The 56,437-nt window shown below is 62.1% G+C and carries 54 protein-coding genes, 1 tRNA gene and 1 pseudogene (1 of these 56 running past the window's edge); 42 read left to right on the top strand and 14 right to left on the bottom strand.

Going from position 1 to position 56,437, the window contains the following annotated elements:
- From BTN82_RS23760 to BTN82_RS23750, 3 genes are all read right to left on the bottom strand, one after another.
- On the bottom strand, positions 1-619 hold the 5' portion of the coding sequence (locus BTN82_RS23760) for a pyridoxal phosphate-dependent aminotransferase (RefSeq protein ID WP_186828438.1). Its footprint begins 488 nt before the window's first position; the window shows 619 of its 1,107 coding nt (coding positions 1-619); its start codon is at positions 617-619; its stop codon lies beyond the left edge, outside the window.
- Between the two features lie 138 nt (positions 620-757).
- The gene (locus BTN82_RS23755) at positions 758-1,609 is read right to left on the bottom strand and encodes a taurine catabolism dioxygenase TauD (protein WP_261793025.1); all 852 of its coding nucleotides are present in this window, start codon (positions 1,607-1,609) and stop codon (positions 758-760) included.
- A 282-nt stretch (positions 1,610-1,891) separates the two neighbouring features.
- The gene (locus BTN82_RS23750; protein WP_075121518.1) at positions 1,892-3,136 is read right to left on the bottom strand and encodes an MFS transporter; all 1,245 of its coding nucleotides are present in this window, start codon (positions 3,134-3,136) and stop codon (positions 1,892-1,894) included.
- Positions 3,137-3,213: 77 nt separating this feature from the next.
- Between BTN82_RS23750 and BTN82_RS23745 the strand changes: the two genes are divergently transcribed.
- Positions 3,214-4,125 carry a LysR substrate-binding domain-containing protein gene (locus tag BTN82_RS23745; protein WP_261793016.1) on the top strand — a complete coding sequence of 304 codons (912 nt, stop codon included), beginning with the start codon at positions 3,214-3,216 and terminating at the stop codon, positions 4,123-4,125.
- Positions 4,126-4,298: 173 nt separating this feature from the next.
- On the opposite strand, the gene BTN82_RS23740 is transcribed toward BTN82_RS23745, so the two are convergent.
- Positions 4,299-4,383, bottom strand: a tRNA-Leu gene (locus tag BTN82_RS23740).
- Between the two features lie 108 nt (positions 4,384-4,491).
- On the opposite strand from BTN82_RS23740, the gene queA reads away from it, so the two are divergent.
- From queA to BTN82_RS23710, 6 genes are all read left to right on the top strand, one after another.
- On the top strand, positions 4,492-5,556 hold the full coding sequence (queA, locus tag BTN82_RS23735) for a tRNA preQ1(34) S-adenosylmethionine ribosyltransferase-isomerase QueA (RefSeq protein WP_075121516.1): 1,065 nt from the start codon (positions 4,492-4,494) through the stop codon (positions 5,554-5,556).
- 14 nt (positions 5,557-5,570) lie between these two features.
- Positions 5,571-6,686 carry a tRNA guanosine(34) transglycosylase Tgt gene (gene tgt / locus BTN82_RS23730; protein WP_171820100.1) on the top strand — a complete coding sequence of 372 codons (1,116 nt, stop codon included), beginning with the start codon at positions 5,571-5,573 and terminating at the stop codon, positions 6,684-6,686.
- A 47-nt stretch (positions 6,687-6,733) separates the two neighbouring features.
- Positions 6,734-7,069, top strand: coding sequence for a preprotein translocase subunit YajC (gene yajC / locus BTN82_RS23725; RefSeq protein ID WP_075121515.1), 336 nt, complete (start codon positions 6,734-6,736; stop codon positions 7,067-7,069).
- A 62-nt stretch (positions 7,070-7,131) separates the two neighbouring features.
- Complete coding sequence (secD, locus tag BTN82_RS23720; protein ID WP_075121514.1) at positions 7,132-9,000, top strand: protein translocase subunit SecD; 1,869 nt, start codon at positions 7,132-7,134, stop codon at positions 8,998-9,000.
- A 9-nt stretch (positions 9,001-9,009) separates the two neighbouring features.
- A complete protein-coding gene (gene secF, locus BTN82_RS23715; RefSeq protein WP_075121513.1) occupies positions 9,010-9,924 on the top strand; it encodes a protein translocase subunit SecF in 915 nt (304 codons plus the stop codon).
- A 120-nt stretch (positions 9,925-10,044) separates the two neighbouring features.
- Positions 10,045-10,593, top strand: a complete 549-nt coding sequence (locus tag BTN82_RS23710; protein ID WP_075121512.1) for a glycine zipper 2TM domain-containing protein — start codon at positions 10,045-10,047, stop codon at positions 10,591-10,593.
- Between the two features lie 219 nt (positions 10,594-10,812).
- Here the strand turns inward: BTN82_RS23710 and suhB are convergent, their stop codons facing one another.
- Positions 10,813-11,628 carry an inositol-phosphate phosphatase gene (gene suhB / locus BTN82_RS23705; RefSeq protein WP_007929514.1) on the bottom strand — a complete coding sequence of 272 codons (816 nt, stop codon included), beginning with the start codon at positions 11,626-11,628 and terminating at the stop codon, positions 10,813-10,815.
- 257 nt (positions 11,629-11,885) lie between these two features.
- On the opposite strand from suhB, the gene trmJ reads away from it, so the two are divergent.
- From trmJ to BTN82_RS23595, 22 genes are all read left to right on the top strand, one after another.
- Positions 11,886-12,665 (top strand): tRNA (cytosine(32)/uridine(32)-2'-O)-methyltransferase TrmJ, encoded by a 780-nt coding sequence (gene trmJ, locus BTN82_RS23700; protein ID WP_075121511.1) that lies wholly within the window; start codon positions 11,886-11,888, stop codon positions 12,663-12,665.
- Positions 12,658-13,434 carry a serine O-acetyltransferase gene (gene cysE, locus BTN82_RS23695; RefSeq protein ID WP_075121510.1) on the top strand — a complete coding sequence of 259 codons (777 nt, stop codon included), beginning with the start codon at positions 12,658-12,660 and terminating at the stop codon, positions 13,432-13,434. Before trmJ ends, cysE begins: the two co-directional genes overlap by 8 nt.
- Before the next feature lie 267 nt (positions 13,435-13,701).
- Positions 13,702-14,193, top strand: a complete 492-nt coding sequence (gene iscR / locus BTN82_RS23690) for a Fe-S cluster assembly transcriptional regulator IscR (RefSeq protein ID WP_009045442.1) — start codon at positions 13,702-13,704, stop codon at positions 14,191-14,193.
- 50 nt (positions 14,194-14,243) lie between these two features.
- Positions 14,244-15,458, top strand: coding sequence for an IscS subfamily cysteine desulfurase (locus BTN82_RS23685; RefSeq protein WP_075121509.1), 1,215 nt, complete (start codon positions 14,244-14,246; stop codon positions 15,456-15,458).
- Positions 15,459-15,560: 102 nt separating this feature from the next.
- Entirely contained in the window at positions 15,561-15,947 is a 387-nt protein-coding gene (gene iscU / locus BTN82_RS23680) for a Fe-S cluster assembly scaffold IscU (protein ID WP_007929523.1), read from the top strand.
- A gap of 47 nt (positions 15,948-15,994) precedes the next feature.
- Positions 15,995-16,318: an iron-sulfur cluster assembly protein IscA gene (gene iscA, locus BTN82_RS23675; protein WP_007929524.1), complete on the top strand. Its 324-nt coding sequence runs from the start codon at positions 15,995-15,997 to the stop codon at positions 16,316-16,318.
- 8 nt (positions 16,319-16,326) lie between these two features.
- On the top strand, positions 16,327-16,848 hold the full coding sequence (gene hscB, locus BTN82_RS23670; RefSeq protein WP_075121508.1) for a co-chaperone HscB: 522 nt from the start codon (positions 16,327-16,329) through the stop codon (positions 16,846-16,848).
- Between the two features lie 51 nt (positions 16,849-16,899).
- A complete protein-coding gene (gene hscA, locus BTN82_RS23665) occupies positions 16,900-18,762 on the top strand; it encodes a Fe-S protein assembly chaperone HscA (protein ID WP_075121507.1) in 1,863 nt (620 codons plus the stop codon).
- 3 nt (positions 18,763-18,765) lie between these two features.
- Positions 18,766-19,107, top strand: coding sequence for an ISC system 2Fe-2S type ferredoxin (gene fdx / locus BTN82_RS23660; RefSeq protein ID WP_044464846.1), 342 nt, complete (start codon positions 18,766-18,768; stop codon positions 19,105-19,107).
- Positions 19,108-19,121: 14 nt separating this feature from the next.
- On the top strand, positions 19,122-19,322 hold the full coding sequence (gene iscX / locus BTN82_RS23655; protein ID WP_007929528.1) for a Fe-S cluster assembly protein IscX: 201 nt from the start codon (positions 19,122-19,124) through the stop codon (positions 19,320-19,322).
- Between the two features lie 94 nt (positions 19,323-19,416).
- Complete coding sequence (ndk, locus tag BTN82_RS23650) at positions 19,417-19,842, top strand: nucleoside-diphosphate kinase (protein ID WP_007929529.1); 426 nt, start codon at positions 19,417-19,419, stop codon at positions 19,840-19,842.
- A 30-nt stretch (positions 19,843-19,872) separates the two neighbouring features.
- Positions 19,873-21,021, top strand: coding sequence for a 23S rRNA (adenine(2503)-C(2))-methyltransferase RlmN (gene rlmN / locus BTN82_RS23645; RefSeq protein WP_075121506.1), 1,149 nt, complete (start codon positions 19,873-19,875; stop codon positions 21,019-21,021).
- Between the two features lie 12 nt (positions 21,022-21,033).
- A complete protein-coding gene (gene pilW, locus BTN82_RS23640; protein ID WP_075121505.1) occupies positions 21,034-21,792 on the top strand; it encodes a type IV pilus biogenesis/stability protein PilW in 759 nt (252 codons plus the stop codon).
- On the top strand, positions 21,792-22,802 hold the full coding sequence (locus BTN82_RS23635) for a helix-turn-helix domain-containing protein (RefSeq protein WP_075121504.1): 1,011 nt from the start codon (positions 21,792-21,794) through the stop codon (positions 22,800-22,802). Before pilW ends, BTN82_RS23635 begins: the two co-directional genes overlap by 1 nt.
- 3 nt (positions 22,803-22,805) lie before the next feature.
- Positions 22,806-23,915, top strand: coding sequence for a flavodoxin-dependent (E)-4-hydroxy-3-methylbut-2-enyl-diphosphate synthase (ispG, locus tag BTN82_RS23630; RefSeq protein WP_075121503.1), 1,110 nt, complete (start codon positions 22,806-22,808; stop codon positions 23,913-23,915).
- A 37-nt stretch (positions 23,916-23,952) separates the two neighbouring features.
- A complete protein-coding gene (gene hisS / locus BTN82_RS23625; RefSeq protein WP_075121502.1) occupies positions 23,953-25,242 on the top strand; it encodes a histidine--tRNA ligase in 1,290 nt (429 codons plus the stop codon).
- 40 nt (positions 25,243-25,282) lie between these two features.
- Positions 25,283-25,924 (top strand): YfgM family protein, encoded by a 642-nt coding sequence (locus BTN82_RS23620; protein ID WP_075121501.1) that lies wholly within the window; start codon positions 25,283-25,285, stop codon positions 25,922-25,924.
- Positions 25,917-27,068: an outer membrane protein assembly factor BamB gene (gene bamB / locus BTN82_RS23615; RefSeq protein WP_075121500.1), complete on the top strand. Its 1,152-nt coding sequence runs from the start codon at positions 25,917-25,919 to the stop codon at positions 27,066-27,068. Before BTN82_RS23620 ends, bamB begins: the two co-directional genes overlap by 8 nt.
- A 183-nt stretch (positions 27,069-27,251) precedes the next feature.
- Positions 27,252-28,724, top strand: coding sequence for a ribosome biogenesis GTPase Der (gene der / locus BTN82_RS23610; RefSeq protein WP_075121499.1), 1,473 nt, complete (start codon positions 27,252-27,254; stop codon positions 28,722-28,724).
- A gap of 189 nt (positions 28,725-28,913) precedes the next feature.
- Positions 28,914-30,062, top strand: a complete 1,149-nt coding sequence (locus BTN82_RS23605) for a pyridoxal phosphate-dependent aminotransferase (protein WP_075121498.1) — start codon at positions 28,914-28,916, stop codon at positions 30,060-30,062.
- Positions 30,050-30,847, top strand: a complete 798-nt coding sequence (locus tag BTN82_RS23600) for an amidohydrolase (RefSeq protein ID WP_075121497.1) — start codon at positions 30,050-30,052, stop codon at positions 30,845-30,847. Before BTN82_RS23605 ends, BTN82_RS23600 begins: the two co-directional genes overlap by 13 nt.
- Positions 30,848-30,901: 54 nt before the next feature.
- Positions 30,902-31,315: a hypothetical protein gene (locus BTN82_RS23595; RefSeq protein WP_075121496.1), complete on the top strand. Its 414-nt coding sequence runs from the start codon at positions 30,902-30,904 to the stop codon at positions 31,313-31,315.
- Positions 31,316-31,381: 66 nt separating this feature from the next.
- On the opposite strand, the gene leuA is transcribed toward BTN82_RS23595, so the two are convergent.
- The 4 genes from leuA to BTN82_RS23575 all read right to left on the bottom strand — a co-directional run bounded on the left by leuA (position 31,382) and on the right by BTN82_RS23575 (position 36,613).
- Positions 31,382-33,061 (bottom strand): 2-isopropylmalate synthase, encoded by a 1,680-nt coding sequence (gene leuA, locus BTN82_RS23590; protein ID WP_075121495.1) that lies wholly within the window; start codon positions 33,059-33,061, stop codon positions 31,382-31,384.
- A 351-nt stretch (positions 33,062-33,412) separates the two neighbouring features.
- Positions 33,413-34,234 carry a peptidoglycan DD-metalloendopeptidase family protein gene (locus tag BTN82_RS23585; protein ID WP_075121494.1) on the bottom strand — a complete coding sequence of 274 codons (822 nt, stop codon included), beginning with the start codon at positions 34,232-34,234 and terminating at the stop codon, positions 33,413-33,415.
- A gap of 3 nt (positions 34,235-34,237) precedes the next feature.
- Positions 34,238-35,617, bottom strand: coding sequence for an exodeoxyribonuclease VII large subunit (gene xseA / locus BTN82_RS23580; RefSeq protein ID WP_075121493.1), 1,380 nt, complete (start codon positions 35,615-35,617; stop codon positions 34,238-34,240).
- A gap of 93 nt (positions 35,618-35,710) precedes the next feature.
- Positions 35,711-36,613: a LysR family transcriptional regulator gene (locus BTN82_RS23575; protein WP_075121492.1), complete on the bottom strand. Its 903-nt coding sequence runs from the start codon at positions 36,611-36,613 to the stop codon at positions 35,711-35,713.
- Positions 36,614-36,714: 101 nt separating this feature from the next.
- Between BTN82_RS23575 and BTN82_RS23570 the strand changes: the two genes are divergently transcribed.
- The 6 genes from BTN82_RS23570 (at position 36,715) to BTN82_RS23545 (ending at position 42,636) form a co-directional block, all read left to right on the top strand.
- On the top strand, positions 36,715-37,482 hold the full coding sequence (locus BTN82_RS23570) for a sulfite exporter TauE/SafE family protein (RefSeq protein ID WP_075121491.1): 768 nt from the start codon (positions 36,715-36,717) through the stop codon (positions 37,480-37,482).
- A gap of 143 nt (positions 37,483-37,625) precedes the next feature.
- On the top strand, positions 37,626-38,174 hold the full coding sequence (locus BTN82_RS23565) for a sugar ABC transporter ATPase (RefSeq protein WP_075121490.1): 549 nt from the start codon (positions 37,626-37,628) through the stop codon (positions 38,172-38,174).
- Between the two features lie 219 nt (positions 38,175-38,393).
- Positions 38,394-39,863 carry an IMP dehydrogenase gene (guaB, locus tag BTN82_RS23560; RefSeq protein WP_075121489.1) on the top strand — a complete coding sequence of 490 codons (1,470 nt, stop codon included), beginning with the start codon at positions 38,394-38,396 and terminating at the stop codon, positions 39,861-39,863.
- A gap of 99 nt (positions 39,864-39,962) precedes the next feature.
- The gene (gene guaA, locus BTN82_RS23555) at positions 39,963-41,540 is read left to right on the top strand and encodes a glutamine-hydrolyzing GMP synthase (protein ID WP_075121488.1); all 1,578 of its coding nucleotides are present in this window, start codon (positions 39,963-39,965) and stop codon (positions 41,538-41,540) included.
- Between the two features lie 290 nt (positions 41,541-41,830).
- The gene (locus BTN82_RS23550; protein WP_075121487.1) at positions 41,831-42,109 is read left to right on the top strand and encodes a hypothetical protein; all 279 of its coding nucleotides are present in this window, start codon (positions 41,831-41,833) and stop codon (positions 42,107-42,109) included.
- A gap of 5 nt (positions 42,110-42,114) precedes the next feature.
- On the top strand, positions 42,115-42,636 hold the full coding sequence (locus BTN82_RS23545; RefSeq protein WP_075121486.1) for a helix-turn-helix transcriptional regulator: 522 nt from the start codon (positions 42,115-42,117) through the stop codon (positions 42,634-42,636).
- An 18-nt stretch (positions 42,637-42,654) separates the two neighbouring features.
- On the opposite strand, the gene treR is transcribed toward BTN82_RS23545, so the two are convergent.
- Positions 42,655-43,359, bottom strand: coding sequence for a trehalose operon repressor (treR, locus tag BTN82_RS23540; RefSeq protein ID WP_075121485.1), 705 nt, complete (start codon positions 43,357-43,359; stop codon positions 42,655-42,657).
- Between the two features lie 358 nt (positions 43,360-43,717).
- Between treR and treP the strand changes: the two genes are divergently transcribed.
- The 7 genes from treP to tadA all read left to right on the top strand — a co-directional run bounded on the left by treP (position 43,718) and on the right by tadA (position 53,299).
- Positions 43,718-45,160, top strand: a complete 1,443-nt coding sequence (gene treP, locus BTN82_RS23535; RefSeq protein WP_075121484.1) for a PTS system trehalose-specific EIIBC component — start codon at positions 43,718-43,720, stop codon at positions 45,158-45,160.
- A gap of 115 nt (positions 45,161-45,275) precedes the next feature.
- Complete coding sequence (gene treC / locus BTN82_RS23530) at positions 45,276-46,925, top strand: alpha,alpha-phosphotrehalase (protein WP_075121483.1); 1,650 nt, start codon at positions 45,276-45,278, stop codon at positions 46,923-46,925.
- A 108-nt stretch (positions 46,926-47,033) separates the two neighbouring features.
- A complete protein-coding gene (locus BTN82_RS23525) occupies positions 47,034-48,257 on the top strand; it encodes a maltoporin (RefSeq protein ID WP_075121482.1) in 1,224 nt (407 codons plus the stop codon).
- Positions 48,258-48,317: 60 nt separating this feature from the next.
- Complete coding sequence (gene ptsP, locus BTN82_RS23520) at positions 48,318-50,855, top strand: phosphoenolpyruvate--protein phosphotransferase (RefSeq protein ID WP_075121481.1); 2,538 nt, start codon at positions 48,318-48,320, stop codon at positions 50,853-50,855.
- A 2-nt stretch (positions 50,856-50,857) separates the two neighbouring features.
- On the top strand, positions 50,858-51,157 hold the full coding sequence (locus tag BTN82_RS23515; protein ID WP_075121480.1) for a PTS transporter subunit EIIB: 300 nt from the start codon (positions 50,858-50,860) through the stop codon (positions 51,155-51,157).
- 271 nt (positions 51,158-51,428) lie between these two features.
- Positions 51,429-52,805 (top strand): multicopper oxidase family protein, encoded by a 1,377-nt coding sequence (locus tag BTN82_RS23510; protein WP_075121479.1) that lies wholly within the window; start codon positions 51,429-51,431, stop codon positions 52,803-52,805.
- Positions 52,805-53,299, top strand: coding sequence for a tRNA adenosine(34) deaminase TadA (gene tadA, locus BTN82_RS23505; RefSeq protein ID WP_075121478.1), 495 nt, complete (start codon positions 52,805-52,807; stop codon positions 53,297-53,299). The genes BTN82_RS23510 and tadA overlap by 1 nt, the downstream gene beginning before the upstream one ends.
- Before the next feature lie 127 nt (positions 53,300-53,426).
- Here tadA and cmoB read toward each other — a convergent pair.
- From cmoB to BTN82_RS23485, 4 genes and pseudogenes are all read right to left on the bottom strand, one after another.
- Positions 53,427-54,382 (bottom strand): annotated as a pseudogene (gene cmoB, locus BTN82_RS23500) (tRNA 5-methoxyuridine(34)/uridine 5-oxyacetic acid(34) synthase CmoB).
- Positions 54,379-55,122, bottom strand: coding sequence for a carboxy-S-adenosyl-L-methionine synthase CmoA (cmoA, locus tag BTN82_RS23495; RefSeq protein ID WP_075121476.1), 744 nt, complete (start codon positions 55,120-55,122; stop codon positions 54,379-54,381). Before cmoA ends, cmoB begins: the two are co-directional and overlap by 4 nt.
- Positions 55,123-55,399: 277 nt before the next feature.
- The gene (locus BTN82_RS23490) at positions 55,400-56,035 is read right to left on the bottom strand and encodes a lysoplasmalogenase (RefSeq protein ID WP_075121475.1); all 636 of its coding nucleotides are present in this window, start codon (positions 56,033-56,035) and stop codon (positions 55,400-55,402) included.
- A gap of 1 nt (position 56,036) precedes the next feature.
- The gene (locus BTN82_RS23485; RefSeq protein ID WP_075121474.1) at positions 56,037-56,429 is read right to left on the bottom strand and encodes a protease inhibitor I42 family protein; all 393 of its coding nucleotides are present in this window, start codon (positions 56,427-56,429) and stop codon (positions 56,037-56,039) included.
- Positions 56,430-56,437: the final 8 nt, after the last annotated feature.

The following is a 56,437-nucleotide window of genomic DNA, read 5'->3' as shown; positions in this document are numbered from 1 at the left end:
CCTCGGCGCCTGCGATGCTGGCAATGCTGATATGGCGGGCCTGGCCATAGATGACCCGTTCATAGATCTCATCGGAAATGATGTACAGCCCGTGTTTCAACGCCACCTGCACCACCCCCTCGACCTCTTCGCGGGTCAGCACGCGGCCGGTCGGGTTGTTGGGGTTGTTGATCAGGATGGCCTTGGTGCGCGGGGTGATCGCTTGCTCCAGCACCTGCGGTTCGAGGAGGAAGCCGTTCCGGCCATCCAGCGGCACCGCCTTGACGGTGGCGCCGGCCATGGCGGCCATGGCCTTGTAGCTCACCCAGCTGGGCGTCGGGATGATGATTTCATCGCCTTCGTCCAGCAGGGTCATCAGCGCGATGAACAAGGCGTGCTTGGCCGATGGCGTGATGATGATGTTTTTATCGGCGGCGAGGTCCAGCGCATGTTCGGTTTTGTATTTATGCGCGACGGCATCCAGCAAGGCCTTGGTGCCGCGGCTGGGGGTGTAATGAGTGTCGCCGTCCGAGAGGGCTTCGACGGCCGCGTCGACGACATGTTCGGGTGTCCTGAAGTCAGGTTCGCCACCGCCGAGATCGACGATATCTTCGCCCTGCTCACGCAGGCTGCGGACCATATCTAAAATGGCGTAAGTTTCCGAAAGTTCAAGGTTTGCAATCCGTTTGGAGAATGCGTGTTGGCGCATTTGAATCACCCCGACATCAAGTAGTGACATGGTTGTGCAGATAATGAATTTATTATTGTGTGGATGAACTTAGTCGACGACGCAGCCAGCCCTGTTATTGGCCCAATACGCTTCGAAACTGTCGGCGGTGCTGGAATCTTTAAAGGCGTAGGTCTTCAAGAGCCAGCGAGTCGCGGCACTGTCGGGATTGAGGATGTCGATCTTTTCCCGGTTATGCAGGCCGTCCTGATTGGCGAAGGTCAGCAAGTCGCCGGTGAGAATCCGGTGGCGCTTGCATTGCGAGCGGGTCATTGCGCTTTTGAAGGCAATGAAGGCGTCTCGCGCTTCCAGCGGGGCTTCTTCGGCGACGCAGGTCATGGTGTCGAGGAAGCGGATGGAGTGAGCGTTGCTCAGGATCGGGTGTTTCTCGGACGTGCTCAGTTGTTTGTTCATGTCCCGCGAGAAGACATCGAAAACTGTATAGAAGTGTGGCTCGCGCAAGCAGGCGATGTGCTTGGGCTCGAGGTTCTTCACGATGTCGGCGCCATCGATGTAGCCGGTGTAGATCAGGTCGTCGTCCGGGCACCGCATGCCCAGCAGGGTGATGTAGTCGGCCCTGACTTTATGGGCGGTCCGGTCGTTGTGAAACACCAGTTCGCTGTCGCTGAAGCCGGTGAGCTGCCCGCTGTACTTCTTGATCGCAATCACATCGGTAAAGAAGTCGCCCTGGTTCCTGGTTTCGTAGGACAGCAGCGGGGTGCCGGTGAGCTGGGCGAACAGTTCAAGGAAACCTTCGCTGATGAACTGGTTCTTCTTGAGGTGTTTGTCGCCGACCGGATCGTCGGGGTCCAGTTCGGGAATCACCTGGTCCATGGGGCAGTTGCGAATGGCGTGGATCTTTTGCTGATGGCTGGCTCGTTCATCGCGGATGGTTTGGCACACGTGCAAAAAGCGTTCTGGAACCCGGGGGTGAAGTTGCCTTATCGCTTCCGAGAAGTCGGTGTAGTGCTTGTAGGGCGATAGATGAACATCTTCAAGAAGGCTTAGTAGTTGCAACTTCTCATCGGCTTCAAAGGTAAATAGCGGGATCATTGGTATCCTCCATGGAATGAGATCGGACTAGTTAGTTGAATGGTCAATCTATGTAAGTTGCTGCTAGAGGCGTGCCGCTCACGAAGTTGCGCGGCACGCGCTGTAGTTAGAGCGCTTTAGCGAACAGCGATTTCAAGCGGAGCCAAGTTCCAGGGCATAGTTTTTTTCAACCCGGGGAAAGAGCGGCACGGTCAACAGTGCGCAAAAGGCCGCCGCCAGCCACACCAGGCTCCAGGAGAAGTGAGTCATGAGGGCGGAGGCCGCGATGGGGGTCGCGAATAGCACCACGAAGACGCAGGTATTGCCCATGGCCAGGGCCGTGCCCGCCCGACTGGCGCCCGCCAAGGTGGCCAGTTCGGTGTAGGCGACCCCGTGCCAGGCCGACACGCTGATCCCGGCGATGACCATCACGCCGATGATCAGGGCAGTGGCCAGCGGGGTTTGGCTGATGCCGTAGAAGCTGGCGGCCGAGACCGTCGCGCTCAAGGCCAGGAAGGTCAGGGTGCTCAACCAGGCACAGGCCTTCAGGTAGCTGCGCCGGTTCTTGTTTTTGTCGGTCCAGCGTCCGCTCCAGATCCTGCTGACGATCGCGCCAATCTGGATGACCGCCAAGGTCGCGGAAATCAGGCTGATGTCGACGTTGCCAAAGTCATGAAAGAACACCGCAGCGTAAGTGAGGATGGCGAACTGCGGGGCGCAGAGCAGGCCGATGGCCAGGACGATGCGCCAGATCCTCGGGTCTTTCAGCGGACTGGTGCTGGTTGCCAGGTTCTGTTTTTTGGCCGCGCTGCTGGAGAAGTCCGGTTCGTACAGCCAGAGCCACGCAAACAGGGCGGCGACCAGGCAGAACAAGGCAGAGGCGGTGAACACTTCGATAAAACCGTAGGCATGAGCCAGGTAAGGCAGCACCACCGCGCCCAAGGCATAACCTCCGGGCACGGCCGTTTGCCGGATGCTCATGGCCAGCCCGCGTTCGCCCTCCTTGAACCAGGCCATGATGGCCCGGCCGCTGGCGCCGTTGACGCTGCTTCCGAGCAGGCCGACGGTGAACAGGCCCGCTGCCAGCAACACGACCGTTGGTGCATAAAAGGCCAGCATGGCCAGGATCAACAAGGCGATCCCGGACGTCAGGAGCCCCGTCAGCAGGACAGGACGATCGCCCCAGCGATCGGTCAGCAACCCCCAGGGAATCTCGCTGATGGCGATGCCCAGCCCCAGCACCCCGAGAACAAGCCCCAGCTCGGCGTTATCCAGCTGATAGGTCGCGCGCATATAGACCGCTGTCGCGGGCAGTCCCCCCACCACACTGGAAAAACTGGCGTTGGCCGCAACGCCGACGCCCAGTACTTTCCAACGGTGACCGTTATCTACAGGCATAAGAATCCCACTAGTTAAATAGTTGTGGGCGAAAAGACTCTCATGGGCGTATCGTCTCGAATATCAAATAATTTTGCGTGTTGATCCCGAAAAACAGGATGGTTATGAGGCCGGTAAATTTCGATTTGGATGTCATGCGCAGTTTCGTTACCGGGGTCGAATTGGGCAGCTTTGCCAAGGCGGCGCAAAAGCTCGCGCGCTCGACATCGGCCATCAGTGCCCAACTGAAGAAACTGGAAGCCCAGGCGGGCTCGCCGTTGTTCAAGAAGGCCGGTCGCAAGCTGGCGCTGACGGACACCGGCGAGGTGCTGCTGAATTATTCCCGGCGGCTTTTAAGCCTCAACGATGAAACCATCACGGCCGTTTCCGAGCTCAAGCTGAAGGGCTGGGTGCGTCTCGGGCTCCAGGAAGACCTGGGCAGTTTCTTGCCCACGGTGCTGGGCCGTTTCGCCAGGGCCCATCCCGACGTGCGAGTCGAAGCCCGCATCGCGCGCAACGCGGATCTGCTGAACAGGATCGAAAATGGCTCCCTCGACCTCGCGGTGGCGTGGGGCGGCGTAAAAGCCACGGGGTATCAGGAAGTGGTGGCGGAGTTGCCCATGCAGTGGATCGGCTCGTCCCACCAGTACCTCGACTGGCGCGCCGAGTCGGGCACGCCGCTGCCGATCATCGCGTTCGACGCGCCTTGTCCTTTTCACTCGATGGCCGTCGAGGCGCTGAGCCGCGAAGGGATTCCCTGGCAGTTGTCGTTCACCAGTTCCAGCCTCAATGGCTTGTCGGCGGCAACCGAGGCCGGCCTGGGCTACACCATCAGAACGGCCCTGGGCCTGCAGCCGGGCACCGAACTCCTGGCGGCCGGCGATCGGGGCTTGCCAGCCTTGCCCTCTATCGCCCTGACATTGCATCGGCGAGAGGCCAATCCCGATCCACTGACCGAGCGGCTATCGAGCATCGTGATCCAGGCCATTCGCAGCGAGATCGTTTACTGAGGGGCGGTTTGGAAGAAACGCTGCCAGGCAGGTTTTGAGAAAGGCTCGAATCATCAAGCGGGAGGCACGGCTTCTGGCAGGTTCGGAAATTCCATCCCGGAAACTAAAAAGCCCGCGGTTAGCGGGCTTCAGAGGTGTTGCATAGTCGTCTTGGGACGGCTATTTGTTGCGTTTGGTGCCCCGAGGGAGACTCGAACTCCCACTCCTTTCGAAAACGGATTTTGAATCCGCCGCGTCTACCAATTCCGCCATCAGGGCTCAATGGCGGCGAAGTATAGAGACGTGCCTACCGTTGGTCAATCAGGTTTCATGGTCAATTTTGGCTATTTCCGCTAAACTTTCCGGCCCTGCTAGACGAACCCCATCATGCGTGTTGCTGACTTTACCTTCGAGCTCCCTGATTCGCTGATCGCCCGCCACCCTCTGGCCGAGCGTCGCGCCAGCCGCCTGCTGACCCTGGATGGGGTTACCGGCGCCTTGGCCCACCGTCAATTCACTGATTTGCTTGAGCATTTGCGCCCGGGCGACTTGATGGTGTTCAACAATACCCGGGTGATTCCGGCGCGGCTTTTTGGCCAGAAAGCCTCCGGCGGCAAGCTGGAAATTCTGGTGGAGCGGGTGCTCGACAGCCACCGCGTATTGGCCCATGTACGCTCCAGCAAGTCGCCGAAACCGGGCTCGAAGATCCTTATCGACGGCGGTGGCGAAGCCGAGATGCTGGCCCGCCACGACACGCTGTTCGAGCTGGGGTTCGCCGAGGAAGTGCTGCCGTTGCTGGAGCGCGTCGGCCATATGCCGTTGCCTCCTTATATAGACCGCCCGGACGAAGACTCGGACCGCGAGCGTTATCAGACCGTGTACTCCGAACGCCTGGGCGCGGTTGCCGCGCCGACCGCGGGTTTGCACTTCGACCAGCCGCTGCTGGAGGCGATTGCCGCCAAGGGCGTGGAGACTGCGTTCGTGACCCTGCATGTCGGCGCCGGCACGTTCCAGCCGGTGCGGGTGGAGCGCATCGAAGACCACCATATGCACAACGAATGGCTGGAGGTCAGCCAGGAAGTGGTGGATGCGGTGGCGGCCTGCCGCGCGCGCGGCGGTCGGGTGGTGGCGGTGGGGACCACCAGCGTGCGTTCCCTGGAAAGCGCAGCGCGCGATGGCGTGCTCAAGCCGTTCAGCGGCGACACCGACATCTTTATCTACCCGGGCCGGCCGTTCCATGTGGTCGATGCCCTGGTCACCAACTTCCATTTGCCCGAATCCACGTTGTTGATGCTGGTTTCGGCGTTCGCCGGTTATCCCGAAGCCATGGCTGCCTATAAGGCCGCGGTCGACAATGGATACCGCTTTTTCAGCTACGGTGATGCGATGTTCATCACCCGTAATCCGGCGCCAACCGCTCCCAAGGACCAGGCCCCAGAGGAAACCGTATGAGTCGCACCTGTCGTATGTCGTTCGAGCTGCTCGCCACCGATGGCAAGGCGCGTCGCGGCCGCCTGACCTTCCCCCGCGGTACTGTGGAAACCCCGGCCTTCATGCCGGTGGGCACCTACGGCACGGTCAAGGGCATGCTGCCTCGGGACATCGTCGCCACCGGCGCCGAGATCATCCTGGGCAACACCTTCCACCTGTGGCTGCGTCCGGGCACCGAGGTGATCAAGGCGCACGGCGACCTGCATGACTTCATGCAGTGGAAAGGCCCGATCCTCACCGACTCCGGCGGTTTCCAGGTGTTCAGCCTGGGCGCCATGCGCAAGATCAAGGAAGAGGGCGTGACCTTCGCCTCGCCGGTCGACGGTGCGAAAGTCTTCATGGGCCCGGAAGAGTCGATGCAGGTCCAGCGCGATTTGGGCTCGGACATCGTGATGATCTTCGACGAATGCACCCCGTACCCGGCCGACGAAGATGTCGCGCGGGTATCCATGGAGCTGTCGTTGCGCTGGGCGCAGCGCTCGAAGAATGCCCATGGTGACAACACGGCAGCGCTGTTCGGTATCGTCCAGGGCGGCATGCACCAGGACCTGCGCATGCGCTCCCTGGAAGGCCTGGACAAGATCGGTTTCGACGGCCTGGCCATCGGCGGCCTGTCGGTGGGCGAGCCCAAGCACGAGATGATCAAGGTGCTGGACTATCTGCCGGGCCAGATGCCAGCAGACAAACCTCGTTACCTTATGGGTGTTGGCAAGCCGGAAGATCTGGTTGAGGGTGTGCGCCGCGGTGTGGACATGTTCGATTGCGTGATGCCAACCCGTAATGCCCGCAACGGGCATCTGTTCATTGACACTGGCGTGCTGAAGATCCGTAACGCGTTCCATCGCCATGATGATTCGCCGCTGGATCCGACCTGCGATTGCTATACCTGCCAGAACTTCTCCCGCGCTTATCTGCATCATTTGGACAAGTGCGGAGAAATGCTGGGGAGCATGCTCAATACCATCCATAATTTGCGCCATTACCAACGGCTTATGGCTGGTTTGCGCGAGGCTATTCAACAGGGTACATTGGCCGCCTTTGTCGATTCCTTCTATGCCAAACGCGGGTTGCCCGTGCCGCCTTTAGAATAAGTTCTAAAGACGTTCAGACCTACTTTTGCAATTATCCGGAGTGTTACATGAGCTTTTTTATCTCGACTGCAATGGCTGACGCCGCTGCTCCTGCCGCTGGCCCTGCCGGCACTGGCTTTGAGTGGATTTTCCTGGTCGGCTTCCTGGTCATCTTCTACCTGATGATCTGGCGTCCACAGGCCAAGCGCGCCAAAGAACAGAAGAACCTGCTGGGCAGCCTGCAGAAAGGTGACGAAGTTGTGACCACTGGCGGTATCGCCGGCAAGATCACCAAAGTGACCGACGACTTCGTAGTGCTGGAAGTTTCCGACGCTATCGAGATGAAGTTCCAGAAAGGCGCGATTGCCGCCACGCTGCCAAAAGGCACGCTGAAGGCGATCTAAGTTTCATCTTTTACCAATCGACGGGGCGCGCAAGGCGCCCCGCTTCATAAACGGGCGGCGTGATGCTGAACAAATACCCTCTGTGGAAATACGTACTGATCCTGGCGGTGCTGGCGATCGGTTTTATTTATTCCGCTCCCAACCTGTACCCCGATGACCCGGCCATTCAGGTCAGCGGCGCGAGCACTGCGCTGCAGGTTACTCAGGACGATCTGGACCGTGCGAGCAAGGCGCTCGGCGAGGCCGGGATCGCTGTCAAGGCTTCTTCTGTCGGAGCCAAGGGCAAGGGCGGCCTGCTGCGTCTGACCAAGCAGGAAGACCAGCTTCCAGCCAAGGACGTCGTGCGCAAGGCCCTGGGCGACGACTACGTCGTTGCATTGAACCTGGCACAAACCACCCCGCAATGGCTGCGCAACCTCGGCGCGCACCCGATGAAGCTGGGTCTGGACTTGTCCGGCGGTGTGCACTTCCTGCTGGAAGTGGACATGGAGAAAGCCCTCGACGCACGCCTGAAGGTCTACGAAGGCGATGTGAAGAGCCTGTTGCGTAAAGAGCGCCTGCGCTATCGCAGCCTGCCGCAGCTCAATGGTGCCATTCAACTGGGCTTCAGCGACGACGCGACCCGTGAACAGGCCCGTGCGCTGATCCGCAAGAACTTCAACGATTTCGACATTGTTCCGGCCGACCTCAATGGTCAGGCGGTGCTGCGTCTGGCGATGACCCCGGCCAAGCTGGCGGAAATCCGTGAATACTCCATCAAGCAGAACTTGACCACGGTCCGTAACCGCGTCAACGAGCTGGGTGTCGCCGAGCCTCTGGTTCAGCGTCAGGGCGCCAACCGTATCGTGGTTGAGCTGCCGGGCGTGCAGGACACTGCCGAAGCCAAGCGTATCCTGGGCAAGACGGCCAACCTTGAGTTCCGTCTGGCCGCCGAGCCGGGCGCGTCGAAAGCCACTTCCGAGTCTTTCGAGTTCCGCGAAGGCAATCGTCCTCCTGCGCAGATCGAGCGTGGCCTGATCATCACCGGCGACCAGGTGACCGACGCCCAGGCGGGCTTCGACGAGCACGGTCGTCCACAGGTGAACATCAAGCTCGATGGCCATGGCGGCGAGTTGATGAGCCGTTCGACCCGCAGCAACGTCGGTCGCAGCATGGCGGTGATCTTCATCGAGCAGAAGCCGACCACCACGTACACCAAGCAAGTGGTCGACGGCGTCGAGAAAGACGTCGCGGTGCAGAGCTTCAAGGAAGAGAAGAAAATCATCAGCCTGGCGACCATCCAGTCGCCGCTGGGTAGTCAGTTCCGCATCACCGGCCTGAACGGCCAGGGCGAGTCTTCCGAGCTGGCGCTGCTGCTGCGTGCCGGTGGTCTGGCGGCGCCGATGTACTTCGCTGAAGAGCGCACCATTGGTCCGAGCCTGGGTGCCGACAACATCACCAAGGGTATCGACGCATCGCTGTGGGGCATGCTGTTCGTGTCGCTGTTCATCATTGCCATCTACCGCTTCTTCGGCATCATCGCCACCGTGGCGCTGGCGTTGAACATGGTGCTGTTGCTGGCCCTGATGTCCCTGTTGGGGGCTACGCTGACCCTGCCGGGCATCGCCGGTATCGTGTTGACCATGGGTATGGCGGTGGACGCCAACGTACTGATCTTCTCGCGGATTCGCGAAGAGATTGCTGCCGGCATGACCGTGCAGCGGGCAATCAACGAAGGCTTCGGCCGGGCATTCACCGCGATTCTCGACTCCAACCTGACCACGTTGCTGGTCGGCGGGATTCTCTTTGCCATGGGCACCGGCCCGGTCAAGGGTTTTGCGGTGACCATGTCCCTCGGGATCTTTACCTCGATGTTCACGGCCATCTGGCTGACCCGTGCGATGGTCAACCTGATCTTCGGCGGTCGTGACTTCAAGAAGTTGTGGATTTAAGGGGCTGCCATGTTACGTACTATCAACTTCATGGGCGTGCGCAACGTTGCGTTCGGCCTGACCGTGCTCCTGACCGTTCTGGCGTTGTTCAGCTGGTTCCACAAGGGGCTGAACTACGGCCTGGATTTCACCGGCGGTACGCTCATCGAGCTGACCTACGAGCGTCCGGCGGATGTGATGAAGGTTCGGGCTCAACTGAGCGAATCCGGTTATCACGAAGCGATCGTGCAAAGCTTCGGTGCGACTACCGACCTGCTGGTGCGGATGCCGGGTGAAGACCCGCAGTTGGGCCATCAGGTAGCCGAAGCGCTGCAGAAGGTCGGCGGCGACAACCCGGCGCAGGTCAAGCGCGTCGAGTTCGTCGGCCCGCAAGTGGGCGAAGAGCTGCGTGACCAGGGCGGCCTCGGCATGCTGATGGCGCTGGGCGGCATCCTGATCTACCTGGCTTTCCGCTTTCAGTGGAAGTTCGCGGTCGGTGCCATCGTTTCCCTGATCCACGACGTGGTGGTGACGGTCGGTATCCTGTCGTTCTTCCAGATCACCTTCGACCTGACGGTACTGGCGGCGGTGCTGGCGATCATCGGTTATTCGCTCAACGACACCATCGTGGTGTTCGACCGGGTGCGTGAGAACTTCCGCGTGCTGCGCAAGGCCAGCCTGATCGAGAACATCAACATCTCGACCACCCAGACCCTGCTGCGCACCATGGCGACCTCGATCTCCACGCTGCTGGCGATCGCGGCGCTGTTGTTCTTCGGTGGCGACAACCTGTGGGGCTTCTCCATCGCGCTGTTCGTCGGTGTTCTGGCGGGTACCTACTCGTCGATCTACATCGCCAACGTGGTGCTGATCTGGCTGAAACTGAGCAGCGAGGACCTGATTCCTCCGGCCAATACCGAGAAGGAAGTCGACGACCGTCCATGACGGTTTGCGCTTCCTGGTAGGCAGTCGAAAAGGCGCGAGTATTGAACTCGCGCCTTTTTTTATGCTCCAAGGCAGGGAGAAGCGCGGGCATGTCCCGCTTGTGATGGTCAGGAGGTTCATGTGAACAAGTCGTTGCTGGTTGGTGCGGTATTGGGTGCTGTCGGTGTGACTGCCGGGGGTGCTGTGGCCACCTACAGCCTGGTGAAAAGCGGCCCTGAGTATGCGCAAGTGCTGGCCGTTCAGCCGGTTAAACAACAGATCAAGACCCCTCGCGAGGTTTGCAAGGATGTAGCGGTGACCCGGCAGCGGCCGGTGCAAGATCAGCACCAGATCGCCGGTACGGTGGTTGGTGCGTTGGCCGGCGGCTTGCTGGGCAACCAGATTGGCGGCGGCACAGGCAAGAAGATTGCCACGGTCGCCGGTGCGGTCGGTGGTGGTTACGCCGGTAACAAGGTGCAGGAGGGCATGCAGGAGCGTGACACCTACACCACCACTCAGACGCGCTGCAACACGGTCAATGACATCAGCGACAAGGTCGTGGGTTATGACGTGAAGTACGAACTGAATGGCAAGCAAGGCCAGGTGCGTATGGATCGTGATCCGGGTAGCCAGATTCCGGTCAACAAGGAAGGCCAGTTGATTCTGGGGCAGAACGAGCCGGTGCAATAAGCGTCTCGGCATTGCTATAAAAAGGCACCCTGCGGGGTGCTTTTTTGTGGTCCGGGTTTTCCTGCGTGGGAGGAGGTTTGCCCGCGATACAGGCGCTGCGGTGTTTCAGGCCGCTTGGGGGTAGCTATCGCGAGCAAGCTTCGCTGCGACAAAGTGACGTGCTGGCATACGGCAGGCATAAAAAAGCACCCCGTGGGGTGCTTTTTTTGTCGCTGGCGTTTAGCGCTTCAGCGAAGCCGGCAGGTGCGGCTGGATGGCGGTGAGGACCGCCTTGAAGCATTTGGTGTTGCCGGCTACCACGTGGCCTTTTTCCAGGAAGTCGTGACCGCCGGTGAAGTCGCTCACCAGGCCGCCGGCTTCTTGAATTAGCAGGGCGCCTGCTGCCATGTCCCACTCGGACAGGCCCGACTCCCAGAACGCATCGAAACGACCGGCGGCCACATAGGCCAGGTCCAGGCTGGCGGCGCCGGCGCGACGGATGCCGGCGGTCTGGCCAACCAGGGCACGGAACATGCCCAGGTAGTTGTCGAGGTTGTCCATCTGGTCGTCACGGAACGGGAAACCGGTGCCCAACAGGGCGCCGTCCAGGCTGGTGCGGCCGCTGACGCGCAGGCGGCGACCATTCAGCTGGGCGCCACGGCCACGGCTGGCGGTGAATTCTTCCTGGCGCACTGGGTCCAGAACCACGGCGTGTTCCAGGCGACCGCGGTATTTGCAGGCAATGCTGACCGCGAAATGCGGGATGCCGCGCAGGAAGTTGGTGGTGCCGTCCAGTGGGTCGATGATCCACAGGTAGTCTTCGCCTTCGCCGCTGCCAGCGTGCAGGCCGGTTTCTTCGCCAAGAATGCCGTGAGTCGGGTAGGCCTTGCGCAGCGCGTCGATGATCTTCTGCTCGGCAGCGCGATCAACTTCGGATACGTAGTCTTTGGCGTCTTTTTCGTCAACCTTGATGGTATCCAGGCGCTCGATGGAGCGGAAAATCAGTTCACTGGCGCTGCGGGCGGCGCGCAGCGCGATATTCAGCATTGGCTGCATGGATAGGTCACCTAAGGTTGTTAAAGAAAGCCGAGCATTCTAGCAGAAAACTTTTGCAGATGAAGGTCGACATTTGCTTCGCTGGCCTGGATCTATCGCTCGACCCCATAAATGTGCGCACATTGTGACGAGCGGCAGTCTGTCTTGAATGGGCTGACTTCATATAGAAGGCAGGCTCTGCACTGTTATTTTTGAGGCGGGAGCGCTGGCTGTTCTGTAAGATTTGCTCCCCTTTCCAGTGTCCGAGAGCGCCTCCCTTGCTGCAGAACATTCGTGTCGTCCTGGTCAATACCAGTCATCCCGGGAATATCGGCGGGGCTGCGCGTGCCATGAAGAACATGGGCCTGTCGCGGCTGGTGCTGGTTGACCCGCGGGTATTTCCGTCTCCCGAGGCTGATGCGCGAGCGTCGGGTGCCACCGACATTCTTGAACGCGCCCAGGTCGTTGCCACCCTGGAAGACGCCTTGGCCGGCTGCACACTGGTGTTTGGCACCAGCGCCCGGGATCGGCGTATTCCCTGGCCATTGCTCGACCCCCGCGAATCGGGGGTCAAAGTGGTGGAGGAGGCCGGGCAGGGCGCCGAAATTGCCCTGGTCTTTGGTCGTGAAGATTCCGGCTTGACCAACGACGAGCTACAGCGATGTCATTTCCACGTGCATATCCCTTCGGATCCGGCGTTCAGCTCGCTGAACCTGGCGACGGCGGTGCAGGTGTTGGCTTATGAAGTGCGTATGTCCTGGCTGTCGGTCGAGGGCAAGCCGAACAAGGTCGAGAAAGATGAAGTGGCGTCGCCGCGCAGCGATGAGCTGGCGACCATGGATGAGCTGGAGCGATTCTACGAGCATCTGGAGCAGACGCTGGTGGCTATCGACTTCCTCGATCCGGAAAAGCCGCGGCACTTGATGGCGCGCCTGCGCCGGTTGTACGGACGCAGCTCGGTGAGCCGGGCGGAAATGAATATTTTGCGAGGCATCCTCACGGAAACGCAGAAAGCGGCCCGTGGCGAGCTCCTTAAGCGGAAGAATGACGATGTTTGAGCGTTTGCGTGAAGATATCCAGAGTGTTTTCCATCGTGACCCGGCGGCGCGCAACGCCTTCGAGGTCCTGACCTGCTACCCGGGCATGCACGCGATCTGGATTCATCGCCTGTCCGGCGCGCTGTGGGGCATGGGCTGGAAATGGCTGGCGCGCCTGGTGTCGAACTTCGGGCGCTGGCTGACCGGGATCGAAATTCACCCAGGGGCCAAGGTCGGTCGTCGCTTCTTCATTGACCATGGCATGGGGATCGTCATTGGCGAAACCGCCGAGATTGGCGACGACGTTACGCTTTATCAGGGCGTGACCCTGGGCGGCACCAGTTGGAACAAGGGCAAGCGTCACCCGACCCTGGAAGATGGTGTAGTGGTGGGGGCGGGCGCCAAGGTGCTGGGCCCGTTCACTGTCGGGGCGGGGGCCAAGGTCGGCTCCAATGCCGTGGTGACCAAGGCGGTGCCGGCAGGGGCCACCGTGGTCGGGATTCCCGGGCGCATCATCGTCAAGTCCGATGACGAGCAGGAGGCCAAGCGCAAGGCCATGGCGGAAAAGCTCGGTTTCGACGCCTATGGCGTCAGCGAGGACATGCCGGACCCGGTGGCGCGGGCCATTGGCCAGTTGCTTGATCACCTGCAAGCTGTCGACGGGCGCCTGGAAGGCATGTGCGGAGCCTTGAAGGATCTGGGCAGCAACTACTGCGCCAAGGAGTTGCCGGTCTTGCGCGACGAGGATTTCGCCGGGGTCAAGGACAAGGGTGACAGCCAGGTCGGCTGAAATTCCGGATCCTTTGATGGCGGATCGCAAGCTCGCTCCTGCAGGGTTTTGCACTCATCTGTAGGAGCGAGCTTGCTCGCGATAGCGTCCGAAAGGGCGCCGCTCATCCCGCCGAATCCAATATGTGCCATTGCGCCGCAGACTTTGCTATCATTCGCGCGCAATTTTGCGGGTAAACCCGACTAAGGTACTAGGTCTTATAGTTGACTTAATTACTCGGGAATTGCATACTCGCTCCCATCCCGAAACACTCCGTGGTACTTGTCCATGCGACTGACTACAAAAGGCCGATACGCGGTAACTGCCATGCTTGACCTGGCGTTGCACGCGCAACATGGGCCGGTGTCCCTGGCCGATATCTCTGAGCGCCAAGGCATCTCCCTGTCCTATCTCGAACAGCTCTTCGCCAAGCTGCGCCGCAGTAATCTGGTGTCCAGCGTGCGTGGTCCGGGCGGTGGCTACCAGCTATCGCGCGACATGCAAGGCATTCAGGTGGCCCAGGTGATCGATGCGGTGAACGAGTCGGTCGATGCAACCAAATGCCAGGGCCAGGGCGATTGCCATTCCGGCGATACCTGCCTGACTCACCACTTGTGGTGCGACCTGAGCCTGCAGATTCACGAATTTCTGAGCGGTATCAGCTTGGCTGATCTTGTGACTCGCCGTGAGGTGCAAGAAGTAGCCCAGCGTCAGGATCAGCGCCGCTGTAATGGCAAGGCGCAGCACCTGGACAAGATTGAAGCGTCCGCCGTCGAATGACAGCCAAAGAGCTAGCGGCACGCCAGCCAGCCTGATTTAGGAGAGAGTCCATGAAATTGCCGATTTACCTTGATTACTCAGCGACCACCCCGGTTGATCCGCGTGTCGCGCAAAAGATGAGTGAATGCCTGCTGGTCGACGGAAACTTCGGTAACCCGGCGTCCCGCTCCCACGTGTTTGGCTGGAAAGCCGAAGAGTCGGTGGAGAATGCTCGTCGCCAAGTGGCAGACCTGGTCAACGCCGACCCGCGTGAAATCGTCTGGACCTCCGGTGCCACCGAGTCCGACAACCTGGCAATCAAGGGTGTTGCGCATTTCTATCACACCAAGGGCAAGCACCTGATCACCTCGAAGATCGAGCACAAGGCTGTCCTGGACACCATGCGCCAACTCGAGCGTGAAGGCTTCGAAGTGACTTACATCGAGCCGGGCGAAGACGGTCTGATCACTCCGGCCATGGTTGAAGCCGCGCTGCGCGACGACACCATCTTGGTGTCGATCATGCACGTGAACAACGAGATCGGTACGGTCAACGACATCGCCGCGATCGGCGAGCTGACCCGCTCCAAAGGCATTCTGTTCCACGTCGACGCGGCCCAGTCCACCGGCAAGGTCGAGATCGACCTGCAGGCGCTGAAGGTCGACCTGATGTCCTTCTCCGCCCACAAGACCTACGGTCCTAAAGGTATCGGCGCGCTGTACGTCAGCCGCAAGCCGCGGGTTCGCCTCGAGGCGACCATGCACGGCGGCGGTCACGAGCGCGGCATGCGTTCCGGTACCCTGGCGACCCACCAGATCGTCGGCATGGGCGAAGCTTTCCGCGTGGCCAAGGAAGACATGGCTGCCGAGAACGTCCGCATCAAAGCGTTGAGCGACCGTTTCTACAAGCAGGTCGAGCACCTGGAAGAGCTGTACATCAACGGCAGCATGACCGCCCGCGTACCGCACAACCTGAACCTGAGCTTCAACTACGTCGAAGGCGAGTCGCTGATCATGGCGCTCAAGGACTTGGCGGTGTCGTCCGGCTCGGCCTGTACCTCGGCGTCCCTGGAGCCTTCGTACGTTCTGCGCGCCCTGGGCCGCAACGACGAACTGGCACACAGCTCGATCCGTTTCACCTTTGGTCGCTTCACCACCGAAGAAGAAATCGATTATGCCGCGCAGAAAGTCTGCGAGGCCGTGACCAAGCTGCGCGCCCTGTCGCCGCTGTGGGACATGTTCAAGGATGGCGTCGATATCTCGAAGATCGAGTGGGCGGCACACTAAATATAGAAGCCGCCAGATACAGCTCCTGTAGCGACGCGGCGACTGACGCAGGCGTAACTACAGGGTCTCAAGAGCGGCCCTGATGAGTGAGGATTAAGAATCATGGCTTACAGCGAAAAGGTCATCGACCACTACGAGAACCCGCGCAACGTCGGCAAGATGAACGCGGAAGACCCTGATGTCGGTACCGGCATGGTCGGTGCTCCGGCATGCGGCGACGTGATGCGCTTGCAGATCAAGGTCAACGAGCAGGGCATCATCGAAGACGCCAAGTTCAAGACCTACGGTTGCGGTTCGGCTATCGCCTCCAGCTCCCTGGCGACCGAGTGGATGAAAGGCAAGACTCTGGATGAAGCAGAGACCATCAAGAACACTCAGTTGGCAGAAGAACTGGCCCTGCCGCCAGTGAAAATCCACTGCTCGGTACTCGCCGAAGACGCCATCAAGGCCGCCGTTCGCGATTACAAGCAGAAGAAAGGCCTGATCTGATTTCGTAGATCAGCTTTCACAGATTGAGCGACAAGTAAGGAGTCACGATGGCTATCAGCATGACAGAAGCGGCTGCTCAACACGTGCGACGTTCCCTCAACGGGCGCGGCAAAGGTGATGGGATTCGTCTGGGTGTTCGCACCACGGGCTGTTCCGGTCTTGCCTATGTCCTGGAGTTCGTCGACGAGATCGGTGAGGACGATCAGGTGTTCGAGAGTCACGGCGAGAAAGTGATCATCGATCCGAAAAGCCTGACCTACCTGGATGGCACCGAACTGGACTTCGTCAAGGAAGGGTTGAACGAAGGCTTCAAGTTCAACAACCCCAACGTGCGCGGTGAATGTGGCTGCGGCGAAAGCTTCAACATCTGAGGCTGCTCGTGGGTACTCCTTGTCATTTCGCTTTATTTGAGCTGCAACCGAGTTTCCGCCTGGATCTCGAGCAGTTGGCCGCGCGCTACCGCGAGTTGGCGCGTGCCGTTCATCCGGACCGCTTCGCTGACGCTTCCGAGCGTGAGCAGCGCCTGGCGCTGGAACAATCCGCCAGCCTCAACGAGGCCTACCAGACGCTCAAGAACCCGCCCAAGCGTGCGCGATACCTGCTCGCCATGGGTGGTCATGAGTTGCCGCTGGAAGTCACGGTGCATGATCCGGAGTTTCTTCTGCAGCAGATGCAGTGGCGCGAAGAACTCGAGGACTTGCAGGATGAGGCGGATCTGGCGGGTATCGCAGGCTTCAAGCGTCGCTTGAAAGTGGCTCAGGATGAATTGAACGAAAGCTTCGCAGCTTGCTGGAATGATGCCGTGCAACGTGAGCAGGCCGAGCGCCTGATGCGGCGCATGCAGTTCCTCGACAAGCTCACCTACGAAGTGCGCCAGTTAGAAGAGCGCCTCGACGATTAACCCAGTGCCGCTCCGGTCGCACGCCTGATATACAGATAAGTCCAGATAAGCATGGCCCTACTGCAGATCGCCGAACCCGGCCAAAGTCCTCAACCGCACCAGCGTCGCCTGGCTGTGGGGATCGACTTGGGTACTACCAATTCTCTGGTCGCCGCCCTGCGCAGCGGCCTTTCCGAACCGCTGGCCGATGCTGACGGGCAAGTCATCCTGCCGTCTGCCGTGCGTTATCACGCCGATCATGTCGAGGTGGGCGAATCCGCCAGGCGGGCGGCGTCCGGCGATCCGCTGAATACCGTGCTGTCGGTCAAGCGCCTGATGGGGCGCGGTCTGTCCGACGTCAAGCAACTGGGCGAGCAACTGCCGTACCGCTTTGTCGGCGGTGAGTCGCATATGCCGTTCATCGATACTGTCCAGGGGCCAAAAAGCCCGGTGGAAGTCTCGGCCGATATCCTCAAGGTACTGCGCCAGCGCGCCGAGTCGACCCTGGGCGGCGAGTTGGTGGGGGCGGTGATCACCGTTCCGGCCTATTTCGACGATGCCCAGCGCCAAGCAACCAAGGATGCGGCCAAGCTGGCCGGCCTCAACGTGTTGCGCTTGCTCAACGAGCCGACCGCGGCGGCCGTGGCCTATGGTCTGGATCAGCACGCCGAAGGCGTGGTGGCCATTTACGACCTGGGCGGCGGGACCTTCGACATTTCCATCTTGCGCCTGACCGGCGGCGTCTTCGAGGTGCTGGCCACGGGGGGCGACAGTGCCCTGGGCGGCGACGATTTCGACCATGCGATCGCTGGCTGGATTATTGAGAGCGCCGGCCTGTCCGCCGATCTTGATCCGGGCGCCCAGCGCAATCTGCTGCAAACCGCCTGTGCCGCCAAGGAAGCTCTCACCAATGCTGCATCGGTCGAGGTCGCCTACGGCGCCTGGTCGGCTCCGCTGACCCGCGAGGCCTTCGATGCGCTGATCGAGCCGATGGTCGCGCGCAGTCTCAAGGCTTGCCGTCGCGCCGTACGTGACTCCAATGTCGAGCTGGAAGATGTTCAGGCCGTGGTCATGGTTGGCGGCTCGACCCGTGTTCCGCGAGTGCGCGAGGCGGTCGCCGAGATGTTCGGGCGCCAGCCGCTGACCGAAATCGATCCGGATCAGGTGGTGGCCATTGGTGCCGCGATCCAGGCCGATACCCTGGCAGGTAACAAGCGTGAGGGTGGCGAACTGCTGCTGCTCGATGTGATTCCGTTGTCCCTGGGCCTGGAAACCATGGGCGGGCTGATGGAGAAGGTGATCCCGCGGAACACCACGATCCCGGTGGCTCGCGCCCAGGACTTCACCACTTATAAAGATGGCCAGTCGGCCATGATGATTCACGTACTGCAAGGTGAGCGTGAGCTGATCAGCGATTGCCGCTCCCTGGCGCGTTTCGAGTTGCGCGGCATTCCAGCGATGGTCGCCGGTGCGGCGAAGATTCGCGTGACCTTCCAGGTTGACGCCGATGGCCTGCTGAATGTGGCCGCTCGCGAGCTGGGTTCGGGCGTCGAAGCCAGTATCCAGGTCAAGCCGTCCTATGGGCTGACCGACGGTGAAATCGCCAGGATGCTAAAGGACTCCTTCCAATACGCTGGCGATGACAAGGTTGCCCGCGTGCTGCGCGAGCAGCAGGTCGATGCCCAGCGCCTGATCGAGGCGGTGCAGGGCGCTCTGGAAGCGGACGGCGAGCGTCTGCTGGATGCCGAGGAACGCATGGTCATCGAGCTGCAGATGCAGGAATTGAGTGAATTGATGCGCGGCACCGATGGTTATGCCATCGAGCAGCAGACCAAGCGTCTGTCGCAAGTAACCGATGCCTTTGCTGCACGCCGTCTGGACTCGACGGTGAAAGCCGCTCTGGCGGGGCGCAATCTGAATGAAATCGAGGAATAACTGATGCCGCAGATCATTTTTCTGCCACATGCCGTGTTTTGTCCGGATGGATTGGTCGTGGAAGTTGAGCCGGGCACTTCGGTCCTCGAGGTGGCGCATGACAACCACATCGAGATCGAGAGCGCCTGCGGCGGCGTCTGCGCTTGCACCACCTGTCACTGCATCATTCGTGAGGGTTTCGACTCGCTGAATGAGGCTGATGAACTGGAAGAAGACCTGCTGGACAAGGCCTGGGGCCTGGAGGCGCAATCGCGCCTGTCCTGCCAGGCGATCGTCGGCGAGGAAGACCTCACCGTCGAAATTCCGAAATACTCGCTCAACCATGCGGCCGAAGCGCCGCACTGATTCAAGGAAGCATCATGAGTCTGAAGTGGGTTGATGTGCTGGAAATCGCGATCCAACTGGCTGAGTCCAAGCCGGATGTGGATCCGCGTTACGTGAACTTTGTCGATCTGCACCAATGGGTTCTGGCGTTGCCGGAGTTCAGCGACGATCCGGCTCGCGGTGGCGAGAAGGTTCTTGAAGCCATTCAGGCTGCCTGGATCGAAGAAGCAGACTGAGTCTGCCCCGTACGCAGTTAGGCAATCCCTATAAACCCGCGTATAATTCGCGGGTTTAATTTTTCGCTTTAATCACCGTTTCTGGAGTTACACCATGGCTGTTCAACGTACTTTCTCCATCATCAAGCCTGACGCTGTTGCAAAAAACGTCATCGGCGAGATCGTTACCCGTTTCGAAAAAGCTGGCCTGCGCGTTGTAGCTTCGAAAATGAAGCAACTGTCGAAAGCCGAAGCCGAAGGCTTCTACGCTGAGCACAGCGCTCGTGGCTTCTTCGGCGAGCTGGTTGCCTTCATGACTTCCGGTCCGGTTGTCGTTCAGGTTCTGGAAGGTGAAAACGCTATCGCTCTGAACCGCGAGCTGATGGGCGCTACCAACCCTAAGGAAGCTGCTGCCGGCACCATCCGTGCTGACTTCGCCGAATCCATCGACGCCAACGCCGTTCACGGTTCGGACTCCGAAGCCGCTGCTGCACGCGAAATCGCTTACTTCTTCGCTTCCACCGAAGTGACCACTCGCTAAGCCAAAAGGCCCGTGAGTGAAGGTGAAACCATGACTACATCGACTGGCAAAACTAACCTGTTGGGTCTGACTCAACCGGAAATGGAAAAATTCTTCGACTCAATCGGGGAGAAGCGTTTCCGTGCCGGTCAGGTAATGAAATGGATTCACCACTTTGGCGTCGATGATTTCGACGCCATGACGAACGTCGGCAAGGTCTTGCGCGAAAAGCTCAAGGCCGTTGCCGAAATTCGTGGTCCGGAAGTGGTCAGCGAGGACATCTCCAGCGACGGCACCCGCAAATGGGTGGTGCGCGTGGCGTCCGGCAGCTGCGTCGAGACCGTTTACATTCCCCAGGGCAAGCGCGGCACCTTGTGCGTTTCGTCCCAGGCAGGCTGTGCCTTGGACTGCAGTTTCTGCTCCACCGGCAAGCAAGGCTTCAATAGCAACCTCACCGCCGCCGAAGTCATCGGCCAGGTGTGGATTGCCAACAAATCCTTTGGCAGTGTCCCGGCGACCGTCGACCGTGCCATCACCAACGTGGTGATGATGGGCATGGGTGAGCCGCTGCTGAACTTCGACAACGTCATCTCCGCCATGCGCCTGATGATGGACGACCTGGGCTACGGCATCTCCAAGCGCCGCGTGACCCTGTCGACCTCCGGCGTGGTGCCGATGATCGATGAGCTGGCCAAGCACATCGACGTTTCCCTGGCGTTGTCCCTGCACGCACCGAACGATGCGTTGCGTAACCAGCTGGTACCGATCAACAAGAAGTACCCGCTGAAGATGCTGCTCGAGTCCTGCCAGCGCTACATGTCGGCACTGGGCGAGAAACGTGTGCTGACGATTGAGTACACCCTGCTCAAGGACGTCAATGATAAGGTCGAGCACGCTGTCGAAATGATCGAGTTGCTCAAGGACGTTCCTTGCAAGATCAACCTGATCCCGTTCAACCCGTTCCCGCACTCCGGTTACGAGCGGCCTAGCAACAACGCCATTCGCCGGTTCCAGGATCAGCTTCACCATGCCGGTTTCAACGTCACTGTCCGTACTACCCGCGGCGAAGACATCGACGCGGCCTGCGGGCAACTGGTAGGGCAGGTGCTGGATCGCACCCGTCGTAGCGAACGTTATATCGCGGTGCGCGAGTTGAGCGCCGATGCCGATATGCCGCAAAGCGCTGCGAATCGTACCTGAGAGAGGATCTCCATGGCCTTGCGCGTCGCGCTGCTTCTGCTGTTTGCCAGCCTGTCGGCTGGCTGTGTTCTTTCGGGGGATCTGAACCCGATGAAGACAAGCAAGGGGCGGGACGAGGCGCGTGAGGCTTATGTTCAGCTGGGCCTGGGTTATCTGCAGCAGGGCATGACCGAGCGGGCGAAGGTGCCGTTGAAAAAGGCGCTGGAGCTGGACGAGTCGGATGCCGACGCCAATGCCGCCCTGGCGCTGGTGTTCCAGGCTGAAATGGAGCCCGAGCTGGCTGACCGGCATTATCGCAAGGCCCTGGCTTCGCGCCCCTCCGACGCCCGTATCCTGAACAATTACGGCAGCTTTCTCTTTGAAGAAAAACGTTACAAAGATGCTTATCAGCGTTTTGAACAAGCGGCTGCTGATACCCTGTACCCCGAACGATCCCGGGTGTTCGAGAACCTTGGCATGACCGCCGCGATCCTGGGTGAGCGTGCACTGGCCCAGCAACACCTGGAAAAAGCCCTGCGACTGAACCGCCAGCAGCCTCGCGCATTGCTGGAAATGGCTGAGTTGTCCTTCGAAGACAGGCATTATGTGCCCGCACGCGACTATTACGATCGTTTTAGCCTGCTTAGCGAGCAAAATGCACGTAGTCTATTGCTCGGCGTTCGGCTGGCAACGGTGTTTGAAGATCGCGACAAGGTCGCCAGTTACGGCCTGCAATTAAAACGACTCTATCCCGGTACGCCGGAATATCAGCAATACCTGTCGGAGCAATGATGAAAGCGGCGCATCCCGAAGTTCTAGCAGCGACTCGCGTAAACCCCGGTGAGACCCTGCGTCAGGCCCGCGAAAGCAATGGTTGGTCGCTGGCTGAAGTGGCCCTGAAGCTCAATCTGACTGCCAGCTCGTTGAGCAACCTGGAAGCGGGTGCTTTCGACAAGCTGCCCGGGCACACCTTTGCCCGAGGTTATATCCGCGCCTATGCCAAATTGCTGGGGATGGATCAGGCCGTTCTGGTCCAGGCCTTCGACCAATACACCGGCACCGACTCCCAGGGCAGCAATGTGCATAGCCTGGGTCGTATCGAAGAGCCGGTGCGGGTATCCCATACCATTCTGCGGATCGTCAGCCTGTTGCTGCTGATCGCGGTGATCGGCGGCGGTTTCGTCTGGTGGCAGGATCAGACCTCCGTGCGTAATAAGGAACTGGTCGGTCTCAACCAGGAACACGTCGAAGTCGAAGGTGCTGACGGCACCACGCAGATCCACCCGATCGACGAGCCGGAAGACCAGGCCGTGGCAGAAGGTCAGGCGGAGGGCGAAACCGCCCAGGCCCAACCCGAAACCCCGGCACCAGACCAGGTCCAGACGGATGTCTCTAGCGCCGCGCCGAGCGCTCCGGTTGTTGCGCCGGCAACTCCCGCGCCCGTGGTCGTGGCTCCGACGGCACCCGCGCCAAGCACTCCGGTTGCGCCTGTGGCCCCCGTGGTCGCCGCAGCGGCTGTTCAGGTTGCTCCCGTTGCACCTGTCGCGGCGCCCGTCGCAGGTGCCGGCCAGGTACAGATCCAATTCACAGCCGATTGCTGGACCCAGATCACCGATGGCAGCGGCAAGGTGCTGTTGAGTGGCCTGAAGCGCAAGGGCGAGACCGCCGATGTTTCCGGCAAGCCTCCTTTTGCCGTGCGCCTGGGGTATGCCCGCGGCGCGCAGGTCAGCTACAACGGACAAGCGGTCGATGTGGCTCCGTTCACCAGTGGCGAGACTGCTCGCCTGAAGTTAGGTCAATAAGTCATGCACGGCGAATCTCCAATCAAACGTCGCGAGTCCCGCAAAATCTGGGTCGGCTCGGTACCCGTGGGCGGCGATGCCCCCATTGCCGTGCAGAGCATGACCAACAGCGACACCAATGATGTGGCCGCCACCGTGGCCCAGATCAACCGCCTGGAAGCCGCGGGCGTCGATATCGTGCGGGTTTCCGTGCCGGATATGGACGCGGCCGAGGCCTTTGGCCGGATCAAGCAGCAGGTCAAGGTGCCGCTGGTTGCCGACATCCATTTCGACTACAAGATCGCTTTGCGCGTGGCGGAGCTGGGCGTCGATTGCCTGAGGATCAACCCGGGCAACATCGGTCGTGAAGATCGCGTGCGCGCCGTGGTGGATGCAGCCCGCGATCGCGGGATCCCGATCCGCATCGGCGTCAATGCCGGTTCCCTGGAAAAGGACCTGCAAAAGAAGTACGGCGAACCGACCCCGGCCGCGCTGGTGGAGTCGGCCCTGCGTCATGTCGAGCACCTCGAACGCCTGAATTTCAAGGACTTCAAGGTCAGCGTGAAAGCCTCCGACGTGTTCATGGCCGTCGAAGCCTACCGCCTGCTGGCCAAGGAAATCATCCAGCCGCTGCACCTGGGTATCACCGAAGCGGGCGGTTTGCGCTCAGGCACGGTGAAATCCGCCGTGGGCCTCGGTATGCTGCTGGCCGAAGGGATTGGCGATACTATTCGCATCTCGTTGGCGGCCGACCCGGTCGAGGAAGTGAAAGTCGGCTACGACATCCTCAAGTCCCTGCATCTGCGTTCCCGTGGCATCAACTTCATCGCCTGCCCGAGCTGCTCGCGGCAGAACTTCGATGTGGTCAAGACCATGAACGAACTGGAAGGCCGCCTCGAGGATCTGCTGGTGCCGCTGGACGTGGCGGTGATCGGTTGTGTGGTCAACGGTCCGGGCGAAGCCAAAGAGGCGCATGTCGGCCTGACCGGCGGCACACCGAACCTGATTTACATCGACGGCAAGCCGTCGCAGAAACTGACGAATGACAATCTTGTGGACCAGTTGGAAAAACTGATCCGCGAGAAAGCGGCCGAAAAGGTCGAAGCCGACGCAGCGCTGATCGCTCGCGGCTGAGCCCGACCGAAGAGCCGAACGAATTTAAGGATTTATAGTGAGCAAGTCTCTGCAAGCCATTCGTGGCATGAACGACATCCTGCCCGAGCAGACGCCTCTGTGGCGCTATTTCGAGGGCACCGTTGCGCGTTTGCTGGATAACTACGGTTACAAGCAGATCCGCATGCCGATCGTCGAGTTCACCGAGTTGTTCAAGCGCTCCATCGGTGAAGTGACCGACATCGTCGAAAAAGAGATGTACACCTTCGACGACCGTAACGGCGACTCCCTGACCCTGCGTCCGGAAGGCACCGCGGCGTGCGTGCGCGCCGTGCTCGAACATGGCATCACTGGCGGCGGTCAGGTACAGAAACTCTGGTACATCGGCCCGATGTTCCGCCACGAACGTCCGCAAAAAGGTCGTTATCGCCAGTTCCACCAGATCGGTTGCGAAGTCTTCAACCTCGACGGTCCGGACATCGATGCCGAGCTGATCGTACTGACCTGGCGCCTGTGGGGCGAGCTGGGCATCCGTGATGCGGTCAAGCTCGAACTGAACAGCCTGGGGACCGCCGAAGCCCGCGCGCGTTATCGCGATGCGCTGGTGGAGTTCCTCTCGGCGCGCATGGACAAGCTGGACGAAGACAGCCAGCGTCGCCTGAAAACCAACCCGCTGCGGGTGCTCGATACCAAGAACCCGGATACCCAGGCGGTGCTGGTGGATGCGCCCAAGCTTGCCGATTACCTGGACGAAGAGTCCCGCGTGCACTTCGAGGGTCTCAAGGCGCGTCTGGATGCCGCCGGTATTCCTTATGTGATCAACCCGAAACTGGTCCGCGGCCTGGATTACTACAGCAAGACCGTTTTCGAGTGGGTAACCGACAAGCTCGGTGCCCAGGGTACGGTCTGTGCCGGCGGCCGTTACGACGGCCTGGTCGAGCAGATGGGCGGCAAGCCTACCCCGGGCGTCGGTTTCGCCATGGGGATCGAGCGCCTGGTGCTGCTGCTGGAAACCCTGGAGCAGGTCCCGGAAGAGATCTCGCGCCAGGTCGATGTCTATCTCTGCGCTTTCGGGGAGGCCGCCGAACTGGCCGCCCTGGCGCTGAGCGAGCGTGTTCGTGATCAATTGCCGAACCTGCGTCTGCAGATCAATGCCGGCGCCGGTAGCTTCAAGAGCCAGTTCAAGAAGGCCGACAAGAGCGGTGCGTTGTACGCATTGATCCTGGGCGACGACGAACTGGCCCAGCAAGTGGTAGGTTTCAAACCCCTGCGTGGCCAGGGCGAACAACAAAGCATTGCCTGGGATGCGCTCGCTGCACACCTGGCCACCTGCGTCGTGCAGGGTTGAAGCTGTCAAACAGCCGATTTAGCGAATAAGGAGTATTGGGGTGTCTAGTACCGAAGATGAACAGCTGGCGGATTTGAAGGACTGGTGGTCGCGTAACGGCAAACCGCTGGTCACCGGCGGCCTGTTGGCGCTGGTCATCGTGTTCGGCTGGCAGGCCTGGCACAAGTATCAGAGCAATCAGTCGCAAGGCGCCTCGATGCTCTATCAGCAATTGCTGGAAACCACGCTGACGCCTGACGGCAAGCCGGATGCGGCCCGCGTCGCGGACCTGGCCGGCAAGCTCAACAGCGAGTTCGGTGGGAGCGCTTATGCGCAATACGGCAGCCTGTTCGTCGCCAAGGTGGCGGTCGATACCGGCAAGCTGGACGACGCGGCCAGCGAACTCAAGGCCATCACCGACAAGCCGGCCAATCCGACGCTGGGCGAGATTGCCCGCCAGCGCCTGGCCCAGGTGCTGTCGGCGCAGAACAAGGCTGACGAAGCCCTGAAGCTGCTCGAAGGCGATGCCGACAAGGCATTCCTGGCCACTCGCGAAGAGCTCAAGGGCGACCTGCTGGTCCAATTGGGCCGTACCGACGAAGCCCATGCTGCGTACGAAAAAGCCAAGGCTGCGCTGTCCGATGAAGCGGCGGTCGGTGGCCTACAAATCAAGCTGGACGATCTGGCCAAAGGGGATGCGTGACGTGATCCGTTGGAAACATGCAGCATTGCTGGCTCTGGCCGTTCTGGCCGCGGGTTGCAGCAGCAACAGCAAGAAAGAATTGCCACCTGCTGAACTGGTCGACTTCAAAGAAGAAGTTGTCCTGCAGAAACAGTGGAGCCGTTCGGTCGGTGACGGCCAGGGCGAAACCTACAACATGCTGGTTCCGGCCATCGACGGCAGCACCATTTATGCCGCGGATGTCACGGGCGTGGTAGAAGCGCTGGATCGCATGAACGGCGACGTCAAATGGAAAAAGGACCTGGAACTGCCAGTGTCCGGTGCCGTTGGCGTGGGTTACGGCCTGGTCATGATCGGTACCCTCAAGGGCGAAGTGGTCGTCCTCGACGCCTCGAGCGGCGAAGAGAAGTGGCGCGCACGGGTGACCAGTGAAGTGCTGGCCCCGCCGTCCACCAATGGCGATGTGGTTGTCGTCCAGACCCAGGATGACCGGGTGATCGGCCTCGATGCCGCCACCGGCAACCAGATGTGGGTCTACGACAGCACCCCGGCGGTACTGACCCTGCGTGGCACCAGTGCGCCAATCACTACCAACCGTCTGGCGGTTGCCGGCCTGTCGACCGGTAAAGTGGTGGCTCTGGACATCCGCAACGGCGTGCCGGTGTGGGAGCAGCGTGTGGCGATTCCACAAGGTCGTTCCGAACTGGACCGGGTGGTCGATATCGACGGTGGCCTGCTGTTGTCCGGCGGCACCCTGTATGTCGCCAGCTATCAGGGGCGCGTGGCGGCGCTGGACCTGGAAAGCGGTCGCCCGCTCTGGCAGCGCGATGCTTCCAGCTACGCGGGTGTCGCCCAAGGTTTTGGCAGCGTCTATGTGAGCCTGTCTTCCGGCACGGTTGAAAGCGTCGACGAGCGCTCCACCACTGCCCTGTGGAGCAACGACTCTCTGGCCCGTCGTCAATTGTCGGCTCCGGAAGTCTTCTCCAGCTACGTAGCGGTAGGCGACCTGGAAGGTTACCTGCACCTGCTGAGCCAGGTAGACGGTCGTTTCGTCGGTCGTGAGCGCATCGACAGCGACGGCCTGCGCGCCCGCCCGCTGGTGGTGGGCAACATGATTTATGTGTATGGCAACAGCGGCAAACTGGAAGCCCTGACCATCAAGTAAGCACTATGCTGGACCTATAGGTAGGAGCGAGCTTGCTCGCGATGGATGTCGGCGATAACGCGTGTAGCCTGGATAAACGCGGTGTCGTGACGTTTTTCGCGACCAAGCTCGCTACTACACGAGCACCAGCCGCTGCCTCGCAGCGGCTTTTGTATTTTCTGAAATAACGCAGTGGAGAGCCGCATGGTTCCCGTAATCGCCCTGGTGGGTCGACCGAACGTCGGCAAGTCCACCTTGTTCAACCGCCTGACTCGGACTCGCGACGCCATCGTCGGCGACCTGTCCGGTCTGACCCGTGATCGCCAATACGGTGAGGCCAAGTGGCAAGGGCGTACCTACATTCTGATCGACACCGGCGGTATCTCCGGTGACGAGCATGGCATGGACGAAAAGATGGCCGAGCAGTCGCTGCTGGCCATCGAAGAAGCTGATGTCGTTCTGTTCCTGGTCGATGCCAAGGCCGGCTTCACTGCGGCCGACCAGATGATCGGCGAGCATCTGCGCAAACGTAACAAGACCTCGTTCGTGATCGCCAACAAGGTCGACAATATCGACCCTGACATGGCGCGTGCCGAGTTCGCGCCGTTGGGCATGGGCAACGCGATCCCGATTGCCGGTGCTCACGGCCGTGGTATTTCGCAGATGCTGGAAATCGCCCTGGGCGAATTCCCGAAAGACGACGCGGACGAGCCGGAAGAGGGCGAAGAAGAGATCGTTGCCGAAGGCGAGGAAGCCAAGCGCATTCCGGGTCCTAGCGAAAAAGACGGGATCAAGATCGCCATTATCGGTCGCCCGAACGTAGGCAAGTCGACCCTGGTCAACCGCATGCTCGGCGAAGACCGGGTCATCGTCTACGATCAGCCCGGCACCACCCGCGACAGTATCTACATTCCCTTCGAGCGTAACGAAGAGAAATACACGCTGATCGACACCGCCGGTGTGCGCAAGCGCGGCAAGATCCACGAGGAAGTCGAAAAGTTCTCGGTGGTCAAAACCCTGCAGGCGATCAAAGACGCCAACGTGGTGATCTTCGTCATGGACGCCCGCGAGGGTGTGGTGGACCACGACCTGAACCTGCTGGGCTTCGCCCTGGAAGCTGGTCGGGCCCTGGTGATTGCCCTGAATAAATGGGACGGCATGACGCCGGGCGAACGCGACTACGTGAAGACCGAGCTGCAACGCCGGTTGTTCTTCGTCGACTTCGCCGATATCCACTTCATCTCGGCTTTGCACGGTACCGGTGTAGGTAACCTCTACCAGTCCGTGCAGAACTCCTTCAAGTCGGCGGTTACCCGTTGGCCGACCAGCCGCCTGACGCAGATTCTCGAGGACGCTATCAGTGAGCACGCGCCGCCGATGGTCAATAACCGTCGCATCAAGCTGCGTTATGCCCACCTGGGTGGTGCCAACCCGCCGCTGATCGTGATCCACGGCAACCAGGTGGAGAAGGTGCCGAAGTCTTATGTGCGCTACCTGGAAAACACCTACCGTCGTGTCCTGAAGCTGGTCGGTACACCGATCCGCATCGAGTTCAAGGGCGGCGAAAACCCCTACGAGGGCAACAAGAACGCGCTTACCGACCGTCAGGTCAACAAGAAGCGTCGTTTGATGTCGCACCACAAAAAGGCTGAGAAGAAGCGCAAAGACAAGCGTTGAGGCTCGCTGCAGGAGCGAGCTTTGCGGTGGCGCTGCGACTGATCCGGTGCTTCGCGAGCAAGCACGCTCCTACAGGGTTTTGTGTGAGGAAAAGGGCGCCCAAGGCGCCCTTTTTCATGCCTGTTGTTTGGGCTATTCTCGGGAGCTCCCGTGCCGCCGTAGAGCCGGGTGCTCAGTAGGGAATCACCCATGATCACCAGTAAGCTGCCGAATGTCGGCACCACCATCTTCACGCAAATGTCGCAGCTCGCGGTGGAAACCGGAGCGCTGAACCTGTCTCAGGGGTTTCCCGATTTCGATGCGCCGCAGGGCCTGTGCGATGCCGTCTCCCGACATATCGTCAGCGGCCATAACCAATATGCGCCGATGACCGGCCTGCCTGCCTTGCGTCAGCAAGTGGCGGCCAAGATCGCTCGCAGTTACGGGGTGACGGTGAGCGCCGACACCGAGGTGACCATTACCCCGGGCGCCACCCAGGCGATCTTTTGCGCCATCCAGGCGGTCATCCAGGCCGGTGACGAAGTGATCGTATTCGACCCTTGCTATGACAGCTATGAGCCTTCGGTGGAGCTGGCGGGCGGGCGCTGCGTGCATGTTCCGCTTGGCCTGGACAATTTCGCCATCGATTGGCAGAAACTTGGCGAGGCGCTGAGCCCGCGTACGCGGATGATCATTCTCAATACGCCGCACAACCCCTGTGGGGCCCTGATCAGTCGTGCGGAACTGGACCAGTTGGCGACGCTGATCCGCGACCGGGACATCTATCTGGTCAGCGACGAGGTTTACGAGCACCTGGTGTTCGACGGTATTGCGCACGTCAGCGTGTTGGCCCACGAAGAACTCTACCAGCGGGCGTTTGTGGTCAGCTCCTTCGGCAAGACCTATCACGTGACCGGCTGGAAAACCGGTTATGTGGTCGCTCCGCCGGCCTTGAGCGCCGAACTGCGCAAGGTGCATCAATATGTCAGCTTCTGCGGGGTGACTCCGTTGCAGTACGCTCTGGCGGACTACATGGCCGAACACCCGGAACATGTCGAAGAATTGCCCGGTTTCTACCAGGCCAAGCGCGATCTGTTCTGCGATCTGCTGGCGTCTTCGCGGTTCAGCTTTAGCCGGGTGGCCGGTACTTACTTTCAACTGGTGGACTACTCGAGGATCCGTCCGGACCTGAGCGACGTCGAGATGGCGACCTGGATGACCCGTGAGCACGGTGTCGCAGCCATTCCGGTATCGGTGTTCTATCGTGAGCCACCGCAAGGGCAGCGTCTGGTACGGCTATGCTTTGCCAAACGTGAGGAGACGCTGCGTCTGGCAGCGGAGAAGTTATGCGTGATCTGAGTGCTTTGCCCAATCTGAATGTGGCGCTGATCCAGACCACCCTGGCCTGGCACGATCGCCAGGCCAACCTTGAGCATTTCCAGCTGTTGCTCGAGCAGGCCCGGGGGGCCGACCTGATTATCCTGCCGGAAATGTTCACCACGGGCTTCTCCATGGAGTCCGACGTTCTTGCCGAGACGGAAAACGGTCCGACCAGCAAATGGCTACGTGCCCAGGCCGCGAGGCTCGATGCGGTGATCACCGGCAGCGTGATTATCCAGGCCGCCGACGGCAGTCACCGCAATCGCTTGCTCTGGGCCCGCCCCGATGGCGAGGTCTGGCATTACGACAAACGTCATCTGTTCCGCATGGCGGGGGAACACGATCACTACACGCCCGGCGAGCGCCAGGTGCAGTTCGAGCTCAAGGGTTGGCGTATCCGCCCGCTGATCTGTTACGACCTGCGTTTTCCAGCATGGAGCCGCGATGCCCGGGATACCGACTTACTGTTGTACACGGCCAACTGGCCAGGCGCGCGACGTCAGCACTGGAACCGTCTGTTGCCGGCCAGGGCGATCGAAAACCTGTGTTATGTCGCCGCGGTCAATCGGGTCGGTACTGACGGCAAAGGGTTTGCCTATACCGGGGATAGCCAGGTGCTGGATTTCCAGGGCGAGACGCTGCTCAGCGCCGGCGAGGCCGACGGGGTGTTCCAGGTCTGCCTGAATGCCGCGGAACTGGCGGCCTACCGAGCGCGGTTTCCGGCCTACCTCGATGCCGACACTTTCGAGTTCGTCCCGGCTTAAAGAATGCTTGGGTTGTGCCGTTAAGGGGAAAGAGTACTTTCAGGGAGATTCACCATGACCGGTATCGGTGCTGCGAGCATCAATCCATACCCGTTGGCCGCCACGCCGCAAAAACTCAATATCGCCGAGCCGCAGGCCAACCCGCTGGACGAACAGGCCCCGCGCATGGCTGACGACAGCGACGCAGTCAGCGCCGATATGCAGGAATATGGCGCCGAGGCCGATCTCACGTCCACCAGCGCCGACGTCATCGCACAATTGCAGAAGCAGATCGACGAGACGAAAAAGACCTTGCTCGAGCAGCAGGCGCAGTTGTCCCGAGTGCAGAGGGGGCGGGCGAACGACGAGCAGAAAGCCCTGCAGGCGTTGGAAGTGCAGACGCAAATCGCGGTGACCTCCAGCAAACTGCAAGTGTTGCAGGAGGCGTTGCTTCAGGCGCTGACGGCGCGGATCAACACCACTGCCTGAGCAGGCAGAACAGACACATACAAAAAAGCCCCGGAGATCCGGGGCTTTTTTGTACGCGTGAAGCGCTTAGGCAGCTTTGGCTTCCGTTTGGCTCAGGGAGCGGTTCAGCGCGCTGAACAGGGCCTTGAAGCTGGCGGTGGTGATGTTTTCATCGATGCCCACGCCGTGTACCGCACGCTCGCCGTTCACTCGCAGCTCGATATAGGCCGCGGCCTTGGCATTGGTGCCCGCGCCGATGGCGTGTTCGTTGTAGTCCATGATTTCCACCGGAACCGGCAAGCCGGCCACCAGGGCTTCCAGGGCACCATTGCCCTTACCGCGCCAGTGCAGGTTGGTCTCGCCCTGGCCCTTGCCGGACACTTCGACTTCCACGGCACTGTTACCGTTCTCTTCTTGCAAGCGGTGGCTGACCAGCGCGTACGGCGTGTTGGCCTGCAAGTACTCGCTGTGAAGCAGTGCGTGGATCTGCTGGGCGGTCATTTCCAGGCCCAGGCGATCGGTTTCGCGCTGTACCACCTGGCTGAACTCGATCTGCATGCGACGCGGCAAGCTGATGCCGTATTCCTGTTCCAGCAGGTAGGCGATACCGCCCTTGCCCGACTGGCTGTTGACGCGAATCACCGCCTCGTAGCTGCGGCCGATGTCGGCCGGGTCGATCGGCAAGTACGGCACTTCCCACAGCGTGTCGGGTTTTTGCTGGGCGAAGCCCTTGCGGATCGCATCCTGGTGCGAGCCGGAGAAGGCGGTGTGAACCAGGTCGCCGACATACGGATGACGCGGGTGCACTGGAATCTGGTTGCACTCTTCGACCACTTTGCGCACGCCGTCGATATCGGAGAAGTCCAGCTCAGGGTTGATGCCCTGGGTGTAGAGGTTCAGGGCCACGGTGACCAGGTCGACGTTGCCGGTGCGTTCGCCGTTGCCGAACAGGCAGCCTTCGACGCGATCGGCGCCGGCCATCAGGCCCAGTTCGGTGGCGGCCACACCGGTGCCACGGTCGTTGTGGGTGTGCAGGCTGATGAGCACGCTGTCACGACGGTTGATGTGACGGCAGAACCACTCGATCTGGTCGGCATAGATGTTCGGCGTCGCTACTTCGACGGTGGCCGGCAGGTTGAGGATCACCTTGTTTTGCGGGGTCGCGTTCCAGACCTCGACCACTGCATCGCAGACTTCCTTGGCGAACTCCAGTTCGGTGGCGCTGAAGGTTTCGGGCGAGTACTCGAACTGCCATTGGGTTTCCGGCTGCTGGGCGGCGTACTTGACGAACAGCTTGGCGGCGTTCACCGCGATCTCTTTCACGCCGGCCTTATCCTGGCTGAAGACGATGCGGCGGAACGATGGGCTGGTGGCGTTGTACAGGTGGACAATGGCTTTCTTCGCCCCGCGCAACGACTCGAAGGTACGGGCGATCAGGTCTTCGCGGGCCTGGGTCAGCACCTGGATGGTAGTGTCGTCCGGAATGTGGCCGTCTTCGATCAGGGTCCGCACGAAGTCGAAGTCGGTCTGCGAAGCGGCCGGGAAGGAGGCTTCGATTTCTTTCACGCCAACGGCGACCAGGGTTTTCCAGAAGCGCAGCTTCTTGACCGCATCCATCGGCTCGATCAACGACTGGTTGCCGTCACGCAGGTCGGAGCTGCACCAGATAGGCGCGCTGGTGATGGTTTTAGACGGCCAGGTACGGTCCGGTAAGTTGATGGTCGGGAACGCGCGGTACTTCGAGGACGGGTCTTTGAGCATGCTCATGGGGAAATCCTTATTGTCCGGGCCGAAAAAAGGCGGCCTGCCGATGAATCAATGGGGTGTCGTTGGGATTTGAAGCAGGGGACGAGGTACCGCGACTCAACCTGGCAGTCGTGCGCTGACGAGGCAGAGGCTTCGGTGTTGACGGCGCTGAATGAGGGTGTGAGAGGTTTTCATGCCCTCAACCCTAACCACTGGGGTGAAAGATGGCAAGCAGTCGAAAAAAATTGAGATAAATCTCTTAAAACAGAGAATTTGCGAGATTTTATTCTGCTGTGTACGAAGATGTTTCGCGGTTATTGCGCAGACTTTTCAACCTGCGCAATCCCTGGAGGAGCGAACCTGTCTTGGGGATCAGGGTTGGAAGGCGCCGATAAAGATCGCCGGATCGACCCGCGCGTCGTTCAGGCTGACATTCCAATGCATGTGCGGTCCGGTAGCGCGCCCGGTGGAGCCGACCTTGCCGACCACGCCGCCGCGGGCCAACTGCTGGCCGACCTTCACGTCGATTTTCGACATGTGGCAGAACATGCTGATGAAGCCCTGGCCGTGGTCGACGAAGACGGTGTTGCCGTTGAAAAAGTAATTGCCGATCAGGATCACCTTGCCGGCGGCGGGTGTCTTGATCGGTGTTCCCGCGGGTACGGCGAAGTCCAGGCCGGCGTGAGGGTTGCGTTCCTCGCCGTTGAAGAAACGGCGCACGCCGAATTTGCTCGATAGCGGGCCGTTCACCGGTTTGTCCAGCAGCAGGTTGCTCGGGGTATTGGGGCTGAAGCTGCGGTAGGCGCGGACTTGTTCGGCCAGCTCGGCCTCGATGCGCTTGAGGTCGGCCGGGTCGGGGTTGACCTGGCGCTTGTTCTTCAGGGTGATGTGCTGCTCCGGGTATTTCTTGCTGCCGACGGTGAAATTCAGAGTACGGCCGCCAGCGTTGATTTGCTGCGCGCCGGGTTTGACGGTCAGGGGAATACCGACGATCGCCAGCCAGTTGTTCTGCTCCTTGACCACCAGCAGCGGTTTGCCCTGATAGCTGGCCTTGGGAGGCTGGGCGACGCTGCCCAGGTCGATCACCGCCACGCCGCCGGGCACCGGTTTGTTCAACAGGCGGGTGATGTAGCTGTCGGCATGGGCATTGAAGGTCAGGCAGAGCAACAGCAGGGAGCAGAGAAAACGCGGCATGGGTCAATCCAGTAAAGAAAGGGTGACAGGCGTCAGGTGGTTGTCTTCGACCCGGACCTGCAGTTCGCCTTCGCCGAGCCGGGCCTTGAGGCGCTGGCCTGGCCGGGTCTGCGCGGCGTTGCGAACGGCCTGGCCGCGTTCGTCCAGCAGGATGCTGTAACCGCGGCCGAGGGTGGCGAGCGGGCTGACCACGTGCAGGGTCTGCATCTTGCTTTGCAGTTGCAGGCGACGGGCTTTCAGGCCTTCGCGCATCGCGCGCGGCAGGCGTTCGGCGAGGCTGTCCAACCGTTGCCGCAGCAGGGCCAACTGACGCCCGGGATGCTGGCCGGCGAGCCGGGTTTCCAGGCGGATCAGGCGTTCGCGACGGGTCGTGAGACTGCGCTCGAATGCCCGACGCAGGCGCATATCCAGATCGTCCAGGCGCTGGGCTTGCTGGCGCAGGCGTTCGCCGGGGTGGCGCAGGCGCCGGGCCATGCCTTCCAGGCGCAGTTGGTCGCGCATGAGCCGGTCGCGCATGCGGATCACCAGGCGGCGGTGCAGGCTTTCGACCCGGCGTTGCAGGTCGCTGGAGTCCGGTGCGAGCAATTCGGCCGCGGCCGAAGGGGTTGGCGCGCGAACGTCGGCGACGAAGTCGCTGATCGATACGTCGGTTTCATGCCCCACGGCGCTGACGATTGGCGTGACGCAGGCGTCCACCGCCCGGGCCACGGCCTCTTCGTTGAAGCACCAGAGGTCTTCCAGGGAGCCGCCGCCACGGGCCAGGATCAGCGCGTCGAAGCCGCGGGCATCGGCCATCTTCAAGGCACGGACGATCTGCGCGGTCGCCTCGCGGCCCTGCACGGCGGTGGGGATCAGGGTCAGGGCAACGTGCGGCGCCCGGCGCCGGAACACGCTGATGATGTCGCGGATGACCGCGCCCGTCGGCGAGCTGATGATGCCAATGCGCTGGGGATGAGCCGGCAGCGGCACCTTGCGCTCGGCACTGAACAGGCCTTCGGCGCTGAGCTTTTCCTTCAAGGCATCGAAGGCCAGGCGCAGGGCGCCGTCGCCGGCCGGTTCGACCGTGTCGAGGATCAACTGATAGTCGCCGCGGCCCTCGAACAACGAAACCTTGCCGCGCACCTTGACTGCCAGGCCGTCCTTCAGCGCCTGGCGCACCCGCGCGGCGTTTTGCCGGAACAGCGCACAGCGCACCTGGGCGCCGCTGTCCTTGAGGGTGAAATACACGTGGCCGGACGCCGGGCGGGCGAGGTTGGAGATTTCGCCTTCGACCCAGATGTTGCTGAACACGTCTTCCAGCAACACGCGCGCGCGGCCGTTGAGCTGGCTGACGGTCAGGACTTCGCGGTCCAGGCCGAGTCTTGCAAAGGGATCTTTAATCATGGGGCGCAGTTTAAAGGCATTCGGCACACAATCTCCATGGATCGAAACAAAAGGAGACGATGCCTTGGCGGCCTCGCGCGCAGCCCTCGGCAATCAGCGGGCGAGGGTGCCGTGGACGTGTTCGATGAACTGCTTTACCAACGGCGTCGGATCCTGGCGGCAGGCGAGGGCGACCGTGCTCTGGCACGCGGGGTCAGCCAGGGGCAGGAAGCGCAGGCCGGCAGGGGCAATGTCTTGCATCGACTCGGGCAGCAGGGCGATGCCGAATCCGGCCTGGATCAATTGCAATTGGGTGGTCTTGCGCGACAGCACCCGCGCTGCCCTGGGGAAAAAACCCTGGCGCATGCACAGCTCGGCCGACAGGTAGCTCAGGCCGCCGCGCTGGGGGTGGGGGATGGAGATAAAGGCTTCGTCGCGCAGTTGTGCCAGGTCGATGCCCTGTGCCGGAGGGTGCTTGGCCAGGGGATGACCCGGCGGCACGGCCAGTAGCAGGCGTTCGCTGAACAGCGGGGTGACCTGCACGCCTTCGCGCTGGCGCAGTACGGGCAAGCGCAATAGGCCGATATCCAGGCGGCCTTCGGCCACTTCCTCCAACTGCGCTTCGGAAGACAAGGTAGCGATGTCCATCGCGGCGCCCGGGCATTGCTCCAGGTAACGGCCGATGGCCTGCAGCAACAGGCCGCTCATGGGGACGGTGCTGGAGTGGCTCAGGCGCAAGGTGCCCAATTGCCCGCGACCGACCTGTGTCGCCAGTTCGCTGGCGTTGTTCAGCTCGTCGAGCAGGTTGCGCGCCCGCGGGTAAAAGGCCTCGCCCGCCGCCGTCAGCCGGGGCAGGCGAGCGGTGCGCTCGAACAGCGGCGTTTCCAGCCGGGTTTCCAGTTCCTTGATCTGTCGGCTGAGGGCGGACTGGGCAATGAACAGCCGTTCGGCGGCGGCACTGAAACTGCCGCTGTCGACGATCTCCACGAAATAGCGCAACTGGCGGGTTGAGATCACGCGTCATGCCTTTTTGAGATGGGTTGAGGGCTTCGATGATATTAGTCGCAAGGCTTGGGGCTGGCTAAAGTCATTTCGTACTGGATGAGGATGGCGAATCGATGGGCATGGTCGAGTGGTTGGGGCAGTGGTCGTGGGGGGCGGGCGGTTGGCTGGCGATCGCTGTGGGCATCACCCTGGCCTATGTCGTGTTTGGTATCGCCGGGTTCGGCACGGCACTGGTGGCGGGGCCGGTGCTGATCCTGTTCATGCCGTTGTCGAAGATCATCCCGCTGCTGGTGCTGCTGGATTTTGTCGCGGCATTCGGCAACCTGTTGCCGTCGCGCCGGGATGTCGAGCGCTCCGAGTTGCTGCGTCTATTACCGTGCATGGCGGTGGGTTGCACCCTGGGGGTGATTTTCCTGCTCAACCTCAAGTCCGATGTGCTGCTGCTATTAATGGGGCTGTTTATCAGCGCTTATGCGGTGTACAGCCTGTGGGTCAAGGTACGGCCCGCGGCGTTGGCTGCGGGCTGGGCGGTTCCGATGGGCGTCGTGGGCGGGATGTTCGGGGCGCTGTTCGGCAGCGGCGGCTTTTTATATGCCATCTATCTCAATAGCCGCCTGCCCAAGGATGCGGCGCGCGCGACCCAGAGCGCGCTGATCAGTTGCAGCACGGTGGTGCGCTTGACGCTGTTTGCCGTGGCGGGCGTCTATGCCGAGTTGCCTTTGCTGGTCCTGGCGCTGTGCCTGTTGCCGGCGATGGCGCTGGGATTGTGGATCGGTCGGCGCCTGACCATGAAGTTGTCCCGCGAGGCGTTCGTCCGTCTGGTGGCCTGGCTGGTGCTGGCCAGCGGCATTGCCTTGATCGGCCGTTATCTGAGCACTTGACCTGTGGGGTTCAGGGATTAAGCTGCGGGCCCCGCGGACTCGCTCGGCGCCCTGGCTTCTACACTGATCTGTAGGAATCGGCCTGCCGGGGCTAGCGTCCGGGCAGGCGACACCGACTTTCCTTCAGACGCGTCAGGCCCCCCATGAACTCGCAAAGCATCATCGTCCCGAAAATCTCCACCTTGCCGGTTCACGAGCCCCGCGCCCGAGCGATCGTGCGCTGGTTGGTGCGCAAGAATATCGTCGAGGAAGCCTTGAGCACCTGCGGTCGTACCGGCAGCCGCATGGGGCATGCCATTGCGCCTGGCGCGCGGGAGGTGGTGCTGCACCCGCAGGCGCTGCCTTTTGGCGAGCCGGTCAACGGCCTGGAGATCGTCACCAAACGCTGCATCTATACCCCGGCCAAGGGGTTTCTCGAAGAGGCGGGCTGCGCCGAATGCCGCCAGGAAGTGGGCGAGGCGTTGTTCGAGAGCCTGGAAGACTGGATGCCCGGGCGCACCGATAATTTCACCTGCCCCGAGTGCGGGCATGAAGACGATATCAACGGTTTTCTGTTCCTGCAGGAGTGCGGGTTCTCCAACCTCGGCTTCATCTTCAACAATTGGGCCGAGGCCGGGTTCAAGCAGAGCTTTCTCGATGAGTTCGCCGACTGGCTGGATCAGCCGGTGAGCTGGGTGAAGGTCGAACTCTGAGGCAGGGCGATTACGGCGTTATCGTTCATCGCGAGCACGCTCGTTCCTGCAGGACGGTGGCGCGCTGGTGAGGGCGGGTTGGCTCGCGATATAGACGCCGCGGGTCGATAAATCCCCCACCCATCAGCCCATCGATAATAGACAGAGTTTTACATTGAGCCGACGGTGCGGCATGAGTATAATGGCGCGCTTCCATTTTCCCGCTCGGGAGCCCCCGCGATGCTGCGTATCAGCCAAGAAGCTCTGACCTTCGACGACATTCTCCTAGTGCCCGGTTATTCCGAGGTGCTTCCTAACGAAGTCAGTCTCAAGACCCGTCTTACCCGTGGCATCGAGTTGAATATTCCACTGGTTTCCGCCGCCATGGACACCGTTACTGAAGCCCGTCTGGCAATCGCCATGGCTCAGGAAGGTGGCATCGGCATCATCCACAAGAACATGACCATCGAGCAGCAAGCTGCCGAAGTCCGTAAGGTCAAGAAGTTCGAAGCCGGCGTCGTCAAAGACCCGATCACCATCGAGGCCGACGCCACGGTGCGCGACCTGTTCGAACTGACCCGCATGCACAACATCTCCGGCGTTCCGGTGCTGCACGATGGCGACCTGGTCGGCATCGTCACTTCCCGTGACGTGCGCTTCGAGAACCGCATGGACGCCAGCGTCCGTGAAGTGATGACGCCTAAAGAGCGTCTGGTCACGGTCAAGGAAGGCGCCGACAAGAACGACGTGCGCGAATTGCTGCACAAGCACCGCATCGAGCGCGTGCTGATCGTCGACGACAAGTTCGCCCTCAAAGGCATGATGACCGTCAACGACATCGAAAAAGCCAAGGCTTACCCGCTGGCCAGCAAGGACGATCAAGGTCGTCTGCGCGTCGGCGCCGCCGTCGGTACCGGTAAAGACACCGGCGATCGCGTGGCAGCCCTGGTCAACGCCGGCGTGGACGTGGTGGTGGTCGACACCGCCCACGGTCACTCCAAGGGCGTGATCGACCGCGTACGCTGGGTCAAGGAAAACTACCCGCAAGTGCAGGTGATCGGCGGCAACATCGCCACCGGTGCCGCTGCCAAGGCCCTGGCCGAAGCCGGCGCCGACGCGGTCAAGGTCGGTATCGGCCCTGGCTCGATCTGCACCACTCGTATCGTCGCCGGTGTCGGCGTACCGCAAATCAGCGCTATCGCCAATGTCGCCGCAGCCCTCGAAGGCACCGGCGTGCCATTGATCGCCGACGGCGGCATCCGCTTCTCGGGCGACCTGTCCAAGGCTATCGTCGCCGGCGCTTCGGCCGTAATGATGGGTTCGATGTTCGCCGGTACCGAAGAGGCGCCGGGCGAGATCGAACTGTTCCAGGGTCGTTCGTACAAGGCTTACCGCGGCATGGGTTCGCTGGGTGCCATGTCCCAGGCCCAGGGCTCTTCCGACCGCTACTTCCAGGACTCCTCCGCGGGTGCCGAGAAGCTGGTTCCGGAAGGCATCGAAGGCCGTGTTCCGTACAAGGGCACCCTGACCGCCATCATCCATCAATTGATGGGTGGCCTGCGTTCTTCCATGGGCTACACCGGTAGCGCCAACATCGAAGAAATGCGCACCAAGCCAGAGTTCGTCCGCATCACTGGCGCCGGCATGGCTGAATCCCACGTCCATGACGTGCAGATCACCAAGGAAGCGCCAAACTACCGCGTAGGTTGATGCTTCAAGCAAAACGTTAAACGACCGGGGCTGTTTTATTCAGCCCCGAGTCGTTTCTGAATCACGACTGTTTTCGAATTACCTAGACGAGACTGAATCATGGCCCTCGACATTCATGCCCACCGCATCCTGATCCTCGATTTCGGTTCCCAGTACACCCAACTGATCGCCCGCCGTGTGCGTGAGATCGGTGTGTATTGCGAGCTGCATCCGTTCGACATGGATGACGAAGCGATTCGCGAATTCGCTCCCAAAGGCGTCATCCTCGCCGGCGGTCCCGAGTCCGTGCACGAAGCCAACAGCCCGCGCTGCCCACAAGCGGTGTTCGACCTGGGCGTTCCGGTCTTCGGCATCTGCTACGGCATGCAGACCATGGCCGAGCAACTGGGCGGCAAGGTCGAGGGTTCCGAGCTGCGTGAGTTCGGTTATGCCCGTGTCGACGTCGTCGGCAAGAGCCGCCTGCTGGACGGCATCGAAGACCACGTCGACGCCGACGGCCTGTTCGGCCTCGACGTCTGGATGAGCCACGGTGACAAGGTCACCAAGATGCCGGAAAACTTCCACATCCTGGCCAGCACCCCGAGCTGCCCGATTGCCGGCATGTTCAACGACGACCTGCGTTACTACGGCGTGCAGTTCCACCCGGAAGTGACCCACACCAAGCAGGGCGGTCGCATCCTGTCGCGTTTCATCCTCGACATCTGCGGTTGCGAAGCCCTGTGGACACCGTCGAAGATCGCCGAAGACGCCATTGCCCAGGTCCGTGCCCAGGTCGGCACCGACAACGTCCTGCTCGGCCTGTCCGGCGGTGTCGACTCCTCGGTGGTCGCGGCCTTGCTGCACAAGGCTATCGGCGACCAGCTGACCTGCGTTTTCGTCGACAACGGCCTGCTGCGCCTGCATGAAGGCGAACAAGTGATGGCCATGTTCGCCGAGAACATGGGCGTCAAGGTGATCCGTGCCAACGCCGAAGAGCAGTTCCTGACCAACCTGGCCGGCGAAGCCGATCCGGAGAAGAAGCGCAAGATCATCGGCCGGACCTTCATCGATGTGTTCGATGCCGAATCCTGCAAGCTGGACAACATCAAGTACCTGGCCCAGGGCACCATCTACCCGGACGTGATCGAGTCGGCTGGCGCCAAGAGCGGCAAGGCCCACGTGATCAAGTCGCACCACAACGTAGGCGGCCTGCCGGAAGAAATGAACCTCAAGCTGGTCGAGCCGCTGCGCGAGCTGTTCAAGGACGAAGTCCGCCGTCTGGGCCTGGAGCTGGGCCTGCCGTACGACATGGTCTACCGTCACCCGTTCCCGGGCCCGGGCCTGGGCGTGCGTATCCTTGGCGAAGTGAAGAAGGAATACGCCGACCTGCTGCGTCGCGCCGACCACATCTTCATCGAAGAGCTGCGCAAGGCCGACTGGTACCACAAGGTCAGCCAGGCGTTCGTGGTGTTCCAGCCGGTGAAATCGGTGGGCGTGGTCGGCGACGGCCGTCGTTACGCCTGGGTCGTGGCCCTGCGTGCCGTGGAAACCATCGACTTCATGACCGCACGTTGGGCGCACCTGCCTTACGAGTTGCTGGAAACCGTCAGCGGCCGGATCATCAACGAAATCGAAGGCATCTCCCGCGTCACCTACGACGTGTCGAGCAAGCCGCCAGCCACCATCGAGTGGGAATGATCCCGGCCGAGTGATCGGCTGCTGACCGTTCAGGCAAACGCAATGGCGATCGAGACCTTCGGGTGTCGATCGCCATTTGTGTTTCAAGGCCTGTGAAAAGCCCGTTTTCCAGCCCTCCCGCAATACCAGGAAAGACATGGACCCCTCGTCGCCCGCCTGGCCTGTGTACCCTCGACAGACATTCAGCTCATCTCTTGCGGGGGGCTTTGGCGGCCCCATCGCAGGTGTTGAAAAACTCGATGGTTGTCAGTTGACAGCCTTGCCGTTGTTAACGAGACTGGAGGCCACGGATGGCTCGCACACCTCATCCCAAGAAAGACATTGAAATGGCGCTGCGCTACGCCGAATGGCAGGGCTGGCGCGTCGAAGTCGGCGGTGGTCATGCCTGGGGCAAGATCTACTGCCCCTACAACAACGAGGTGTGCCGTTGCGGCGAGTTCTGCATCACCCGTGTGTGGCGCACGCCAAAGAATCCCCATCAGCATGCCCGGGCGTTGTGCCGGGTGGTCGACAACTGCACGCTGAACCAGCTGCGCGGCGGGAAGCACCCGCAACCTCGTCGGGAGTAACGATCATGGAATACCTGTTTACCCTCAACTACCTGCTGCCGGCCCATGACTGCGATCCGGATGCGCTGGTGGAGCGCCTCGGTGCGGGCGGCTGCACCGACGCCCTGGTCGGCACCGGGCTGGCAGGGCGCCTGGCGCTGGAGTTCAGCCGCGAGGCCGAGAGCGGCAAGGCCGCGCTGTTCAGTGCCCTGGGCGATATCAAGCGGATCATCCCCGAGGCGCGGCTGGTGGAGGCCAGCCCGGATTTCGTCGGCCTGAGCGAGATAGCCGATATCGTCGGGGTATCCCGGCAGAACATGCGCAAGCTGATGCTCAACCACGCCGAAAGTTTTCCCCTGGCGATCCATGAGGGCAGCGCTTCGCTTTGGCATCTGGCGGAAGTCTTGAGCTGGCTGGATGCCCGGGGCGGTTACGAATTGCAGCACCCGGTGATCGAGGTGGCGCGGGTCGCGCAGTCGGTGAACGTCGCCAAGGAGGCCCGGCGGGTCGGCACCCCGAGCGCCGAGTTGGTGGCGCTGCTGGGCTGAGCGGGGTGCGTTGTCTTGTCAGCGGCGGGCGACGTCCGAGAAGTAGAACTTGTCCAGGGTGTGGCGGGATTCGGTGTACTCGAACTGCCGGCCGTCCTGCAGGAAGGTCTGGTTGCTGACCACGATCACGTGGCTCTGGCCGTCCAGGTCCAGGTGCAACTGATCGTCCCGGCTACGCGGGGTGGCCTCGATGGTGCGTTGGGCATAGCTGATCTGCAATTGCAGGGTCTGCTCGATGTAGGCGTAGATCGAGTGTTCGGCAATCTGCCGGTCCAGCCCCGGGATCAACTCGGCGACGAAGTGGTTGATGTCGAGGATCACCCGTTTGCCGTCGATGCGCCGGACCCGCTTGATGCGGGTCACCAGGCTGCCTTCCTCGGCCTGCAGGTGTTCGCGCAACGGGCCTTCAAGTGGGAACTGGACGAACTCCACCACCTCGGTGCTGACGTCGTTGCCCAGGCGCGGGTAGGTTTCCTGGAAGCTGACAATGCCGCCCAGCTGGAATTCGATCGGGTTCGACGACAGCACGAAGGTGCCTTTGCCATGGATCTTCTGGGCGAAACCGCGTTCCTGCAGCTGCTCGATGGCCTTGCGTACGGTGCCGCGGCTGGCCTGGTAGCTCTCCATCAACTCGGTTTCGGAAGGCAGGCGCGCGCCGCGTTCCAGGCGCTCGGTGGTGATGCTGGCAAGCAGATCGCTGTAGATCTGGTTGTATTTACTCATGGGATGGCTCTGTGCCGTGTGCGCTCAAGGCAGGAACCTTAAGGGCAGGGCCTGCATTTGTCTATTGGGTGCCTATGGCCGCTGCCGAGCCGAAGCGAGGCTGCGAACGAGCACGCAGCGGTCGTCAGGGGCGGCAGTGGCACGCTGCTAGAAAGGCTTCGCTTTCTTACGGTCGCTTCGCGACCGGACGCAGCCTGCGGCAGCGGCTACAGAGAGCGGGTTCAGGTGTGCCGCTGGTCGGGTTCGGAGGGGGGAAATTTAAACTCGTCTGTACGAGTTGTTGCTTTAACTCGTACAGACGAGTACTTTTCGCTTCGGCGTGCTGCCAATAACAAAAAACCAAAGCGGAAGAACAAGCATGAGCCACGATTACTCCACGATCGCCAGCGAGCTGCTGCACAGCCTCGGCGGCATCGACAACCTCGAGCAGGCCGCGCATTGCGTGACCCGCCTGCGCCTGGCGCTCAAGGACCCGAGCCTGGTAGACAGCGCCACGCTGAACCAGATCGATCTGGTCAAGGGTTCGTTTTTCACCGGCGGCCTGTTCCAGGTGGTCATCGGTCCCGGCGAAGTCGAGAAGGTCTACGCCGCATTGCGCCAGCTCACTGGGCTGGCTGCTTCCACCATCGCCGACGTCAAGCAGAAGGGCGCCGACAAGACCCACGCCATGCAACGCCTGGTGCGGGTGTTTTCCGATGTGTTCATGCCGATCCTGCCGGCGCTGATCATTGCCGGCCTGCTGATGGGGGTGAACAACCTGCTGGGCGCCAAAGGCATGTTCGTCGAGGGCAAGACCTTGCTCGAGGCCCACCCGGACCTGAACGGGCTGTGGAGCCTGATCAACCTGATGGCCAACACCTCCTTCGTGTTCCTGCCGGCGCTGGTGGGCTGGTCGGCGGCCAAGCGCTTTGGCGGCAGCGAGATCCTCGGCATCGTGCTCGGCTTGATGCTGGTACACCCCGACCTGCTCAATGCCTGGAACTACGGCAAGGCCGTAGCCGGGCTCGACGGCCAGAGCCTGCCGTACTTCGACATCCTCGGCCTGTTCCAGATCGAGAAGGTCGGCTACCAGGGGCAGATCCTGCCGATCCTGCTGGCGGCCTACGTCATGAGCGTCATCGAAAAGTGGCTGCGGGCGCGGGTGCCGAACGCGATCACCCTGCTGGTGGTGCCGATCACCACCATCGTCGTCACCGGCGTGCTGGCGCTGGCGGTGATCGGCCCGGTAACCCGGCACCTGGGGATTCTGATCACCGAAGGCGTGGTCACCCTGTTCGAGCTGGCGCCGATGGTCGGCGGGGCAATTTTCGGCCTGCTCTATGCGCCGCTGGTGATCACCGGCATGCACCACATGTTCCTGGCCGTGGACCTGCAACTGATCTCCACCCAGGGCGGCACCTTCATCTGGCCGATGATCGTCATGTCCAACCTGGCCCAGGGCAGCGCGGCGCTGGCGGTATTCGCCATGAGCCGCAACGCGCGGGACCGCAGCATGGCCTCGACCTCGGCGATCTCCGCCTATTTCGGTATCACGGAACCGGCGATGTTCGGGGTCAACCTGCGTTACAAATTCCCGTTCTACGCCGCGCTGATCGGCTCGGCGCTGGGCAGCGTTTTCCTTTCGCTGAACAAGGTCCAGGCCTCGGCCATCGGTGTCGGCGGTTTGCCGGGCTTCATCTCGATCATCCCGCAGTACATCCCGATGTTCGTCATGGGCATGCTCATCGCCCTGGTGGTGCCGTTCGTGCTGACCTGCGGCCTGAGCTTGAAGATCATCCGGCCGGGGTATCGCGTCGCCTGATCAATCCCATCGCGAGCCAGCTCGCTCCTACATGGCCGCCCATTCCTCTGTAGGCGCGAGCTTGTTCGCGATAAGGCCCTCAAGGCCCGCACCCAACCCATTGAAGGAACCCACCATGCAAGACTGGCAACGTTCGGTGATCTATCAGATCTACCCGAAGAGTTTCTACAGCCACCGCGGCCAGGCTACTGGCGATTTGCTGGGCGTGGTCGACAAGCTCGACTACCTGCACTGGCTGGGCGTCGATTGCCTGTGGCTTACGCCGTTCCTGCGCTCGCCGCAGCGTGACAACGGCTACGACATCAGCGACTACTACGCCATCGACCCAAGCTACGGGACCATGGCCGATTGCGAATTGCTGATCGCCGAGGCCAGCAAGCGCGGGATCAAATTGATGCTGGACATCGTGGTCAACCACACCTCGATCGAACATGAGTGGTTCCAGCAGGCCCGCAGCAGCCTCGACAACCCGTACCGCGACTTCTACATCTGGCGCGACCAGCCGAACAACTGGGAGTCCAAGTTCGGCGGTTCGGCCTGGGAATACGAAGCGCAGACCGGCCAGTACTACCTGCACCTGTTCGACCACACCCAGGCCGACCTCAACTGGGACAATCCGCGGGTGCGCGCCGAAGTGTTCAAGATGATGCGCTTCTGGCGCGACAAGGGCGTCGGCGGTTTCCGCCTGGACGTGATCAACCTGATCTCCAAGCCGGCCGATTTCCCGGAAGACGCCAGCGACGGCCGCCGTTTCTACACCGACGGCCCGAACGTGCATGCGTACCTGCAACAGATGCACCGCGAGGTCTTCGAGGGGCACGAGCTGATCAACGTCGGCGAGATGTCCTCCACCAGCCTCGAGCATTGCATTCGCTACTCGCGCCCGGAATCCCAAGAGCTGTCGATGACCTTCAACTTCCATCACCTGAAGGTCGATTACCCGAACCTGCAGAAGTGGATTCGCGCCGATTTCGACTTCCTCCAGCTCAAGCGCATCCTCTCCGACTGGCAGAGCGGCATGCAGGCCGGCGGTGGCTGGAACGCGCTGTTCTGGTGTAACCACGACCAACCGCGGGTGGTCTCGCGTTTCGGCGATGACGGCGAACACCGGACGGTCTCGGCGAAGATGCTCGCCACCGCGCTGCACTTCCTCCAGGGCACGCCGTTCGTGTACCAGGGCGAAGAACTGGGCATGACCAACCCCGGTTTTACCCACATCGACCAGTACCGCGATGTCGAGACCCTGAACATCTACCGCCTCAAGCGCGAAGCCGGCGACAGCGAAGCGCAGAACATGGCGGCGATCATGCAGAAGTCCCGGGACAACGGGCGTACGCCGATGCAATGGAATGCCGGCGAACATGCCGGTTTCAGCAGCGCGCAGCCGTGGATCGGCCTGCCGGCCAATGCCGCGCGGATCAACGTCGAGCAGCAACGGCAGGACCCGGACTCGGTGCTGCATTACTACCGTCGGCTGATCGCCTTGCGCCGTCGCGAGCCGTTGATCCAGGACGGCGAATATCGCCAGCTGCTGCCCGAGCACGCGCAGGTCTGGGCCTACTTGCGGGAGGGACAGGGCGAACGCCTGCTGGTGGTGAACAATTTCTATGGCAGCGCCTGCGAGGTGGCGTTGCCGGAAGGCGTGCTGACCGAGCGCATGGAGCAGCGCCTGGTGATCGGCAACTACACCGACCCTGCAACCTGCGGTCGTACGTTGTCCCTGCGGCCATACGAGTCCTTTGTCCTGCACTTGATCGACGGCTGAAACCTTGCCTGCCCGAGCGCGGCGTGCCCGGCACACCGCGAGCTTTCGCTCGTCGGCGAGACGGCTCCTGCCGGGCATAAACACAGAATAAAAATAATGGGGTGGCTTATGAAAACAACAATAAATCGCGGCCTGGTGGCATCCTGCGTCTGTCTGGCGTTACCGTTCCCGGCCCAGGCCCTGGAGTTCGCCGGCTACTTGCGCAGCGGCGTCGGCACCTCGGTCAACAGCAGTTCGCAGTCGTGTTTCCAACTGCCCGGGGCACAGTCCAAGTACCGTCTGGGCAACGAGTGCGAACAGTACGCCGAACTGGAATTGCGCCAGGACCTCTACACCCTGGCCGACGGCTCGGTGCTCAGCGTCGACGGCATGGCGTCGCTGTACAACCAGTACAACCGCGACCTGACCTTCCAGGGCGACAACGGCACGGCGCGCATGCCGCAGATGTATGCCCAATGGTCGAACATGCCCAGCCTCAACGGCGGATCGCTGTGGGCCGGTCGGCGTTACTACAAGCGTAACGACATCCATATTTCCGATTTCTACTACTGGAACCAGAGCGCCACCGGCGGCGGCATCGAGGACGTGCTGATCGGCGACCTGAAATACAGCTATGCCTTTTCGCGCAAGGACAACCTGTACCAGAAGGACTACATCAACCGGCACGACTTCAACGTCGCCGGTTTCAAGACCAACCCCGGCGGCGAGCTGGAACTGGGCTTGAGCTACATCGACAAGCCTGACAGCCGCGACGCCCATCGGGGCTGGGCCATAACCGCCCAGCACGTGCAAAAGGATTTCCTCGGCGGCAAGAACAAGCTGGCCCTGCAATACGGCGAAGGGCCGGGCACCGGGCTGGGTTACACCGGCGACGTGCGCCTGGACGACAGCAACAAGAGCTACCGGCTGGTGGAGTTTTTCGACTGGCAACTGACCCCGCGTTTTGGCGGGCAGGTCGAGGCGGTCTATCAGAAGGACATCCGCCCTGACGGCAACGATCAGAACTGGATCTCCCTGGGCGTGCGCCCGGCCTATGCCATCAGCGAGCAGTTCAAGCTGGTCGCGGAGCTGGGCCACGACCAGGTCGAGGCCCCGGGTGGCACGCGCAAGCTCAGCAAGTTCACCTTCGCCCCGACCTGGTCGCCCAAGGGCCCGGCGTTCTGGGCGCGCCCCGAGGTGCGCCTGTATTACACCTATGCCAGCTGGAACGAGGCGGCCAAGCGGGCGGCGAACGAGCTGGCGGCCGGCTCGGCGCTGTCCGATACCGGCGCCTTCGGTACCGCCAGGCATGGCGCGAACGTCGGATTGCAAGTCGAGTACTGGTGGAAATAAGCGATGCTGTCGGGGCGCGCGCGCCATCGGCACTTACACGAACGAACCGCAGGTGAAGTCATGGCCACAACCCAACATTTGCAACTGCTCGCGCCGCTGTCCGGGGTGCTGGTGCCCCTGGAACAGGTGCCGGACCCGGTGTTCTCCAGCCGGGTCATCGGCGACGGCCTGTGCATCGACCCGACCTCGCAGACCCTGTGCGCGCCGCTGGCCGGAGTGGTCAGCAACGTGCAGGACAGTGGGCATGCGGTCAGCATCACCGACGACAACGGGGTGCAGGTGCTGATGCACATCGGCCTGGATACGGTGAACCTGGCGGGCCAGGGTTTCAGCCGCCTGGTGAGCGAGGGCCAGCGGGTCGAGGCCGGGCAGCCGCTGATCGAGTTCGATGCCGACTACATCGCCGTGCATGCGCGCAGCCTGCTGACCTTGTTGCTGGTGGTCAGCGGCGAGCCGTTTACCTGGCGGGTGGCGGGCAACGCCTTGGTGGACAGCGGCCAGCCGCTGCTGCAACTGGAAGTTGGCACGCCAACGTCCACGGCAATGCCCGAGGAAGAAGGCGAGGCGCTGTTCTCGAAGCCGGTGATGCTGCCCAATGCCAACGGCCTGCACGCGCGGCCGGCGGCGGTGTTCGCCCAGGCCGCCAAGGGGTTCAAGGCGAGCATCTGCCTGCATAAACGCCAGGCCAGCGCCAACGCCAAGTCCCTGGTGGCGGTCATGGCCTTGCAGACCGCACAGGGCGATGCCTTGCAAGTCAGCGCGGTGGGCGTGGATGCCGAGGCGGCGATCAAGGCTTTGGCCGAGTTGCTGGCGTCGGGCTGCGGCGAAGCCGGGGCTGCGCCGGTTGCCGGCGAGCCGGCGGTTGCGGTGGCAGCGGTGACCGATACCTTGCTGCGCGGGGTCTGTGCCTCGGCAGGTTCGGCGTTCGGCCAGGTGGTGCAGGTGACGGAGCAGGCGCTGGAGATTGCCGAGTCCGCCGCCAATCCGGCGGCTGAGCGCGCCAGCCTCAAACGCGCGCTGGTCCAGGCCGCCGAGGCCTTGCAGGTGCTGCGCGATCAGGCGGGCAGCACGGCCCAGGGGGAGATTTTCCAGGCTCATCAGGAACTGCTCGAGGACCCGAGCCTGTTGGAGCAGGCCCAGGCGTTGATCGCCGAGGGCAAGAGCGCCGCGTTCGCCTGGAACAGCGCGACCCACGCCACCGCGGAACTGTTCAAGAGCCTGAACGGCACCTTGCTGGCCGAGCGCGCACTGGATCTGGAGGATGTCGGCCAGCGCGTGCTGCGGCTGATTCTCGGGGTTCGGGAGGATGCCTGGGCGCTGCCGGAGCGGGCGATCCTGATTGCCGGGCAACTCACGCCATCCCAGACCGCGGGCCTCGATCCTCGCAAGGTCCTGGGGTTCGCCACGGTCGGCGGCGGCGCCACCAGCCACGTGGCGATTCTGGCCCGGGCCCTGGGGCTGCCGGCGATCTGCGGCCTGCCCGCCCAGGCGCTGGCGCTGGCCAACGGCACCCAGGTGCTGCTGGATGCCGACCGGGGCGAGTTGCACCTGCAGCCTGCGCCGGCGCTTATCGAGCAGTTGCAGGCCACGCGTTTGCAGCAACAGCAGCGTCAGCGCGAGGAGCGGGAGCAGTCCGGCCTGCCCGCGATGACCCGCGATGGGCACCACATCGAGGTGACGGCCAATATCGCCTCGCTGGCCGAGGCCGAGCAGGCCATGGAATTGGGCGGGGAAGGGGTCGGCCTGCTGCGCTCGGAGTTTCTCTATCAGGACCGCAGCGTCGCCCCGAGCCATGAGGATCAGGTCGCGACCTACAGCGCCATCGCCGGGGCCCTGGGGCCTGCGCGCAACCTGGTGGTACGGACCCTGGATGTCGGCGGTGACAAACCGCTGGCCTATGTGCCGATGGAGGCCGAAACCAACCCCTTCCTCGGCATGCGCGGAGTCCGCCTGTGCCTGGAGCGCCCGCAGCTGTTGCGCGAGCAGTTCCGGGCGATCCTTGCCAGCGCCGGGCTGGCCCGCCTGCACATCATGCTGCCGATGGTCAGCCAGCTGTCGGAATTGCGCCAGGCGCGGCGGATCCTGGAGGACGAAGCCCAGGCCCTGGGGATCGAGGCGTTGCCGAAGCTGGGGATCATGGTCGAGGTGCCGTCGGCGGCATTGCTAGCCGACCTGTTCGCGCCCGAGGTGGATTTCTTCTCCATCGGCACCAACGACCTGACCCAATACACCCTGGCCATGGACCGCGACCATCCGCGCCTGGCCAGCCAGGCCGACAGTTTCCACCCGGCGGTGCTGCGCCTGATCGCCAGCACCGTCAAGGCCGCCCATGCCCACGACAAGTGGGTGGGCGTGTGCGGCGCGCTGGCGTCCGAGGTGTTGGCGGTGCCGTTGCTGCTGGGCCTGGGCGTCGACGAACTGTCGGTCAGCGTGCCGCTGATTCCGGCGATCAAGGCGAGCGTGCGCGAGGTCGAACTGAGCCAGTGCCAGGCCCTGGCCGGGCGCATCCTTGGCCTGGAAAGCGCCGAGCAGGTGCGCGAGGCCTTGCTCCAGCATCGACAAGCGACGCAGGCCCCTTCACCGGTTCTGGAGAACTGAACATGTTCGAGAAAATGCAGCGGGCCTTCTGGAAAGCCCTGACCCCGGACCTGGTGCCCGACCAGCCGAAAGCGGCGGCCCAGGTCAAGGACGATACCGCCCTGGACGCGGCCGTCATTGCCGCGCTGGGGGGCACGAACAATCTCAAGAGCCGGCAACGCGTGGCCCTGACCCGAGTGCGGGTGGAATTGCATGACCCGGCCTTGCTCGATGCCGCGGCCTTGCGCAGCGCCGGAGTGCCTGGGGTCATGCCGTTGGCCGCAGGCGTGGTGCACCTGATCGTCGGTCTATCCCCTCTGTAGCCGCCGCGGGGCTGGATTCGGTCACGGGAGTGCTGTGCACTCCATCGCGAGCAAGCTCGCTCCTACAGGGATTGCACAGTCCACTGCAGGAGCGAGCTTGCTCGCGATAGCGTCCGAACGATCGCCACCCCCTTTGCCTTTCCACGCACCCAGGCCCCACCCGACCTGCGGCCTGTCGCCGCGTCGCCCTTACCGTTTCCCAACTGCGGGTGTATCGTATTCGCCTTTTGCGGGCGCAGGCCTGCCGCGGATACGTGAGGTAGTTGAGTCCATGTCCTTTACCCGTCGACAGATACTCGGTGGTCTGGCCGGTCTTGCAGTGGTTGGCGTCGGCGTCGGTGGCGCGTCGCGCTACTGGCTGGGCAAGGTGGCCGACGCCGAGGCGGGCCACGATTATCAACTGATCGCCGCGCCGCTGGACGTGGAACTGGTGCCGGGCCACAAGACCGAGGCCTGGGCTTTTGGCCCGTCCGCGCCGGGCACCGAGTTGCGGGTGCGCCAGGGCGAGTGGTTGCGGGTACGGTTCATCAACCACCTGCCGGTGGCCACCACCATTCACTGGCACGGCATCCGCCTGCCGCTGGAAATGGACGGTGTGCCCTATGTGTCGCAATTGCCGGTGATGCCGGGCGAATACTTCGACTACAAGTTCCGCGTGCCGGACGCCGGCAGCTACTGGTACCACCCGCACGTCAACAGCAGCGAAGAGCTGGGCCGCGGCCTGGTCGGCCCGCTGATCATCGAAGAGCGCGAGCCCACCGGCTTCAAGTACGAACGCACCCTGAGCCTGAAAAGCTGGCATGTGGATGAAGAGGGCGCCTTCGTGCCGTTCAGCATCCCCCGCGAGGCGGCGCGTGGCGGCACCGCGGGGCGGCTGTCGACCATCAATGGCGTGTCCCAGGCGGTGGTCGATATCCCGGCCGGGCAGATCACCCGCGTGCGCCTGCTCAACCTGGACAACACCCTGACCTATCGCATCAATATCCCCGGCGTCGAAGCGCAGGTCTATGCCCTGGACGGCAACCCCATCGAGCCACGCCCGCTGGGCAAGGAATACTGGCTGGGGCCGGGCATGCGCATCTGCCTGGCGATCAAGGCGCCGGCGGCCGGCGAAGAGCTATCGTTGCGCAATGGCCCGGTGCGCCTGGGCACGTTCCGTTCGGTGGCCAACAGTGACGCGCCGACCGAATGGCCGCCAGCGCTGCCGGCCAACCCGATTGCCGAACCGGATATCGAGAATGCCGAGAAGCTCAACTTCAACTTCGAGTGGGTTGGCTCGGTCTCGGTGAACGTGGACAATGGCAAGCCGCCGAGCCTCTGGCAGATCAATGGCAAGGCTTGGGACATCACCGACAAGACCTGCGCCGACCGGCCGATCGCCACGCTCAAGAAGGGCCAGAGCTACATTTTCGAATTGAAGAACATGACCCAGTACCAGCACCCGATCCACTTGCACGGCATGAGCTTCAAGGTTATCGCCTCGAACCGCAAGAAGATCACCCCGTACTTCACCGACACCTACCTGCTGGGCAAGAACGAGCGTGCCCGTGTGGCGCTGGTGGCGGATAACCCGGGGGTGTGGATGTTCCATTGCCATGTGATCGACCACATGGAAACCGGCCTGATGGCCGCCATCGAGGTGGCCTGATGCGGCAGATTCGCCCGGCCCGGATCGTCGACCGCAGCCGCGACCAGGACTTCATGCGCGAAGCCCTGGCGTTGGCCGCGCAAGGTGCCGCGCTGGGCGAGGTGCCGGTGGGCGCGGTACTGGTGCAGGATGGGGAAATCATCGGTCGCGGCTATAACTGCCCGATCAGCGGCAGCGACCCTAGCGCCCACGCGGAAATGGTCGCGATCCGCGCGGCGGCCCAGGCGCTGGACAATTACCGCCTGCCCGGCAGCACCCTCTACGTGACCCTGGAACCGTGCAGCATGTGCGCCGGGCTGATCGTGCATTCGCGCATCGCCCGGGTGGTGTACGGCGCGCTGGAACCCAAGGCCGGCATCGTGCAGAGCCAGGGGCAGTTCTTCAACCAGGGTTTTCTCAACCATCGGGTGCTGTTCGAGGGCGGGGTCCTGGCCGAAGAGTGCGGCGCGGTGCTGAGCGAATTCTTCAAGGCGCGCCGGGCCAGCCGCGACTGAACACCTTCCGCTGTAGGAGCGAAGCTTGCTCGCGATGACGTCGGCCCGGGCAAGGCTCATCTCGAATCGGGCGTGATGTTCGAAATCGCTATCGCGGGCAAGCGTCGCTCCTACGGACGCGGGGGATTTATTTCCTGGCGACAATCACCGCGCGCATCGGCGCCGGCAGGCCCTCGATGGTCTTGCTGTGGTCGTTGGGGTCGAGGAAGTCGCTCAGGGACTGGTACTTCATCCACTCGGTGCCGCGCTGTTCCTCGACGCTGGTGACGCTCACGTCGACGCAACGCACCTCGCTGAAACCGGCGCGGCGCAGCCACAACTCCAGCGCCGGCACCGACGGCAGGAACCACACGTTACGCATCTGCGCGTAGCGGTCCTCCGGCACCAGCACCTGGTGCTGGTCGCCTTCGACCACCAGCGTCTCCAGCACCAGTTCGCCGCCCTTGACCAGGCAATCCTTGAGCGCCAGCAAATGCTCGATCGGCGAGCGGCGGTGGTAGAACACGCCCATGGAAAACACCGTGTCGAAGCCTTCCAGGTTGGCCGGCAGGTCCTCGAACGGGAACGGCAAATGCCAGACCGCCGGCTCCGACAGATAGCGCTGCACCGCCTGGAACTGGCAGAAGAACAACCAGTTCGGGTCGACGCCGATCACGCTATGGGCGCCGGCGCCGAGCATGCGCCACATGTAGTAGCCGTTGCCGCAACCGACATCGAGGATGCGCTTGCCCGCAAGGTCCAGGTGCGGTGCGACCCGCGACCACTTCCAGTCCGAGCGCCACTCGGTGTCGACATGCACGCCGAATAAGTCGAACGGGCCCTTGCGCCAGGGCGACAGGCCCATCAGCGCGGTACGCATTTGCGCGCGGGTGGCGTCGTCGCAATCGGTGTCCAGGGTCAGGCTATCGAGCAGGTCGATCTCGGTCGGCTGGATCTTCGGTAGCGCATCGAGCGCGCTCTGCCAGCGCTCCAGGTCGCCGTGGCCCTTTTCCATCTTGGCGTCGAGTTGCGCTTGCAGGGTATTGGCCCAGTCGGCCAGGGGCGTACCGGCCAGACGGCGGGCAAGGGGGACAGATCGATCATGGCAAGGCAATCAACGAGGCAAAGTTAAGACACTGGAACCACGGCACGACTGTCGAGAACCCGGCGGCCAGCAGGCGTTCGCGGTGTTCTTCGAGGCTGTCGGGCTTCATGACGTTTTCGATGGCGCTGCGTTTCTGGGCAATTTCCAGTTCGCTGTAGCCGTTGGCGCGCTTGAAGGCGACGTGCAGGTCGGTGAGCAGTGCATGTTCCTCGGGATCGTTGAAACGCAGTTTTTCCGAGAGGATCAGCGCCCCGCCGGGCACCAGCGCCTGGCGAATACGCCCGAGCAGCGCCAGGCGCTGTTCGGGGGCGATAAATTGCAGGGTGAAGTTCAGCGCCACCACCGAGGCCGGCTGGAACTGCAGGGCCAGAATGTCGCCTTCGATCACGTCTACCGGCAGCAGCTCCTGGAACATCGAGTCCTGGCCGTTGAGGTATTCGCGGCAGCGCTCGACCATGGCCGGCGAATTGTCCACCGCGATCACCCGGCAACCGTCGGTGCGCACATGGCGGCGCAGGGCCTGGGTCACCGCGCCAAGGGAGGAACCCAGGTCGTAGAGCACGCTATTGGGCTGGGCGAATTGCCCGGCGAGCACGCCGAGGTTCTCGACAATCGTCGGGTAACCCGGCACCGAGCGCTTGATCATGTCCGGGAACACCCGCACCACATCCTCGTTGAAGGCGAAGTCGGGCACCTGGGCCAGGGGCTGGGCGAAAAGGCGGTCGGGTTCTTTGCTCACGGCGGTTCCAGCGGTGGAGATGAAAAGAGGGGCGGCATTGTAGCCGCTGCCGCAGGCTGCGATAAGGCCCGAAGGGCCTTCGGGGCCTCAAGGGCGACACAAGGCGCTGGTCGGTGGATCCCCCTGTAGCCGCTGCCGAGCCTGCGAGGCTGCGCCCGAGGACGCAGTCCTCGCCAAGCCTGTGCATGGGGTTTGTCTGCAAGAACGCGGCGGTAGCTGCGCTACCGATCGCAGCCTCGCCGGGGCTCGGCAGCGGCTACAGGGTTAGCGGCTACGGTCAGCGGGGTTTCTGGCCGAAGGCCGACGCCGCGATGCCCCATTGCCCCAGCCAGTAGCTGATGATGATCAGGTAAGGCGCGGCGTCGAAGGCCATCACGAAGCGGCTGATGCCGATCACGCTGTCGGAGAACACGAAGGCCACGGCGCCGGCCGCGGCCAGTTGCGCCGAGCGCTTGGGCACGTCGCTGCCCAGGCGGGCCAGGGCGCGCCAGAGCATGGCGCTGATGGCCAGGCCGTAGACGATCACCGGCACCAGCAGCGGGCCGAGGTCATGGCTGATCAGGATCGACAACAACGCCACCCCGGCGCCCAGGGCCAGCAGCAGGGGGACAGGCGCCAGGCGCCGGCAGTCGCTGGTGTAGGCCTTGAGGTAGGCCAGGTGGGCGATCAGGAACGCGCCGAGGCCGAATACGAACAGGTCGGCGGGCCAGGCCAGCAGCACGTCGCCGAGCAGGGAGAACAACAGGCCGAGGCTGATCCAGCGGCGATAGTCGCTGGGCGGCGCATCGTGCAGCCAGCCGAGCAGGGCCAGCACCGGCAGCGGCTTGACCAGCAGGCACAGCAGGGTGGCGTGGATGCTCAGGCCGTAGAGGAAGGTCGCCGCGCCCATCAGCGCCAGGATCAGCCAGCCCATGTCATTTGACCGTAATGGCGCAGTCGAAGGCTTTCACCGGCGCGACTTCCGGGGCCCAGGGCTGCTGATAGGTCAGTAGCAGGCGCCCGGTGCCGGCGGCGAAGGCCTGGAAGCGCCAGGTCGACTGCCCGGCGCTGCCCACCAGGCCACTGTCTTCGGGGTTGCTGTAGACCTCGGGGCTGATTTTGCGCAACACGCCGCCGGCCGAATCCTGGATCGCCCAGCGATAACCCGTGGTCGGGTTGCTGGGCAGGGTCAGGATCAGGTTTTGTCCGTTAATCAGTTGTACCGGGCATTCGCCCTGGTTCTCGACCGTGACGTTTTGCTTGGGTTGGCTGGCGCAGGCGGCGAGCAGGGCGAGGCTGAGGGGCACAAACAGACGAATCGGTGACATGGGTCAGA

Origin of the sequence: Pseudomonas chlororaphis, from assembly GCF_001921865.1 — a bacterium.
In the GTDB taxonomy this organism is placed as follows: Bacteria; Pseudomonadota; Gammaproteobacteria; order Pseudomonadales; family Pseudomonadaceae; genus Aquipseudomonas; species Aquipseudomonas chlororaphis_D.
The sequence above is the reverse complement of the archived record's forward strand: the minus strand, read 5'-3'. Positions and strand labels throughout refer to the sequence as shown.

Excerpts from the sequence above, each read along its gene's own strand:
- BTN82_RS23490 (WP_075121475.1), bottom strand. The coding sequence starts at position 56,035 with ATGGGCTGGCTGATCCTGGCGCTGATGGGCGCGGCGACCTTCCTCTAC.
- iscA (WP_007929524.1), top strand. The coding sequence starts at position 15,995 with ATGGCTATCAGCATGACAGAAGCGGCTGCTCAACACGTGCGACGTTCC.
- guaA (WP_075121488.1), top strand. The coding sequence starts at position 39,963 with ATGGCCCTCGACATTCATGCCCACCGCATCCTGATCCTCGATTTCGGT.
- BTN82_RS23750 (WP_075121518.1), bottom strand. The coding sequence starts at position 3,136 with ATGCCTGTAGATAACGGTCACCGTTGGAAAGTACTGGGCGTCGGCGTT.
- BTN82_RS23565 (WP_075121490.1), top strand. The coding sequence starts at position 37,626 with ATGAACTCGCAAAGCATCATCGTCCCGAAAATCTCCACCTTGCCGGTT.
- pilW (WP_075121505.1), top strand. The coding sequence starts at position 21,034 with ATGGCCTTGCGCGTCGCGCTGCTTCTGCTGTTTGCCAGCCTGTCGGCT.
- bamB (WP_075121500.1), top strand. The coding sequence starts at position 25,917 with ATGCGTGACGTGATCCGTTGGAAACATGCAGCATTGCTGGCTCTGGCC.
- BTN82_RS23605 (WP_075121498.1), top strand. The coding sequence starts at position 28,914 with ATGATCACCAGTAAGCTGCCGAATGTCGGCACCACCATCTTCACGCAA.
- BTN82_RS23525 (WP_075121482.1), top strand. The coding sequence starts at position 47,034 with ATGAAAACAACAATAAATCGCGGCCTGGTGGCATCCTGCGTCTGTCTG.
- tadA (WP_075121478.1), top strand. The coding sequence starts at position 52,805 with ATGCGGCAGATTCGCCCGGCCCGGATCGTCGACCGCAGCCGCGACCAG.
- treC (WP_075121483.1), top strand. The coding sequence starts at position 45,276 with ATGCAAGACTGGCAACGTTCGGTGATCTATCAGATCTACCCGAAGAGT.
- secD (WP_075121514.1), top strand. The coding sequence starts at position 7,132 with ATGCTGAACAAATACCCTCTGTGGAAATACGTACTGATCCTGGCGGTG.
- iscR (WP_009045442.1), top strand. The coding sequence starts at position 13,702 with ATGCGACTGACTACAAAAGGCCGATACGCGGTAACTGCCATGCTTGAC.
- BTN82_RS23685 (WP_075121509.1), top strand. The coding sequence starts at position 14,244 with ATGAAATTGCCGATTTACCTTGATTACTCAGCGACCACCCCGGTTGAT.
- fdx (WP_044464846.1), top strand. The coding sequence starts at position 18,766 with ATGCCGCAGATCATTTTTCTGCCACATGCCGTGTTTTGTCCGGATGGA.
- BTN82_RS23545 (WP_075121486.1), top strand. The coding sequence starts at position 42,115 with ATGGAATACCTGTTTACCCTCAACTACCTGCTGCCGGCCCATGACTGC.
- tgt (WP_171820100.1), top strand. The coding sequence starts at position 5,571 with ATGTCGTTCGAGCTGCTCGCCACCGATGGCAAGGCGCGTCGCGGCCGC.
- yajC (WP_075121515.1), top strand. The coding sequence starts at position 6,734 with ATGAGCTTTTTTATCTCGACTGCAATGGCTGACGCCGCTGCTCCTGCC.
- guaB (WP_075121489.1), top strand. The coding sequence starts at position 38,394 with ATGCTGCGTATCAGCCAAGAAGCTCTGACCTTCGACGACATTCTCCTA.
- xseA (WP_075121493.1), bottom strand. The coding sequence starts at position 35,617 with ATGATTAAAGATCCCTTTGCAAGACTCGGCCTGGACCGCGAAGTCCTG.
- leuA (WP_075121495.1), bottom strand. The coding sequence starts at position 33,061 with ATGAGCATGCTCAAAGACCCGTCCTCGAAGTACCGCGCGTTCCCGACC.
- BTN82_RS23485 (WP_075121474.1), bottom strand. The coding sequence starts at position 56,429 with ATGTCACCGATTCGTCTGTTTGTGCCCCTCAGCCTCGCCCTGCTCGCC.
- BTN82_RS23635 (WP_075121504.1), top strand. The coding sequence starts at position 21,792 with ATGAAAGCGGCGCATCCCGAAGTTCTAGCAGCGACTCGCGTAAACCCC.
- BTN82_RS23595 (WP_075121496.1), top strand. The coding sequence starts at position 30,902 with ATGACCGGTATCGGTGCTGCGAGCATCAATCCATACCCGTTGGCCGCC.
- treP (WP_075121484.1), top strand. The coding sequence starts at position 43,718 with ATGAGCCACGATTACTCCACGATCGCCAGCGAGCTGCTGCACAGCCTC.
- BTN82_RS23570 (WP_075121491.1), top strand. The coding sequence starts at position 36,715 with ATGGGCATGGTCGAGTGGTTGGGGCAGTGGTCGTGGGGGGCGGGCGGT.
- BTN82_RS23600 (WP_075121497.1), top strand. The coding sequence starts at position 30,050 with ATGCGTGATCTGAGTGCTTTGCCCAATCTGAATGTGGCGCTGATCCAG.
- secF (WP_075121513.1), top strand. The coding sequence starts at position 9,010 with ATGTTACGTACTATCAACTTCATGGGCGTGCGCAACGTTGCGTTCGGC.
- hscA (WP_075121507.1), top strand. The coding sequence starts at position 16,900 with ATGGCCCTACTGCAGATCGCCGAACCCGGCCAAAGTCCTCAACCGCAC.
- iscX (WP_007929528.1), top strand. The coding sequence starts at position 19,122 with ATGAGTCTGAAGTGGGTTGATGTGCTGGAAATCGCGATCCAACTGGCT.
- rlmN (WP_075121506.1), top strand. The coding sequence starts at position 19,873 with ATGACTACATCGACTGGCAAAACTAACCTGTTGGGTCTGACTCAACCG.
- der (WP_075121499.1), top strand. The coding sequence starts at position 27,252 with ATGGTTCCCGTAATCGCCCTGGTGGGTCGACCGAACGTCGGCAAGTCC.
- ptsP (WP_075121481.1), top strand. The coding sequence starts at position 48,318 with ATGGCCACAACCCAACATTTGCAACTGCTCGCGCCGCTGTCCGGGGTG.
- BTN82_RS23510 (WP_075121479.1), top strand. The coding sequence starts at position 51,429 with ATGTCCTTTACCCGTCGACAGATACTCGGTGGTCTGGCCGGTCTTGCA.
- BTN82_RS23515 (WP_075121480.1), top strand. The coding sequence starts at position 50,858 with ATGTTCGAGAAAATGCAGCGGGCCTTCTGGAAAGCCCTGACCCCGGAC.
- BTN82_RS23585 (WP_075121494.1), bottom strand. The coding sequence starts at position 34,234 with ATGCCGCGTTTTCTCTGCTCCCTGCTGTTGCTCTGCCTGACCTTCAAT.
- ndk (WP_007929529.1), top strand. The coding sequence starts at position 19,417 with ATGGCTGTTCAACGTACTTTCTCCATCATCAAGCCTGACGCTGTTGCA.
- iscU (WP_007929523.1), top strand. The coding sequence starts at position 15,561 with ATGGCTTACAGCGAAAAGGTCATCGACCACTACGAGAACCCGCGCAAC.
- suhB (WP_007929514.1), bottom strand. The coding sequence starts at position 11,628 with ATGCAGCCAATGCTGAATATCGCGCTGCGCGCCGCCCGCAGCGCCAGT.
- treR (WP_075121485.1), bottom strand. The coding sequence starts at position 43,359 with ATGAGTAAATACAACCAGATCTACAGCGATCTGCTTGCCAGCATCACC.
- ispG (WP_075121503.1), top strand. The coding sequence starts at position 22,806 with ATGCACGGCGAATCTCCAATCAAACGTCGCGAGTCCCGCAAAATCTGG.
- BTN82_RS23550 (WP_075121487.1), top strand. The coding sequence starts at position 41,831 with ATGGCTCGCACACCTCATCCCAAGAAAGACATTGAAATGGCGCTGCGC.
- cysE (WP_075121510.1), top strand. The coding sequence starts at position 12,658 with ATGTTTGAGCGTTTGCGTGAAGATATCCAGAGTGTTTTCCATCGTGAC.
- queA (WP_075121516.1), top strand. The coding sequence starts at position 4,492 with ATGCGTGTTGCTGACTTTACCTTCGAGCTCCCTGATTCGCTGATCGCC.